At 68.9% G+C, this 53,827-nt stretch carries 71 protein-coding genes and 1 pseudogene (2 of these 72 running past the window's edge); 54 read left to right on the top strand and 18 right to left on the bottom strand.

From position 1 onward, the window contains the following. The 41 genes from dnaB to HAV40_RS06845 all read left to right on the top strand — a co-directional run. A protein-coding gene (dnaB, locus tag HAV40_RS07045) for a replicative DNA helicase (protein ID WP_166379917.1) crosses the window boundary here: on the top strand, positions 1–692 show its 3' portion. Its footprint begins 625 nt before the window's first position; the window shows 692 of its 1,317 coding nt (coding positions 626–1,317); its start codon lies off the left edge, out of view; its stop codon occupies positions 690–692. Between the two features lie 14 nt (positions 693–706). Further along, the gene (locus HAV40_RS07040; protein WP_166379916.1) at positions 707–1,165 is read left to right on the top strand and encodes a hypothetical protein; all 459 of its coding nucleotides are present in this window, start codon (positions 707–709) and stop codon (positions 1,163–1,165) included. Positions 1,166–1,857: 692 nt separating this feature from the next. Continuing rightward, complete coding sequence (locus HAV40_RS07035) at positions 1,858–2,370, top strand: hypothetical protein (protein WP_166379915.1); 513 nt, start codon at positions 1,858–1,860, stop codon at positions 2,368–2,370. 80 nt (positions 2,371–2,450) lie between these two features. Next, on the top strand, positions 2,451–2,750 hold the full coding sequence (locus HAV40_RS07030) for a hypothetical protein (protein WP_166379914.1): 300 nt from the start codon (positions 2,451–2,453) through the stop codon (positions 2,748–2,750). Between the two features lie 124 nt (positions 2,751–2,874). Beyond that, a complete protein-coding gene (locus HAV40_RS07025; RefSeq protein WP_166379913.1) occupies positions 2,875–3,099 on the top strand; it encodes a hypothetical protein in 225 nt (74 codons plus the stop codon). Between the two features lie 16 nt (positions 3,100–3,115). After that, a complete protein-coding gene (locus HAV40_RS07020) occupies positions 3,116–3,346 on the top strand; it encodes a hypothetical protein (protein WP_166379912.1) in 231 nt (76 codons plus the stop codon). Between the two features lie 60 nt (positions 3,347–3,406). Further along, positions 3,407–3,661 carry a hypothetical protein gene (locus HAV40_RS07015; RefSeq protein ID WP_166379911.1) on the top strand — a complete coding sequence of 85 codons (255 nt, stop codon included), beginning with the start codon at positions 3,407–3,409 and terminating at the stop codon, positions 3,659–3,661. Positions 3,662–3,690: 29 nt separating this feature from the next. Next, entirely contained in the window at positions 3,691–4,428 is a 738-nt protein-coding gene (locus tag HAV40_RS07010; protein ID WP_166379910.1) for a hypothetical protein, read from the top strand. Positions 4,429–4,482: 54 nt separating this feature from the next. Beyond that, positions 4,483–4,833, top strand: coding sequence for a hypothetical protein (locus HAV40_RS07005; RefSeq protein WP_166379909.1), 351 nt, complete (start codon positions 4,483–4,485; stop codon positions 4,831–4,833). Positions 4,834–4,873: 40 nt separating this feature from the next. After that, on the top strand, positions 4,874–5,044 hold the full coding sequence (locus tag HAV40_RS07000; RefSeq protein ID WP_166379908.1) for a hypothetical protein: 171 nt from the start codon (positions 4,874–4,876) through the stop codon (positions 5,042–5,044). Further along, entirely contained in the window at positions 5,037–5,459 is a 423-nt protein-coding gene (locus HAV40_RS06995) for a hypothetical protein (protein ID WP_166379907.1), read from the top strand. Before HAV40_RS07000 ends, HAV40_RS06995 begins: the two co-directional genes overlap by 8 nt. Positions 5,460–5,661: 202 nt before the next feature. Further along, positions 5,662–6,099: a hypothetical protein gene (locus tag HAV40_RS06990; protein ID WP_166379906.1), complete on the top strand. Its 438-nt coding sequence runs from the start codon at positions 5,662–5,664 to the stop codon at positions 6,097–6,099. A 76-nt stretch (positions 6,100–6,175) separates the two neighbouring features. Continuing rightward, positions 6,176–6,478, top strand: coding sequence for a DUF433 domain-containing protein (locus HAV40_RS06985; protein WP_166379905.1), 303 nt, complete (start codon positions 6,176–6,178; stop codon positions 6,476–6,478). Beyond that, positions 6,475–6,957, top strand: coding sequence for a hypothetical protein (locus HAV40_RS06980; protein WP_166379904.1), 483 nt, complete (start codon positions 6,475–6,477; stop codon positions 6,955–6,957). The genes HAV40_RS06985 and HAV40_RS06980 overlap by 4 nt, the downstream gene beginning before the upstream one ends. Positions 6,958–6,961: 4 nt before the next feature. Then, positions 6,962–7,756 (top strand): recombinase family protein, encoded by a 795-nt coding sequence (locus HAV40_RS06975; protein WP_166379903.1) that lies wholly within the window; start codon positions 6,962–6,964, stop codon positions 7,754–7,756. Then, positions 7,756–9,240 (top strand): phage terminase large subunit, encoded by a 1,485-nt coding sequence (terL, locus tag HAV40_RS06970; RefSeq protein ID WP_166379902.1) that lies wholly within the window; start codon positions 7,756–7,758, stop codon positions 9,238–9,240. Before HAV40_RS06975 ends, terL begins: the two co-directional genes overlap by 1 nt. A gap of 186 nt (positions 9,241–9,426) precedes the next feature. Continuing rightward, complete coding sequence (locus HAV40_RS06965; RefSeq protein ID WP_166379901.1) at positions 9,427–9,726, top strand: hypothetical protein; 300 nt, start codon at positions 9,427–9,429, stop codon at positions 9,724–9,726. Between the two features lie 5 nt (positions 9,727–9,731). Then, on the top strand, positions 9,732–11,756 hold the full coding sequence (locus tag HAV40_RS06960; protein ID WP_166379900.1) for a phage portal protein: 2,025 nt from the start codon (positions 9,732–9,734) through the stop codon (positions 11,754–11,756). Next, positions 11,753–13,690 carry a head maturation protease, ClpP-related gene (locus HAV40_RS06955; protein ID WP_166379899.1) on the top strand — a complete coding sequence of 646 codons (1,938 nt, stop codon included), beginning with the start codon at positions 11,753–11,755 and terminating at the stop codon, positions 13,688–13,690. Before HAV40_RS06960 ends, HAV40_RS06955 begins: the two co-directional genes overlap by 4 nt. Next, entirely contained in the window at positions 13,687–15,165 is a 1,479-nt protein-coding gene (locus HAV40_RS06950) for a phage major capsid protein (protein ID WP_166379898.1), read from the top strand. Before HAV40_RS06955 ends, HAV40_RS06950 begins: the two co-directional genes overlap by 4 nt. Before the next feature lie 96 nt (positions 15,166–15,261). After that, positions 15,262–15,762 carry a hypothetical protein gene (locus HAV40_RS06945; RefSeq protein WP_166379897.1) on the top strand — a complete coding sequence of 167 codons (501 nt, stop codon included), beginning with the start codon at positions 15,262–15,264 and terminating at the stop codon, positions 15,760–15,762. Positions 15,763–15,936: 174 nt separating this feature from the next. Then, a complete protein-coding gene (locus tag HAV40_RS06940; protein WP_166379896.1) occupies positions 15,937–16,392 on the top strand; it encodes a hypothetical protein in 456 nt (151 codons plus the stop codon). Further along, complete coding sequence (locus HAV40_RS06935; RefSeq protein ID WP_166379895.1) at positions 16,392–16,562, top strand: hypothetical protein; 171 nt, start codon at positions 16,392–16,394, stop codon at positions 16,560–16,562. The genes HAV40_RS06940 and HAV40_RS06935 overlap by 1 nt, the downstream gene beginning before the upstream one ends. Further along, the gene (locus tag HAV40_RS06930; RefSeq protein ID WP_166379894.1) at positions 16,555–16,980 is read left to right on the top strand and encodes a hypothetical protein; all 426 of its coding nucleotides are present in this window, start codon (positions 16,555–16,557) and stop codon (positions 16,978–16,980) included. The genes HAV40_RS06935 and HAV40_RS06930 overlap by 8 nt, the downstream gene beginning before the upstream one ends. 18 nt (positions 16,981–16,998) lie before the next feature. Then, positions 16,999–18,087 (top strand): hypothetical protein, encoded by a 1,089-nt coding sequence (locus HAV40_RS06925; RefSeq protein ID WP_166379893.1) that lies wholly within the window; start codon positions 16,999–17,001, stop codon positions 18,085–18,087. A gap of 1 nt (position 18,088) precedes the next feature. Further along, positions 18,089–19,438 carry a hypothetical protein gene (locus tag HAV40_RS06920; protein ID WP_166379892.1) on the top strand — a complete coding sequence of 450 codons (1,350 nt, stop codon included), beginning with the start codon at positions 18,089–18,091 and terminating at the stop codon, positions 19,436–19,438. A gap of 1 nt (position 19,439) precedes the next feature. Next, entirely contained in the window at positions 19,440–19,826 is a 387-nt protein-coding gene (locus tag HAV40_RS06915; protein WP_166379891.1) for a hypothetical protein, read from the top strand. Between the two features lies 1 nt (position 19,827). Further along, entirely contained in the window at positions 19,828–20,286 is a 459-nt protein-coding gene (locus HAV40_RS06910) for a hypothetical protein (RefSeq protein ID WP_166379890.1), read from the top strand. A gap of 2 nt (positions 20,287–20,288) precedes the next feature. Then, positions 20,289–21,044, top strand: coding sequence for a hypothetical protein (locus HAV40_RS06905; RefSeq protein WP_166379889.1), 756 nt, complete (start codon positions 20,289–20,291; stop codon positions 21,042–21,044). An 8-nt stretch (positions 21,045–21,052) separates the two neighbouring features. Beyond that, positions 21,053–21,502, top strand: a complete 450-nt coding sequence (locus HAV40_RS06900) for a hypothetical protein (RefSeq protein ID WP_166379888.1) — start codon at positions 21,053–21,055, stop codon at positions 21,500–21,502. A gap of 7 nt (positions 21,503–21,509) precedes the next feature. Next, on the top strand, positions 21,510–21,992 hold the full coding sequence (locus HAV40_RS38355; protein ID WP_239086412.1) for an endonuclease VII domain-containing protein: 483 nt from the start codon (positions 21,510–21,512) through the stop codon (positions 21,990–21,992). Then, the gene (locus tag HAV40_RS06890) at positions 21,989–22,411 is read left to right on the top strand and encodes a hypothetical protein (RefSeq protein WP_203671472.1); all 423 of its coding nucleotides are present in this window, start codon (positions 21,989–21,991) and stop codon (positions 22,409–22,411) included. The genes HAV40_RS38355 and HAV40_RS06890 overlap by 4 nt, the downstream gene beginning before the upstream one ends. Continuing rightward, entirely contained in the window at positions 22,396–22,848 is a 453-nt protein-coding gene (locus HAV40_RS06885) for a hypothetical protein (protein ID WP_166379887.1), read from the top strand. The genes HAV40_RS06890 and HAV40_RS06885 overlap by 16 nt, the downstream gene beginning before the upstream one ends. Positions 22,849–22,980: 132 nt before the next feature. Further along, complete coding sequence (locus HAV40_RS06880) at positions 22,981–25,269, top strand: coiled-coil domain-containing protein (RefSeq protein ID WP_166379886.1); 2,289 nt, start codon at positions 22,981–22,983, stop codon at positions 25,267–25,269. Between the two features lie 3 nt (positions 25,270–25,272). Next, entirely contained in the window at positions 25,273–25,788 is a 516-nt protein-coding gene (locus HAV40_RS06875; protein ID WP_166379885.1) for a hypothetical protein, read from the top strand. A gap of 126 nt (positions 25,789–25,914) precedes the next feature. Continuing rightward, positions 25,915–28,080, top strand: coding sequence for a hypothetical protein (locus HAV40_RS06870; protein WP_166379884.1), 2,166 nt, complete (start codon positions 25,915–25,917; stop codon positions 28,078–28,080). A 3-nt stretch (positions 28,081–28,083) separates the two neighbouring features. After that, positions 28,084–28,779 (top strand): glycine-rich domain-containing protein, encoded by a 696-nt coding sequence (locus tag HAV40_RS06865; RefSeq protein ID WP_166379883.1) that lies wholly within the window; start codon positions 28,084–28,086, stop codon positions 28,777–28,779. 9 nt (positions 28,780–28,788) lie between these two features. Beyond that, positions 28,789–29,706, top strand: a complete 918-nt coding sequence (locus tag HAV40_RS06860; RefSeq protein ID WP_166379882.1) for a hypothetical protein — start codon at positions 28,789–28,791, stop codon at positions 29,704–29,706. A gap of 52 nt (positions 29,707–29,758) precedes the next feature. After that, complete coding sequence (locus tag HAV40_RS06855; protein ID WP_166379881.1) at positions 29,759–29,938, top strand: hypothetical protein; 180 nt, start codon at positions 29,759–29,761, stop codon at positions 29,936–29,938. A 108-nt stretch (positions 29,939–30,046) separates the two neighbouring features. Continuing rightward, positions 30,047–30,427 (top strand): hypothetical protein, encoded by a 381-nt coding sequence (locus tag HAV40_RS06850; RefSeq protein ID WP_166379880.1) that lies wholly within the window; start codon positions 30,047–30,049, stop codon positions 30,425–30,427. 18 nt (positions 30,428–30,445) lie between these two features. Beyond that, entirely contained in the window at positions 30,446–30,619 is a 174-nt protein-coding gene (locus HAV40_RS06845; protein WP_166379879.1) for a hypothetical protein, read from the top strand. 153 nt (positions 30,620–30,772) lie between these two features. On the opposite strand, the gene HAV40_RS06840 is transcribed toward HAV40_RS06845, so the two are convergent. After that, the gene (locus HAV40_RS06840; protein ID WP_166379878.1) at positions 30,773–31,090 is read right to left on the bottom strand and encodes a hypothetical protein; all 318 of its coding nucleotides are present in this window, start codon (positions 31,088–31,090) and stop codon (positions 30,773–30,775) included. A gap of 16 nt (positions 31,091–31,106) precedes the next feature. Then, positions 31,107–31,490: an FxLYD domain-containing protein gene (locus HAV40_RS06835; RefSeq protein WP_166379877.1), complete on the bottom strand. Its 384-nt coding sequence runs from the start codon at positions 31,488–31,490 to the stop codon at positions 31,107–31,109. Positions 31,491–31,655: 165 nt separating this feature from the next. Here HAV40_RS06835 and HAV40_RS06830 point away from each other — a divergent pair, with 165 nt between their 5' ends. Next, the gene (locus HAV40_RS06830; protein WP_166379876.1) at positions 31,656–31,973 is read left to right on the top strand and encodes a hypothetical protein; all 318 of its coding nucleotides are present in this window, start codon (positions 31,656–31,658) and stop codon (positions 31,971–31,973) included. Positions 31,974–32,062: 89 nt separating this feature from the next. Here the strand turns inward: HAV40_RS06830 and HAV40_RS06825 are convergent, their stop codons facing one another. From HAV40_RS06825 to HAV40_RS06770, 12 genes are all read right to left on the bottom strand, one after another. Next, positions 32,063–32,521: a hypothetical protein gene (locus HAV40_RS06825; RefSeq protein WP_166379875.1), complete on the bottom strand. Its 459-nt coding sequence runs from the start codon at positions 32,519–32,521 to the stop codon at positions 32,063–32,065. Between the two features lie 70 nt (positions 32,522–32,591). Further along, positions 32,592–32,831, bottom strand: coding sequence for a hypothetical protein (locus HAV40_RS06820; protein ID WP_166379874.1), 240 nt, complete (start codon positions 32,829–32,831; stop codon positions 32,592–32,594). A gap of 103 nt (positions 32,832–32,934) precedes the next feature. Then, complete coding sequence (locus tag HAV40_RS06815; protein ID WP_166379873.1) at positions 32,935–33,297, bottom strand: hypothetical protein; 363 nt, start codon at positions 33,295–33,297, stop codon at positions 32,935–32,937. 9 nt (positions 33,298–33,306) lie between these two features. Further along, a complete protein-coding gene (locus HAV40_RS06810) occupies positions 33,307–33,630 on the bottom strand; it encodes a hypothetical protein (protein WP_166379872.1) in 324 nt (107 codons plus the stop codon). 101 nt (positions 33,631–33,731) lie between these two features. Next, complete coding sequence (locus HAV40_RS06805) at positions 33,732–34,112, bottom strand: hypothetical protein (protein ID WP_166379871.1); 381 nt, start codon at positions 34,110–34,112, stop codon at positions 33,732–33,734. 215 nt (positions 34,113–34,327) lie between these two features. Beyond that, a complete protein-coding gene (locus HAV40_RS06800; protein WP_166379870.1) occupies positions 34,328–34,558 on the bottom strand; it encodes a hypothetical protein in 231 nt (76 codons plus the stop codon). 327 nt (positions 34,559–34,885) lie between these two features. After that, entirely contained in the window at positions 34,886–35,323 is a 438-nt protein-coding gene (locus tag HAV40_RS06795) for a hypothetical protein (RefSeq protein ID WP_166379869.1), read from the bottom strand. 142 nt (positions 35,324–35,465) lie between these two features. Further along, complete coding sequence (locus HAV40_RS06790; RefSeq protein WP_166379868.1) at positions 35,466–37,514, bottom strand: P-loop NTPase family protein; 2,049 nt, start codon at positions 37,512–37,514, stop codon at positions 35,466–35,468. A 77-nt stretch (positions 37,515–37,591) separates the two neighbouring features. Next, on the bottom strand, positions 37,592–37,771 hold the full coding sequence (locus tag HAV40_RS06785; protein WP_166379867.1) for a hypothetical protein: 180 nt from the start codon (positions 37,769–37,771) through the stop codon (positions 37,592–37,594). Between the two features lie 92 nt (positions 37,772–37,863). After that, entirely contained in the window at positions 37,864–38,337 is a 474-nt protein-coding gene (locus tag HAV40_RS06780) for an AAA family ATPase (protein WP_166379866.1), read from the bottom strand. An 86-nt stretch (positions 38,338–38,423) separates the two neighbouring features. Further along, positions 38,424–38,570: a hypothetical protein gene (locus HAV40_RS06775; RefSeq protein WP_166379865.1), complete on the bottom strand. Its 147-nt coding sequence runs from the start codon at positions 38,568–38,570 to the stop codon at positions 38,424–38,426. A gap of 286 nt (positions 38,571–38,856) precedes the next feature. Next, complete coding sequence (locus HAV40_RS06770) at positions 38,857–39,930, bottom strand: hypothetical protein (protein ID WP_166379864.1); 1,074 nt, start codon at positions 39,928–39,930, stop codon at positions 38,857–38,859. Between the two features lie 103 nt (positions 39,931–40,033). Here HAV40_RS06770 and HAV40_RS06765 point away from each other — a divergent pair, with 103 nt between their 5' ends. Beyond that, positions 40,034–40,282: a hypothetical protein gene (locus HAV40_RS06765; protein WP_166379863.1), complete on the top strand. Its 249-nt coding sequence runs from the start codon at positions 40,034–40,036 to the stop codon at positions 40,280–40,282. A gap of 280 nt (positions 40,283–40,562) precedes the next feature. Here the strand turns inward: HAV40_RS06765 and HAV40_RS06760 are convergent, their stop codons facing one another. Beyond that, positions 40,563–40,781, bottom strand: coding sequence for a DUF397 domain-containing protein (locus tag HAV40_RS06760; RefSeq protein ID WP_166380123.1), 219 nt, complete (start codon positions 40,779–40,781; stop codon positions 40,563–40,565). 40 nt (positions 40,782–40,821) lie between these two features. Continuing rightward, positions 40,822–40,953: a hypothetical protein gene (locus HAV40_RS38815; protein WP_275413487.1), complete on the bottom strand. Its 132-nt coding sequence runs from the start codon at positions 40,951–40,953 to the stop codon at positions 40,822–40,824. A 204-nt stretch (positions 40,954–41,157) separates the two neighbouring features. Between HAV40_RS38815 and HAV40_RS06755 the strand changes: the two genes are divergently transcribed. The 6 genes and pseudogenes from HAV40_RS06755 (at position 41,158) to HAV40_RS06730 (ending at position 45,819) form a co-directional block, all read left to right on the top strand. Continuing rightward, positions 41,158–41,421, top strand: a complete 264-nt coding sequence (locus HAV40_RS06755; protein WP_239086410.1) for a GntR family transcriptional regulator — start codon at positions 41,158–41,160, stop codon at positions 41,419–41,421. 50 nt (positions 41,422–41,471) lie between these two features. Then, entirely contained in the window at positions 41,472–41,912 is a 441-nt protein-coding gene (locus tag HAV40_RS06750; RefSeq protein WP_166379862.1) for a GntR family transcriptional regulator, read from the top strand. 495 nt (positions 41,913–42,407) lie between these two features. Next, positions 42,408–42,665 (top strand): annotated as a pseudogene (locus HAV40_RS06745) (mechanosensitive ion channel family protein); the annotation flags it as partial. Between the two features lie 313 nt (positions 42,666–42,978). Continuing rightward, complete coding sequence (locus HAV40_RS06740) at positions 42,979–43,329, top strand: DUF6401 family natural product biosynthesis protein (RefSeq protein ID WP_166379861.1); 351 nt, start codon at positions 42,979–42,981, stop codon at positions 43,327–43,329. Positions 43,330–43,464: 135 nt separating this feature from the next. After that, the gene (locus HAV40_RS06735; protein WP_203671470.1) at positions 43,465–44,871 is read left to right on the top strand and encodes an alkaline phosphatase PhoX; all 1,407 of its coding nucleotides are present in this window, start codon (positions 43,465–43,467) and stop codon (positions 44,869–44,871) included. Between the two features lie 102 nt (positions 44,872–44,973). After that, the gene (locus HAV40_RS06730; protein ID WP_166379860.1) at positions 44,974–45,819 is read left to right on the top strand and encodes an NAD-dependent epimerase/dehydratase family protein; all 846 of its coding nucleotides are present in this window, start codon (positions 44,974–44,976) and stop codon (positions 45,817–45,819) included. A gap of 44 nt (positions 45,820–45,863) precedes the next feature. Here HAV40_RS06730 and HAV40_RS06725 read toward each other — a convergent pair whose 3' ends face one another. Together HAV40_RS06725 and HAV40_RS06720 are read right to left on the bottom strand one after the other, a co-directional pair. Next, the gene (locus HAV40_RS06725) at positions 45,864–47,570 is read right to left on the bottom strand and encodes an FG-GAP-like repeat-containing protein (protein ID WP_166379859.1); all 1,707 of its coding nucleotides are present in this window, start codon (positions 47,568–47,570) and stop codon (positions 45,864–45,866) included. 192 nt (positions 47,571–47,762) lie between these two features. Further along, a complete protein-coding gene (locus HAV40_RS06720; RefSeq protein ID WP_166379858.1) occupies positions 47,763–49,160 on the bottom strand; it encodes a glycosyl hydrolase family 18 protein in 1,398 nt (465 codons plus the stop codon). A 300-nt stretch (positions 49,161–49,460) separates the two neighbouring features. Between HAV40_RS06720 and HAV40_RS06715 the strand changes: the two genes are divergently transcribed. The 5 genes in view from HAV40_RS06715 to HAV40_RS06695 are tightly spaced (each overlapping or abutting the next) and all read left to right on the top strand, a layout consistent with a single transcriptional unit that may run on beyond the window. Then, complete coding sequence (locus HAV40_RS06715; protein WP_166379857.1) at positions 49,461–50,384, top strand: STM4015 family protein; 924 nt, start codon at positions 49,461–49,463, stop codon at positions 50,382–50,384. Beyond that, on the top strand, positions 50,385–51,455 hold the full coding sequence (locus HAV40_RS06710; RefSeq protein ID WP_166379856.1) for an STM4014 family protein: 1,071 nt from the start codon (positions 50,385–50,387) through the stop codon (positions 51,453–51,455). It begins immediately after the preceding gene. After that, a complete protein-coding gene (locus tag HAV40_RS06705) occupies positions 51,452–52,267 on the top strand; it encodes an STM4013/SEN3800 family hydrolase (protein ID WP_239086409.1) in 816 nt (271 codons plus the stop codon). Before HAV40_RS06710 ends, HAV40_RS06705 begins: the two co-directional genes overlap by 4 nt. Further along, positions 52,264–53,655 carry an STM4012 family radical SAM protein gene (locus HAV40_RS06700; RefSeq protein ID WP_203671468.1) on the top strand — a complete coding sequence of 464 codons (1,392 nt, stop codon included), beginning with the start codon at positions 52,264–52,266 and terminating at the stop codon, positions 53,653–53,655. The genes HAV40_RS06705 and HAV40_RS06700 overlap by 4 nt, the downstream gene beginning before the upstream one ends. Next, a protein-coding gene (locus tag HAV40_RS06695) for an STM4011 family radical SAM protein (RefSeq protein WP_166379854.1) crosses the window boundary here: on the top strand, positions 53,652–53,827 show its 5' portion. The gene runs 739 nt beyond the window's last position; the window shows 176 of its 915 coding nt (coding positions 1–176); the start codon lies at positions 53,652–53,654; the stop codon falls past the right edge of the window. The genes HAV40_RS06700 and HAV40_RS06695 overlap by 4 nt, the downstream gene beginning before the upstream one ends.

Here is a 53,827-nt window from a genome sequence, read left to right as displayed (position 1 = left end):
TGGGCAAGAGCGTCATGGGCATCGAGGCCGCCCGCGACGTCGCCATGAGCCAGCGAAAGCAGGTCGCGATCTTCACCCTGGAGATGTCCAGGACCGAAGTCCTCCACCGCCTCTACTCCGCCATGACCAGCATCGAAATCAGCCGCATCGTCCGCGGGCAGCTCTCCGACGCCGACTGGACGAAGATCTCCCGCGCTGCCGCCCAGGTCGCCGACGCGCCGATCCTCATCGACGACTCGGCCCCGCTGACCCTGCCGATCATCGCCGCACGTGCCCGGCGCGCACACGCTCGCAGCCCGCTCGCCCTCGTCGTCATCGACTACCTGCAACTCATCAAAACCGGCCGGCGTGCCGAGAACCGTCAGCAGGAAGTCACCGAGATCAGCCAAGGCGTGAAGCTCCTCGCGAAGGAACTTGGCTGCCCCGTCCTCATCGCCGCGCAGCTCAACCGCAACAACGAAGGCCGCACCGACAAGCGCCCCCAGCTCTCCGACCTCCGCGAGAGTGGATCGCTCGAACAGGACGCCGACCTGGTGATCCTGCTCCACCGGGACAACTACTACGACCCCGACACCCCTCGCGGCAACGAGATCGACGTGATCCTCGCCAAGCAGCGCAGCGGCCAGACCGGGGCCGTCGTCGCCGGAGCCCAGTTCGAGTACGTCCGGTTCGTCAACCTCCCCCAGCTGTGACAGGAGATCCACACGTGGGCTACACGACCGACTTTGAGGGCACCGTTGCCATCGACCCGCCGCTCAACCCCGCCGAGATCGAGTTCCTGCGGGAGTTCGCCCGGTCGCGCCGGATGAACCGTCCCGACGGCCCCTACTCAACCCGCGACTACAGCTACGGCGAGCTGGGCGGCACGGACTACAACCGCTGCGCGGAGGGCCAGCCGAGCCTGTGGTGCGACTGGGAGCCCACCGCCGACGGGCGCGGCATCGAGTGGAACGGCATGGAGAAGTTCCACGACGCCCACATCTGGATGGCGTACCTGATCGACAACTTCCTCAAGGACGGCGGTCATGCCCAGGGCCAGATCGGCTTCGAGGACTTCACGTTCGACCACCACCTCAACGGCGTCATCAAGGCGCAGGGCGAGGACCCGAACGACGCCTGGGACCTGATCGTGGGTGCCAACCGGGTTGGGCGGGTGGACCGATGACCGCGACCGCCCCCGTCCTGACCGCCTGGCACCGCGAGAGCAACGGCGGCTCCCGACTGATCCCCGCGCCCATCCGCCTCATCCAGCGCATCCGCGTAATGGAGAACGGCTGCTGGGAATGGACCGGCAAGCTCACCGAGCCCGGCTACGGAGCCTGCGGATACCAGGGCCACCGCCACGTCCTCGCACACCGCGCCTTCTACACCGAGTTCGTCGGCCCCATCCCCGAGAACATGACGCTCGACCACCTCTGCCACACCCGCGACCTGTCATGCGAACCAGGGCCCAGCTGCCCGCACCGCCGCTGCGTCAACCCCAAGCACCTGGAGCCAGTCCCCGGTGCCGAGAACACACGTCGGGGCGGAGTATCGCGCCGCACGCACTGTCCGAAGGGCCACCCGTACGACGAGGCCAACACTCTCGTCAGCAACGGCCGCCGGTACTGCCGTACCTGCCAGAAGGCGCACGCCGACCGGAACAGCGCCAAGAGGTCCGCCGCCAAGGCCCGCCGAGCTGCACCACGGCGCGACGACGAGAACGGCGAATGGCCCGTCCGTTCGCTTTCGAGGCCCGCGACAACACCCGGACCCCATCGGCATGACCGCGGCGTTGCTTGCACGGGAAGATCGCAAGCTGACCGAGCAAGCAACCAGCCGAGACCAAGACCACCGAGACCAAGGAGACCGCGCCACATGACCGCCACCAAGCCCGAACTCGCCGCCCGCCAGCGTTGGTCCCGCCTCGACCGCCGCTACGACGGCTGGCGCTACTTCACGATCACCGCCCTCAACGACCGCCACGTCTACGCCATCACCCGCAGCGGCAAAGGCACCCGCATCCGCCGCAACCGCTTCGGCACCGGACGCGGCTGGTCCTACTGCGGACACGACGGCCCCGGCCCACTCCCGGCCTACACCACCGAGCGCAGCGTCATCCTCGGCTGCTACCCGTACGGCCGCAAACACACCGTCCTGCCGCTGGAAACTGAACTGGAGCAGGGCTTCGGCGGAGTCACCTTCACCCGCGACGGCCAGCGCGTCTGGTCGGCGTACAGCACCCGCAAGCGGCTTGCTCACATCGAACTGCTCGCCCGCGACATCCCCGGCGACTGGCGGCTTGAAATCCATGGCGCGATGTCCGGCCAGCTGTACCAGCGCCAGGACGACGGCTGGGTCCTGGTCGCGATCGACCACGGCTTCGCCTGAGCGCCGGCCGCCCACTCGACATCCCGCCATGCGGCCACAGCACCGACGACTGCCCACCGATACGCGAAGGAGCAACAACCATGAACCACCAGCAGGTCATCGGCTACCTCATCGCAGGCCACATCAACCACGCGTTCTTCGCCCTCGAAGACGACGACATCAAGGGCTGTTGCACCACCTGCTGCGGACCCTGCGCCGCGCTCGCGTACTTCCGCAACAACGCGCGCCAGGAGGCCGACGTCGCCGTGTTCTCGATCATGAGTGGCCCGACCGAGCGCTACGACTGGCAGAACCCCATCACGTTCGAAATCGACTGGGACCAGGTCGGCCAGTGCTGGGCCAACCCGTGCGCCAACGCCGAATTCCACGACGAGCTGTAGTGCCACCTGCGGCCCCCAGCCCGCCGGCACCATCCGCCACCTCGACCACAACAGCCCACACGGACACGAAACATGCGAGTGCGGCCACACGGCCCGGCTCGACTGGACCACGAAGGAGACCGAGATGAGTGCCCCGTACTACGCCGCTGAGCAGCCCAGCGAGTTCTGCGAACTGTGCGACACGACGATGCAGAACGGCGAGGCGTACTACAAGGAAGGCACCGTCGCCTACCACGAGAAGTGCGCCGCGACCTGCGACGACGGCAGCATCGACCACGGCATGAGCCGCATGGTCGCGATCAACCGTCGGCTAACCCTGCGCCCCACGAACGCCGCCGCCGCGAGCTGACGAGGAGAACACCGACATGCCCCAGCCCGCCGCCATCACCGACGAGCAGCTCGAAGCCGTCGCCCGCCAGGACATTCGAGCCGCTATCGACAACCTCTGCACCGAGGCGTCCAGCCAGTCCGAGGTGCTCTACGAGGAGTTCCCCGAGGCATGCAACGACGACGACGAGGACGGGTGGGAGCAGCTCATCAAGCGCTACGACGCGATCGTGCGCCGTGTCCGCGACGAGCACTTCCCCGCGAGCTGACCTCCGTCGGGCGCGGCACGACCAGGCCGCGCCCACCCACCGCCACCGAGAGGAACCGACATGAGCGTCTCGACGATCCGCACCATCCACTGCGACCGATGCGCCAAATGGACCGACGGCAACCTCGACCCCACAGCCACCGCCACGCAGATCCGGCGCAAGGCCAAGCGCAACGGCTGGCGGGTCGCCCAGCCCGGCGGCGAGGACACCTGCCCCGACTGCGTGGCCATGGAGACGTGCACCTGCGGCCCGCACCGCCTGTTCAACGGCGTCATGCACCACGCGCCTGAATGCCCGTCCCAAGCCATCGCCTGACCACCCACCGACCGCAACCTGGAGGACCGATGACCACCACACCCGCCACGACCGACCTCGACACGCTGAGGGCGCTGGAGCAGGCCGCGACCGGAGCGCCATGGATCGCCGACCAGGAGTTCCGGGGCCAGCCCTGGTACGTCCTCGGCGAGAACGAAGGCGGCACCAACACGGCCGCCCGATGCTCCGACAAGGCCGACGCCGAGTTCATCGCCGCCGCACGCAACGCCCTGCCCGCGCTGCTGGACGAGCTGGCCACCGAACGCCGTCAGGGCGCGGCCATGGCGTCCATCACCGGCGAGGCGATCCGGCAGCTCGGCGAAGAGCGTGATGACGCCCGCGAGGAACTGGCCAAGGTGCGCGCCGAACTGGACGAGGCGAAGCGCGAGGTATGGGCACTCAACAACAGCGACGACGGCCGCGTCGTGCTGCTGGAGTCCCTCATCGCCCGGATGCGGCCCGTGCTGGAGTACGTGTCCCGTGGCCGGAGCTTCCTCGGCGTCGACGGGCCGTACCCGGATGCGACCGCGCGACGAGTGCTGGCTCAGGTGGCCGACGTGCTGGAGGCCAACCCCGCCACCACGGCCGAGCCCGCCGACGAGCCGAAGGCCACGAAGCCCGACTGGTCCGAGTTCGGCGACTGCGGCTGCGGTGCCAAGCGCGGCGAGCCGTGCACCTACACGTACGGCACCCGCACCGGACGCCCCCGCACGTGGCCGCACCCGGAGCGCTTCGGCGAGTTCCACGCCGAGCCCGCCGCGGGCTGAGCGCCTGCCGTACGCCACCGCCAGCCGCACCAACACCCGAACCGAGGAGAGCCCGTGAGCACCGACCTGCCAGACCCGGAGCGCGTCGTCAGCGCACTCATAGCTGCCGGATGGACCTACGCCGGACAGCGCACCGGCCTCTACAAGCGCCTCTACTGGCCCGGCGTTACCGACCTCCGAGGCAGGTCGATCGTCATCCCGCTGAACTCGGACTTCGCCGACTACCACGACCTGATGACCGCCGCCCCGGGTGAGCTGGAGCTGGCCGCCGAGGTGGGCCGGATCGCTGCTGCCGCCCTTGCTGCCATCGCCGACGAGCCGCAGCCCACTTGTCCGCTGGGCGGGTGCTGGTGGTGCACGGACAAGGCCGAGCGCAAGGCCACACCCGCGCAGGTGCGGCCGTGACGCACACCGCCGACAACACCGACAGGCAGGAGAACGCCCGATGACCGTCCACTGGCACGACGACGAATGCACCTGGTGCCCCTGCGACGAGGTCACCACCGGCGATCCCGAGCGGGTTGCCGCCTGGATGCGCGCCATCCGCCTCGGCCCCCCACCGAGCAGCAGCGTCGACGGGACCACGACCAGCAGCGAGGAGCAGGCACATGGCTGAGCTGACCGACACGATCGAAGCCGCCATCAACGAAGCACTCGACCGACTCAAGCCATGGACCACACCCGAGTTCGGCGACCTCGTTGCCATCAACGCACTCCGGGTCGTCTCCATCGCGATCCACACGGCCGTACCGCGCATCGAAGCCGCAGCGAGGGCAGACGAGCGCGCCAAGGTCGCCGAGGAGATCGCGAAGGCCATTGAGGCTGAGTCCGTGAACGATGACGAAGCCGCCGGGGCGCACATCGCACGACAGCACGCCGTGCGCCCCGCAGATCCCTCCCACGGAAACAGTGCGCACGTACCGGGGGAGCAACCGCGAGACGCGGCCAACGGAGGCCCCAGGAGCCCCGTGGAGACGACAACAGCCCCACCCCCGTACGAGCGGACACCCAAACCCGCACAGGGCAACTGAGAGCGAAAGACGAGAACGGAGGGCCGACAACGTGACCGTGGACGCAGCAAAGCCCCGGGCGGCATATGGACATGGCAAGCCGAAATGTGGCAGCCGGAAGCGCCAGGGTGAGGGAACGTGCACTCGGCCCGCCGGATGGGGCACCGATCACCCAGGGGCAGGAGCCTGCAAGATGCATGGAGGAGCAACACCGACCCACCGCGTGGCGGCACACCAGGAGCTGGTGCGGCGGGAGATCACGAAGGCTCGGGACATCCTGAACGCCTCGCCAATTACCGACCCGCTCCGCGCCCTGCAGGAGCTGGCTGGGCAGGTTGTGGAGTGGAAGGACGCGCTCGCCGCCAGGGTGGACCTGCACGCGCTCCGGTACGAGTCGAACATCAGCACCGAGCAGATCCGCGGCGAGGTTCAGCTACTGGAGCGGGCGATGGACCGGTGCAACACGGTGCTGGCGACGATCGCGAAGCTCAACATTGACGAGCGGCTCGCCCGGATCGACGAGATGACCGCAGTTGTCATCGTCCGCGCCGTCGAGGCCGGGCTTGCGAGCGCGGGTGTGGCAGGGCCTGCGGCGGTGAAGGCGCGTGAGGTTGTGCGCGGGCACCTGCGGGCGTTGCCCGGTCGGGAGGCGGCGCGGTGAACTACAGCATCGTCGGCATCAACATGGAGGCACTCCGGTGAGCGCGCCTGAACCTCACGTCTGGATCCTCCCTGGCGTGCAGCAAGGCACCCCGTGTGTCGGCGGTACGCGCATCCCAGTCGAGACCATTGCCCGGCTCGTCTACGGCCCCGGTGGCAGCGTCCAGCTCGCAACCGGCAGCTACCCGCACCTCACCCGTCAGCAGGTGCTCGTCGCCTGCTGGTACGTGGGCATGTACGGCACCGCTGTCTGGTCCCGCCGCCGCTGGCGCGCGTGGGCTGCCGGGCACGCCGATGCGATGTGGGCTGGCCGCTGGAACGAGGTTCCCGACCCGCCTAACGGCGACAACGTCCAGCTTGCGCTTGGGAGCAGGTCATGACCGTCCGCGTGGAGAACGACCACATCGTGATCAGCTTCGGCGACGAAGATGAACGGCTGACCCCTACCGAAGCACGACGGCTCGCCGACGAACTCCTCGTTGCCGCAGACAAATGCGAGCGCCAGCAGCGCGAGACCGAAGCCACCTGCGAGCGCGACGGCCACGACTGGGGACCGTGGCTCAACGGCTACGCGCCCTTCCGCAACCACGCCCGACGCTGCCAGCGTGGCTGCTGGTTCGGGCACGAGCAGGAGCCCGGGTGGATGCCGTTTGCTGGCCTTCCTCACGGCACCCTCTGGGGCCAGCCGTTGGAGTGCTGCGGGCCGGGCTGCGAGCACTGCGACACGAAGAAGCTGGGCCAGATCATCCAAAGGATGTCCGCCGAAGCACTCCAGCGGCTCGATGCGTTCGTGTTCGGCGAGACCGAGACAGCCACTGACCAGCACCGTAACGATAATGCCGATTCTCGTGTACGATAGACGCATGACGAAGAAGCTCTGGCTCGTCGCCTACGGCCGCGTGTCCACCGCCAACCAGCTCGACGGATACGGCCCCGACGTGCAGACCAAGGACATGAAAGATTGGGCGAAGAAGAACAGCGTCCAGCTTGTCACCGTGTTTTTCGACGGCGGCGTGTCCGGCGCGGTCAATGCAGACGAGCGCCCGGAACTGTCCAAAGCGCTCCAGATGGTTGCTGACGGCACCGCAGACGGCATCCTGGCTCCGAACATGGACCGCCTGGCACGAGAGCTGACGGTTCAGGAGGCGGCGCTCCAGGTGGTGTGGGCGCACGGTGGTCGCGTCTTCACCACCGACCAGGGCGAGATCCTGCCCGACGACGACAGCGACCCCATGCGCACCGCCATGCGCCAGATGGCAGGCGTGTTCGCCCAGCTCGAACGCGGACTCATCATCAAGCGGCTCAAGGGCGGCCGGCTCGCCAAGATGGCCGCCGGCGGCTACGCAGGCGGCGCGCCCGCCTACGGGCAGCAGGCCGTCGACAAGGCGCTCAAGGCTGATCCCGTGGAGGCTGCTGTGCTCGCCAGGATCCAGCAGATGCGCGACGACGGCATGTCCTACCGGGACATCGCCGACGCGCTCAACGCCGACGAGGTGCCGACGAAGCGCGGCAAGCAGTGGCAGCCCAACACCGTCGTGCGGATGCTCAACCCGGAGGTGCGCCGGGCTGATGCCGAGCGGGCAGCCGACAGGTACTCAAGGATCAAGGCAGACAAGCGGCTCCAAAAGGCAGGCCGCATGATCGGAAAGGCGTCCTGATGGGCGTTAACCTGCGTGTCCTGGACCGGGCCGCCGCCATGCTCGGTACGACGAACACCCGCACCTACGCAACCCCCGGCGACGTGGCCAGGCACATCGAACCGAAGACGATCCAGACGCCTGCACTGGACATCCTCGACGGGGCGCTCGTCGCAGCGGTGCGGGGGACCGGACCCAAGCGCGTGATCATCACGTGTCCGCCGCAGGAGGGCAAGTCCGTGCGCTGCTCGCGGTTCTTCCCGATTTGGGCGCTGCTCCACGACCGTGACCTGCGGATCGCGAACATCGGCTACCAGGATGCGATCTCCCGGCGGTGGGGCCGGCGGGTGCGTGACGACGTCAACGACTACCCGGACCTCGGCCTGGTCGTGTCGAACACGTCGGGTGCTGCGAACGAGTGGCAGCTGGAGGGCTCGGGCGGCGGCATGATCACGTCGTCGGTGACGGGTTCGCTGACCGGCCGCCCCGTAGACCTGATGATCATCGACGATCCGCACAAAGACCAAGGCGAAGCCGACTCCGAGACTATCCGCAACACCATCAAAGACTGGTGGCGCACCGTCGGCTCCACCCGCCTCTCACCCGCAGGCGTCGTCATCCTCGTCCAAACCCGCTGGCACGAAGACGACCTCGCCGGGTTCCTCACCAACGAGGAAAACGAAGGCCACGACGAATGGCACGTCATCAACATCCAAGCCCAAGCCGAACACGACCCCGACAAAGGCATCGAATGCAAGTGCAACGGGCGGAAGGGCTGCCTCGGCTACGACGTCCTCGGCCGCGAACCAGGCGAGTTCATGGAATCCGCACGCGGACGCGACACCGCGAACTGGCTCCAGCGCAAACGCGACGCAGGCTCCCGCGGCTGGGCAGCCCTCTACCAGGGCCATCCCGCGCCGTCAGACGGCAACATCTTCAAACGCGACTGGTGGCAGTACTACGACACCCCGCGAGCGGTCCCGCAGGGCGACGGCAGCATGTACGTGCCGGGCACCGTCACCGTCGAGATCCACGTCGATGCCACGTTCAAAGACACGAAGCACTCCGACTTCGTCGTCATGCAGGTCTGGGCATCCGACGGCGTCAAAGCATGGCTCCTGGACCAGGTGAGGGCGCGCATGGACTTCACCGTCACCGTCACGACCCTGGAGCAGCTGGCCGCGAAGTGGCCGCAGGCGCGGGCGAAGGTCGTTGAGGACAAAGCGAACGGCCCGGCGATCATCTCGATGCTCCGGAAGAAGGTCTCCGGTGTGATCGCGTACACGCCGAAGGACTCCAAGGAAGCCCGCGCGTCCGCAATCGCCCCGTACGTCGAGGCCGGTGACGTGCTCCTGCCAGCGGCGAAGCTGGCCCCGTGGGTGGGTGCGTTCGTCGATGAGTGTGCGGCGTTCCCGAACGGCGCACACGATGACCAGGTCGACGGGATGAGCCAGGCGCTGCACCGTCTGCTGGCGAAGGGCAGGCCGCAGATCCGCACGACGTAACCCTTCCAACTGGTGGCACTTTTGTGATGTTGGCGCGTCCACGCGTCACCTGCACATTTGTGCCACCACAGCTAAGTGGATCTGCCGGGGGCTAGTCGGGTCCCCTAGGCATATGACCTCCCCGGACCCCCTCGCGCAGGCCCTCGTCGGTGCTGCCTTGTGCGTGGTCCGCCCGGAGCAGCCCGCATGAGCATCGCCGCGCACGCCGCCCCCACCCGCAACCCGCTCGCCGGCGTCGGCCGCGCGATCAGCAACCGGGCCGCCGCCGTCACCGCAGCGCTCGCCGCCGCCGCAGCCTCCCTGCGCGCGAAAGCGACAACCATCCGGTCCGCGGTCCTGCAGCTCGCAGGCCTCGCCGCGTTCACCGTCTCCGCCTGGATGCTCGCCCCCGCCGCAGGCATCGCCGTTGCTGGCGTTTCGTGCTTCGTCCTCAACTGGCTCCTCAGCGACAGCGGCGACGACGACGCCGAGGCCGGGCAGCGGTGAGGGATTTGATCAGCACCCTGACCCGTGCCAGCAACAAGGCACCCGTCCCGTACGTCCCCGCCTCCTACGCCAACGGCCTCTCCCACATCTACTCGGAGCCCAAGGGCGCTGAAGCCGAGATGCGCGCCTACGGGGCCAACGGCACCCTGTTCGGACTCGTCAACCGGCTCATGACCACCACCGGGTCCGTCGGCTGGAAGCTCTGGCAGAAAGCCGCATCCGGGAAGAAAGAAGACCGCAAAGAGGTCACCCGGCACCTCGCCCTGAACGTGTGGAACAAGCCCAACAAGTTCTTCACCCAGCGCCGCCTCATCGAATCCGGGCAGCAGCACAACGACCTCACCGGCGAGACGTGGCTCATCGTCGCCCGGAACCCCCTCGCCAGGTCGATCCCGCTGGAGCTGTGGCCCGTCCGCCCAGACCGGATCCGGCCCGCGGTGCACCCGCAGGAGTTCATCACCGGGTACATCTACACGGGCCCGAACGGCGAGCAGGTGCCGCTGGAGATCGACGACGTCATCCCGATGTTCCAGCCCGACCCGGAGAACCACTACCGCGGCCTCGGCCCGGTGCAGGCTTTGCTGCGGACGATCGATTCGCAGAAGTTCTCTGAGGAGTGGAATCGGAACTTCTTCCGCAACAGTGCGAAGCCCGGTGGTGTGATCGAGGTTGAGGAGCGCCTGTCGGACGAGGAGTTCAACGAGTTCCGCGACCGCTGGGCCGAGTCCCACCAGGGCCTGTCGAACGCTCACCGTGTGGCGATCCTTGAGAACGGCATGAAGTGGGTCGACGCGAAGATCTCCCAGCGGGAGATGCAGTTCGCGGAGCTGGCCGAGATCGCGCCGAACCGGATCCGTGAGGCGTTCGGGTTTCCGCAGTTCGCGCAGGGCATCGTCGAAGACGTCAACCGCGCCTCCGCCGAGGCGTCCGATGCGATGTACGCGAAGTGGCTTGCGGTGCCGCGCCTGGACCGGTGGAAAGACGCCCTCAACTCGGTGTTCCTGCCGATGTTCGGCGACACGGCGGCCAACCTGGAGTTCGACTACGACGACCCGATCCCCCCGGACGCCGCCGCGCAGAACGCCGAGCGGGAGAGCAAGGCGACGGCGGCGAAGACGTACATCGACGCCGGGTTCGACGGCGACTCCGTGAAGACGGCGCTGGACCTGCCGGACACCCTCAAGTGGGAGAAGCCCGAGCCACCCGCACCGCCGGTCATGCCCGGCCAGCCCGGACAGGCCGACGCCAAGCCGCCGGCGAAGAAACCCGCCGCACTGCGCCTGTGGAACGCCGCCCCGGACGACACCGAGCCCGATGCGGACATGGAGCAGGTCCAGGCCGACTGGGAAGAACAACTCGCGGCCCTGCTCGTCGTCTGGGCTGGCATCACCGCCGCCCAGCAGGCCGAACTCCTCCCGCAGGTCATCGCGATCGTCGCCGCAGGAGACATTGCCGCGCTCGCTGCGCTAACCGTCACGGTCGTAACCGCGACCGCTGTCCTGACCGCGGCGATGGCCGCGATGGGTGCCCGTGCCGCGCGCCGTATGGCTGCTGAGGCGGCCGCGCAGGGCGTGCAGGTGCCCGTGCCCGTGTCACTGCCCGGCCTGGACCCGATCGCTGAGGCAGTCGCGCAGCTCCTCGGTGAAGGCCTCGCCCAGGCCGCGGGTAAGGAAGCCGTCCGCGTGTACGCGCCCGGCGTCGCCGCCGAGCAGGTCGCCCTCCAGGTCGGCGCGCACCTCGAAGGCCTGTCCGACGCGTACCTGCGGGAGCAACTCGGCGCGGCCCTGACCCGGGCGCAGAACGTCGGGCGCCTGGAGACCGTCCGCGACGTCCCGCAGACGATCTACTGGGCGAGCGAAACCCTTGACCGGAACACGTGCAAGCCGTGCCGGGAAATCGACGGGACCGAGTTCGAGTCCTGGAAGGCCGCCTGGGACGCGTACGGCGGCGGCACCTACCGGGCGTGCCTGGGCCGTAACCGCTGCCGCGGGACCGTCCGTGCGACGTGGAACCCGAGGGCAGGCGCATGAAGCGGACACCCCGATTCTTCGTCGCCGCAGTCGCACTGCAGGACCGGCTCGCGGGCAAGTACGACCCCAGCCAGCGCCGCGACTCCGACGGCAAATGGTCCGACGACGCCCTCGGCCTCTCCGACCGGATCACCCTCAACGATGGCGAGCGCCTGCTCGGGTCGCGGAAGGGCTCGGTAACCGAGTCTTCGACCAGTACCCCTGTCCTCGCGTCCATCGGCACCGACAGCGGCACCGAACTCCGGATCGGCGTCGTCGCGGTCAGCGACGCGAGCAAGTGGGCGGGCGCGAACCGTGGCGGCACAGCGAAACTCGACCAGGCCGCAGTCGACAACCTGAACGCCGCCATCGATGTCGAGGTCAGCAAGGCGAAGACCCGGCAGCGCGAGATCCAGAAGCTCTGGGAAGACATCGAAGACGCGCAGGCCGAGTACGAGACGGCCTACGACGCTGACGCAGACGCCGAAGCGATCCGTGCCGCCCGCGCAAAGGTCGAAGCCGCTGAGGCTGCCGAGGCCGCCTACTTCGAAAACCACGACATCGACGACCTGATCGGTGAAGGTGTCGTCGCTGGCAGCAGCTGGGGTGACATCGCTTTCCAGATCTGGGGCGACGACGACGAGCAGGGCGGCTGGTATCTCGACCTGGCCGTGAAGCCGCATGGTGCCGACGACTGGTCGTGGGACGACGTGATCGGTTACGAGAAGCAGGCGCGCCTGGACCTGTCGAACTGGCGGACGTTGCAGCGGCAGATGAAAACCCTCATGGCGCTCGGTGATGACGCCGCGCCGTCGAACAGTGCAGGCAGGGGCGCGATGCGTGGACGGCGTGGGCGTGCTCAGGCGCGCTCGAAGGCGAGCGGTGCGGCGGATTTCCGGGTCGAGAACCGCGCGGGTGACGTCGCGGAGATCTACCTGTACTCGGAGATCGGCGGCTGGGGCGTGACCGCAGCCCAGTTCGTGCAGGAACTGGCGCAGGTCAAGGCCCCGACAGTCGACCTGCACATCAACAGTCCGGGCGGGGACGCGTTCGACGGGGTCGCGATCTATAACGCGCTCGTCGCGTCGAAGAAGCGCATCAACGTCCACGTCGACGGCTTGGCCGCGTCGATCGCTTCGGTGATCGCGATGGCGGGCAGCACGGTCACGATGGGCCGCGGCTCACAGATGATGATCCACGACGCGCATGGGTTCGCGGTCGGGAACGTCGACGCGATGCGCGCCTACATCGAACTCCTCGACCGCACCAGCGCGGACATCGCCGGGTTCTACGCGGGCAAGGCTGGCGGGACCGCGGCTGAGTGGCGTACTCGGATGAAGGCCGAAACCTGGTACTCGGCCGAGGAAGCCGTCAAAGCCGGTCTCGCCGACGACGTCGCTGCGGTCCAGACGATGGAGCAGGTCGCCGCTGACTGGGACCTGTCGGTGTTCAACTTCGCGGGCCGGACGCGCGCTCCTGCGCCGTCTGTTGCGCGCGTGGAGGCGGCTGCTGCGCGGGAGGGGCGGGCAGCTGAGGTGCCCGCGCAGCAGCCCGCCGAACCTCCTGCAGAGGTGCCGGTTGAGGTGCCCGCGTTCGACCCGGCCGTGTTCAAGGCCAGCATGACCGCGGCCCTGGACCCGATGCCCGGCTTCGACCCGGCCCAGTTCAGGGACACGATGGGCGCGCTCGCCCTCGACGCCCCCGCCGCGCCCACGCCCGTGCGTGCCGCGGCCGAGGAGCCGCCCGCCGCGGAGCCTGAGCCCGAACCCGAGCCCGCAGAGCTGGCCATCGGCGGCTACACGCCGTCGGTGTTCCAGGCCGCGATGCGGCTCGCCGCGAACACCCTCGCGGCCCCTGACGTACCACCCCCGGCCCCGGCACCTGCCGACGAGCCACTGTTCCCGGCGATCGACCCGACGTCGTTCGTGCGCAGCCTGAAGGAGGCAACCCTGTGAGTACAGCCACCCGGCGGCAGCGTGACATCGCGGTCGCCCGTGCCCAGTTCCAGATGCTCGACAAGGCGGGCATCGACCCCCGCGACGTCGGGAAGGTCTTCAACCGGGCGAACCCCGCCGCCCCCGAGCGGATCGCGATCCCGACGACCGGTGCCGAGCTGGAAGCGATGCTCACCGACGCCCCGAGGATGCAGGCGGTCTTCAACGGGAAGAACGGCGAGTTCGGCGAGTTCATCACCGCGTACGCCCGGCACGTCCACCAGAAGGACCTGTCCATCGCGACGCAGGTCCAGAACGAGGTCCAGCTGGTCCTCGCGGACTGGCTCAAGGAGAACCAGCCCGAAGGCGTCGCCCGGCTCGACCTGACGCCCAAGGACGTCCTGGACAAGGGCGGGGCCCGGTCCAACCTCTACAACCCGAAGGCGATGGGCGCGGCCCTCGACCGGGACTACAAGGGCAGCGCGGACTACTTCGCGACGATCTGGCACAACGCGAACCGGACCGCCGACAACCAGTCCCGGCTGCAGCGGATCCGCAACGCGTTCTCCAGCACCGTTCCCAGCGAGGGCGGGTTCCTGATCCCGGAGACGCTACGCGCGGAGCTGCTCAAGGTGTCGCTGGAGACGTCGATCGTCCGCCCCCGCGCCCGCGTCATCCCGATGGAGACGCTGCGGGTTCCGTTCCCGGCCATCGACTCCACGTCCAACGTCAGCTCCGTCTACGGCGGCATCGTCGGCTACTGGACCGAGGAAGGCGCGGCCCTGACCGCGTCGCAGGCCGCGTTCTCGCGGATCGTCCTCGACGCGAAGAAGCTCACCGCCTACACCGAAGCCCCGAACGAGCTCATCTCCGACAGCCCGATGTCGTTCGAGGCGTTCATCAACGACATCTTCCCCGAGGCCCTGGGCTTCTACGAGGACGACGCGTTCCTCAACGGCTCCGGCGTCGGCATGCCCCTGGGCATCCTCGACGCGAACAACTCGGCCGCGGTCGAGGTCGCGAAGGAGGCGGGCCAGCCCGCCGCGTCGATCGTGTGGGAGAACATCGTCAAGATGTACGCCCGCATGCTGCCGTCCAGCCTCGGCCGGGCGGTGTGGGTCGCGTCGATCGACACGTTCCCGGAGCTGGCGACGATGGCGCTGTCCGTCGGTACCGGCGGTGGCGCGATCTGGCTGAACAACGGCCAGGTTGGTCCGCCGATGACGATCCTCGGCCGCCCGGTGATCTTCACGGAGAAGGCCAGCGTCCTCGGCACTTCGGGTGACATCAACTTCGTCGACTTCGGGTTCTACCTGATCGGCGACCGGCAGGTCATGTCCGCGCTGTCGTCCGCGCACTACAAGTTCGGCAACGACGTCACCGCCTACCGCATCATCGAGCGCGTCGACGGCCGTCCGTGGCTCCAGAGCCCGATCACCCCGAAGAACAACGGCGCGACCCTGAGCCCGTTCGTGAAACTCGCGACCAGGGCCTGATCCCATCCTCCCGGCCCCGGCCAGCAATAAACCCCTGGTCGGGGCCACCACCCGGGGTGGCAGTGACACCCCATCCCGAGCAAGGAGTCAAAGAACATGGACGCACTCGGCAGGCTCTTCGACGTCGTCGTCGGCTCCGCGCCGGCGGATTCCGTCGCTGCGGCGATCACCGGCAACCGGGTCCACCTGCAGAACGCGGGCGGTGTAACGATCCTCGTCCTCACCGACGGCGGTTCGACGGACATCCTCGACGTGGACGTGCAGCAGGCGACCGCCGCGACGGGCGGCAGCATCATCGACCTGGACGTGGTCACGAAGTACTACCTCAAAGAGGCGACGACGTTCGCGGGGTCGGAGACCTGGTCGAAGGTGACCCAGGCCGCCGCATCCGAGATCACGAACGCGGGCTCCGCTTCCAAGCAAACGCTGGTCGTGATCGAGGTCGACGCGGCGCAGCTGTCCGACGGCTACGAGTGGATCAGCCTGAACGTCCCGGACCAGGGCTCCAACGGCACCAAGTACACCGCCGTCCTGTACCTGCTCCGTGACCTGCACGTGCAGCGCGCCCCGCAGAACCTGCGGAACCCGCAGGCCTGAGCATGACGCCCCGGACTGTCTGCACGGGCTGCGGCTCGTACGCGTGCCTGGTGAGCGGCTTGGACTACTGCCGCCACACCAACGCTGCGCGCCCGGCCGCGTCCGTGCAGGCATCTGGCCCGGTCGACGAGCCCGGCACTCCCGATTCTGACGACGCCGAGGAAGGCGAAGCACATGACCACCATGATCCAGAGCGACCAGCAGCGGGCGATCCTGCTCGGAAACCGCGCCGAGAAGTCCACCGGAACCCTCGCGGCGACGACGATCCCGCTGTTCACCGTGGCGGGCGGAAAGGTGCTGGTAACCAGCATCGTCGGTGAAGTCACGACCGCGATCACCGTCGCGAACAGCTACAAGCTCCAGCACAACCCGACCGTCGGCACGACCAAGGACCTTTTCGCGGCGACGGACATCGGCACCACCGATACCCCGGCCGGGTCGCTGCTCGGCTTCCAGGGCCTGGTTGGTGACTCGCTGCTCCAGGGCCCCGGCGCGGTGCCGACGATCAAGCAGCCGATCGTCCTGACGGCCGGGCAGATCGAGTCCGTGTCTGCGGGCACCGACGGCGTGATCGTGTGGGTCGTCACGTGGGTGCCGCTCGACAACGGCGCGAGCCTGGTGGCTGCCTGATGACTGCCCTGGTGTGCCTCGCCTGCACGGCCGTTTACTCGGTCGGTGCTCCGCGGTGCCCCGAGTGCGGTGGCAAGAAGTCGGCCGAGCAGGGGTCCGCGAAGGACCCCGCCGTGCAGGCCGCCGTCGAGAGCGACGCCGCGCCGGAGGCGGGTGAGGTCGATGCCTAAGAACACGCGCCTCGGCGGCACCTCCCACGACGGCGTCATCCCTCCGCCCGCGCCAAAGGTCAAGCCCTGGGCAGGGCGGCAGACCGACGACGGCACCGAGCTGCGCGAGTTCCCCGGAACGGGCGTCGAGATGGTCGGCGTCGAGGCCGCACCAGACGGCTCCTGGACGACACTCTGCAGCGACGACGACAGCCCGACCGCGACCGTCACCGGCAGCCACCTGACCGACGACGAGGGAGGGGAGGAGCCATCTCCTGGCAGCAGTACCTCGACATCGTCCGAGCAGCCGGAGACGAAATCCGGCAACAGCTCGACGCGAAACCCGTCGCGTGCCCGAAGTGCGGCGAACCGCTCCAAGACGACCCCGAAGGCCAACTCCGCTGCCGATTCGACGGCTGGACCGACCAGCTCTAACTGACGAAAGGAGGTGACCGCCATGGCCGCCACCGGCTACAAGTCCGACCCACGCGCGGTCACCTCCGTCGAGGGCCGCACCGGGGCAGTCGACATCACCCTCGACGACGTCGGCGGCACCGCCGCGATCGACGAAGCCGTCGAGGAGTCGGTCGGCCCAGTGGTCGACGCGGCGATCACCGTGCACGAGGGCGACACCGACCCACACGGGGACCGCGCGTTCACGACCGCGGCCATCGCGACCGCCTCGGCGTCGCTGGTCCCCAACACCCGCACAGTCACCGCAGGCACCGGGCTCACTGGCGGCGGCAGCCTCGCCGCAGACCGCACGCTGGCCGTCTCGTACGGCACCAGCGCAGGCACCGCGGCGCAGGGCAACGACTCACGGCTGTCCGACGCCCGCACACCCACGGCGCACGTGCACTCGGGCGCGGACATCACCTCCGGGACTGTTCCCATCGGGCAGCTGCCCACCGGCACGTCCGGCAGCACAGTTGCCCTCGGGAACCACACCCACACTGGCACCTACGCCCCCGCCAGCCACACCCACTCGGGTGCCGACATCACGTCAGGGACGGTGCCGGTAGGGCAACTCCCCACGGGCACCTCGGGAACGACGGTCGCGCTCGGCAACCACACCCACGGCGTAGCGACAGGCGGCACCGGCCTTACTAGCGTGACCGCGAACTCGTACGTCAAGGGCAACGGCACGGGTGCCCTCGTCGAGCGCACCTACGCCCAGGTCAAGACCGATCTCGGCCTCGACGCAGGCGCGTGGACCGCACCCGACAGCTACGCCGCGAGCATGTCGAACGCTGGCACGCCGTACTACGACGTCGCCTCCCGCACCGAACCGAACAGTGTCATCCGCCTCCGCGGGCGTATCGCCGCAGGCGCGAACTACACCTCCGGCGCGACGATCTGCACCCTCAACACGTCGGCCCGTCCGGCGGCGGAGGTCGCGTTTCCGGTCCGGGTCGTTGGTGTCGGTGCCGCGAACGGCTCGCTGACGATCACCACGGGCGGCCTCGTCAGTTACAGCGCCAACATCACCGTCGGCACGGGCACCGCCTGGCTGCTCGACGGCATCACGTACACGCTGGCGGCCTGACATGACCGAGACGACCCAGCGCGGCATGCCGATCCCGCTCCTCAGCGAGTGGTTCGACTACATCGGCGGCCCGCACGCCGCGGTCACGAACCTGACCATCACCATCACCCCCGTCACCGGGGGCAGCCCCGTCGTTGGCCCCACCTCGACCGGCATCAGCAACCTTGCCACCGGGATCTACGTCTACACGTGGACGCCCGCAGGCGATGCCGCGCTCGGCGACTACGTCATCGTCTGGTCCGCCACCGAAGGCGACGCGTCCGACCTCGTCGAGGTCACCAGCGCCGCCGTAGGCGACGACCAGACCGCTGACGTCTGGTACTGCACCCGCGAGGACGTCATGCGGGCCCAGGACTGGAAAGAGACCGCCCGCACCGCCGCGCAGATCGACCGGGCCATCGCGGGCGCGACTGGGGAGATCGAAGGGCTGACGCACCGCCGCTTCTACCCGATGCTCGCGACGAAGTCGTGGGACTGGCCCCGCGAGCAGGGCGGCCGGTCGTGGCGGCTGTGGCTCGACGGCAACGAACTGATCGAGGCTGCGGCGGTCGTGTCTGGCGGGGTGACGCTGACCGACGGCGACTACTACCTCGAACCGCGCAACTCCGGCCCGCCGTTCACGAACGTCCAGGTCAACCGCGACGGCAACGCCGTCTGGGGTGGCGGGTCGAACATCCAGCGCGCCATCGAGATCACCGGCCTGTGGGGCTACACCGCCCGGGGGGCCACCGCTGGCACGCTCGCGGAAACTCTCGACGACACCGAGACCGCGGTCGACGTCAGCAACAGCGCTGCGATCGGCGTTGGCCAGATCCTGCGGGTCGGCGCAGAGCGGATGATCGTCACCGCCAAGAGCCAGCTCGACACCGGCCAGAACCTCGGCGCGAACCTCGGCGCGATGAACAACGAGGTGACCGTCGCCGTAGGTAGTGGGGCGGCGTTCGCGGTCGACGAGGTAATCCTCATCGACAGCGAGCGGATGCTCATCATCGACATCGCCGCAAACACGCTGACCGTGAAGCGCGCCTGGGACGGCTCTGTCCTCGCCGCGCACATCTCGGGTGCCGACATCTACGCCCCCCGCACCCTGACCGTGCAGCGCGGCGCACTCGGTACCACCGCCGCCAGCCACGCCACCTCGGCGACGGTTTACAAGCACCTCGTGCCAGCGCAGGTTCGCAACTACGCTGTCGCGCTCGCGGTTGTCACGGTCCTCAGCGACCAGGGCGGCTGGGCCCGGACCGTCGGGTCGGGCGAGAACGAGCGCGAGGCCGCTGGGCGCGCGCTCGTCAAGGCACGCGACGCGCTGGCCCGGTCGTACGCCCGCAAAGCCCGACACAGGGCGGTGTGACATGTACATCGTCGATGTCGATGTTCACGGGCCGTTGTTCGACGGCCGCCTCGCAGCCGCTATCCGCGCGGGCGCGGCCGACGCCACGTGGGAGATCGCGAAGACCGGTCGCGGGATGCTCGGCGTTGAGTACATCAAGACGTTCAAGAACCCCACTGGGTACTACGAGTCCCGGACCGTCGCTGAGCGCGTCACGCCCGAGTTGGCGATCATCCACGACTCCGATGTCGTCTACGGGCCGTGGCTCGAAGGCGTGGGCTCCCGGAACTACCCGGTGACCCGGTTTAAGGGCTACCACAACTGGCGGCGCGTAACCCAGGCCTTGGCGAAAGCCGCAAAGCCGATCGCCGAACAGGCCATTGACCGCAGGCTCAGGGCGGTGACCTGACATGGGCATCGGTATCGACGGCCTCACCGCCGCAGTCAGCTCCCACGCGCAGGCCCTCGGCGTGTTCGAGCGGTTCAACGGCGCGGAGCCGAAGAACTCGCCCGGAGCTGGCTTGTCTGGTGCGTGCTGGGTCCAGGACCTCCTCACCGACACGACCGGCTCCGGCCTCGCCGCAACGGGCATGGTCCTGATCTACAACGTGCGGCTCTACATGCACGTTGACGATCTCGCGCCCGAAACCCTCGACCCGGCCATGGTCAAGGCCCTGGACCTGCTGTTCGGCGCGTACATCGGCGACTTCACCCTCGGCGGCCTCATCCGCAACGTCGATGTTCGCGGCGCGAAGGGCACACCGCTGGGCGGCCGGGCGGGCTACCAGCAGATCGAGGCCGGGGTGTTCCGGGTTTTCACCATCACGCTTCCGCTGGTGGTCAACGACGTGTGGGCGGAGGCGAGCTAGCCGTGAGCAAGCAGTCTGGACTGGGGGACGCGCTCTACCTGACCGGCTTCGACGCGTCCGGGGACACCAACAGCCTGGGCCGGATCGGCGGCGGCCCCGCGCCGTGGCCGGTTACCGGGATCGACAAGAGCGCGTTCGAACGCATCGGCCTGAACCGGGACGGCGCGCTGGAGTGGGTGTCGTACTTCAACCCGGCCCTCGCGCAGGCCCACGCGAAGCTGTCCGCGCTCCCGACAACGGACGTGCTCGGCACCTACTGCCGCGGCACCGCCCTGGGGTCGCCGGCGGCGGGCATCGTCGCGAAGCAGGTCAACTACGACGGCACCCGCGGCCAGGACGGCAGCTTCACGTTCGCTGTGTCGGCGCAGGGCAACGGCTTCGGCCTCAACTGGGGCAGCCAGCTCACCGCGGGGAAGCGCACCGACACCGGTGCCACCTCGGGCACAGGCGTGGATTTCGGAACGGGGTCGACGACGTTCGGCCTGCAGGCGTTCCTGCACGTCTTCGACTTCACCGGCACCGACGCCACCGTGAAACTGCAGCAGTCGTCGGACAACGGCGTGGGCGACACCTGGGCCGACGTGACCGGCGGCGGGTTCACGCAGGTCACTGCCGGGCCGACCGCGCAGCGGATCGCTACCTCGGGCGCGCAGACCGTCGAACGGTACCTGCGTGTCGTCACCACCACCTCCGGCGGGTTCAGCTCCCTGGTCTTCGCCGTGATGGTTGCCCGCAACGACGTCGCCACTGCCTTCTAGGAGCCCCCATGCGCCCCATCAACCGCATCGCACCGAAGCTGCCGCCCGAGGCGTTCAAGACCTACGCGATCACGTCCCCGGTTGCCACGCACTTCCGGCCCGGCACCTGCACCGAGGCCAACTGCGGTGCGCAGGCCAACGGCTGGCGAACGACGGTCGACGAGACCACCGACCTCGGGCAGAAGCAGGCCAACTACATCCGCCGCGACTCCGGACGCAAGTTCACCGAAGCCCGCACGCCGACAGGGCTGATCGAGTTCACGTTCGAGGCCGGGCAGAAGTGCTTCGCCACGCACCAGGTCAGCCTGCAGCGGCCGGAGAACTTCCTCGTTCTCGGCGGGGACTGGCGCGGCAACCCGCGCCGTATCGAGCCCGTACGGCACACCCGGCCCGAGCACTGGGTCGAGGACTTCGGGGGACACCAGCAGACGCTGGCCGACCGCTTCCAGCAGGGATAGGAGAGACGTGCCCCGCCAGTCCAGCCTGTTCATCGGCCCGGAGTCCCGCGAGTGCGGTACCTGCCGGGAGGTGAAGCCGTATGCCCAATTCTCGCCACGCGGCGAGAAGGACGGCACGGCGCTCTACAAGAGCAAGTGCAAGCCCTGCTGCGCCACAGGTGCTCGGGACTGGTACAGCCGTCATACCGAGCGCGGGCTGACCAACCGGCGGCGTCTCCAGATTATGGCCGCTTATGGACTGACTCCAGCTGACTACGACTGCATGCTCGCCGAGCAAAACGGCGTTTGTGCGATCTGCCAGCAACCGGAGACGACCGTTGACCCAAGGTCCAAACGGCCATACGTCCGGCTGCCGGTCGACCACGACCACGCCACAGGACGCGTTCGTGGGCTCCTCTGCCACCGCTGCAATCGGGCGATCGGCCTGCTCAAAGACGACATCGACCTGCTGAAAGCTGCAGCCGCATACCTAGAAAGGAACAGGACATGAAGGAATCGGGCCTCGCGTGGACGGCGATGTCGGTCGACGACGCCACCGGCACACTGCGCGACATCCGCAACGACATCACCAACTTCACGTTCGCCACGCCCCGTGGCGTCCAGGACGTGACCGGTATCGACAAGTCCGCGATCGAGCGGCTGCTGCTGCTCGCCGACATGTCGACAAACTGGAACGGCGTATTCAACGACGGGTCGAACGCCTCCCACGACGTGTTCAAGTCCGTGCCGTCAACGAGCGTTGCGCGTGAGTTCAGCCTGACCGTGTCCGGGCAGACGCTGGGCACGACCCCGCAGGCAATGCTGATCCTCACCGACTACGCGCTGACTCGCGCACAGACCGGTGAGCTGACGTGGACCGTGCCGGGCGCGCTCGCCAACGGTGTCGTCCCGACGTGGACGAGCGCCTGATGGGCTACAAGCGTCCCCTGTTGAACCTGACGTTCAGCGACCCGGAGTTCGAGGGCCTGAACATTCGCGCGAAGCGGCTGAGCCTTGGAAAGTTGTTCGACCTCATGGACCTGGAGAGCCTGCGGGAGGCCAAGGACCGGTCCCCGGAGGTCCGTGACGCGCTCAAGCAGATGTTCCGTGACCTGTCGCAGACGATCGTGTGGTGGAACCTGGAGGACCCGAACCCCGACGACCCTGACGGGCCGGGCATCCCTGTGCCGATCACCCCGGAGGCTCTGGAGGGCCAGGACTTTCCGCTGGTGATGGCGGTGATGACTGCCATCCGGGAAGCGACAACGGCGGTAGCCGCCCCTTTAGGACCCAGCTCATCCAGTGGGGATCAACCCCTGGAGGCATCGCTGCCGATGGACGAGTTGTCACCAAGCCCGACGAGCTGAGCCGCGCCGAGACCATCATCGGCCTCTGCGAACGGTTCCGGTGCCTGCCCTCGCAGCTACTTGACGAAGATGCCGAACTACTCCGACTGATCAGCATCGTGAACCTGGCGAAGCCCGAGGAGGTGCCCGCAGTTGAATGACATCGAGATCCGCGTTTCCGTCCGACCCGACGTCGATCCTGGGCTCGCGGCTGCGCGGCGTAGGGCACAAGAGATCGGTGAGCAGATAGCGCGGGAACTCGCCCAGGCGGGCGCACAGGCCGGGGACGCATTCCAGCAGGGGATCACGAGGCAACTCGAACAGGGCGGCAGCCAGGGCGCGGATGCAGTCGGTCAGGTGTTCGAAGGTGTCACGAACCAGGCGCAGAGCATGGCTGATGCGGTCGGGAAGTCCCTGGCGGGCATCTTCCCGGCGCTCGCTGGGCTGGGTGAGTCGACGGTCGCGACCGGCGGCATCAACCTGATCATATTGGCGCTGGTCGGGCTCGGTACGGCAGCGCTGGCTGCGGCGGCAGCACTGATCGTGCTCGCGCCTGCCATCTATCTGATCGGCGGGGCGTTCGGATCAGCGGCAACAGCCGGCGTGGGCCTGGCATCTGTGCTGGGCACGCTCCTTGTCGGGCTGGGCGGGGTCGGTGACGCGTGGTCGGCGGCGGGGCAGAAAGCGGGCGGCGGTGGCCGGTCCGCGGCTGATGCAGCGCACCAGGTGCGGCAGGCGACGCTCGCGCTCGCTGACGCCCAACGGTCTGCGGTCCAGGCGCAGGAGGCCGTAACTCGGGCCCGTATGGACGAGCAGGAGCGGCTCGAAGACCTCGCCCGGTCCGTGGCTGGTGCGCGCCTCGACGAGGAGGGCGCAGTTCTCGCTGTTGCGCAGGCTGAACGCCGCCTGCGGGATGTGCGCCGCAACGGCGGCTCGGCGCTCGACTACCGGGAGGCTGAACTCAACCTCCGGAAGGCGAAGCAGACCCTGGAGGAGGTCCGGGACCGGGTCGGGGACCTGAGCCAGGAGCAGCAGGAAGCGGACCGGAAGGGCGTCGAGGGCTCCGACCGTGTGCAGGACGCACTGGAGCGGCAGCGGCAGGCGCAGCGCCAGATTGAGCAGGCCACCTACGCCCTCGCTCAGGCGCAACGCGGTGCTGGTGGGGGCGTCAACGCGTTCGACGATGCCATGGCCAAGCTGTCCCCGAACGCGCAGGCGTTCATCCGGCAGTTGCTGCAGATCAAGGAACGTTTCGACGGAATCAAACGGGCCACGCAGGACCGGCTTTTCGAAGGCCTGGACCGGGCCGTGCAGCGGCTCGCCGACCGGAGCTTCCCAACTCTCGACCGGATCCTCGGACGCACCGCGGACAGCCTCAACCGCATCGCCAAGGGCACCACGGAGGCGCTCGGCGACAAGGAGTTCCTGTCGAACATCGAGGCGGCGACCGGGTCATTCGACAAGACTCTCGACCGGATCGGCGAGAAGACCGTCCCGAAGCTGCTGGATGCAATCGGCCGGCTGGCGCGCGCGTCGATTCCATTCTGGGACGAGTTGTCCGATATGGCACTGGGGTGGATCGAGAAGTTCTCCGACAAGATCAAGAAGGCCGACAAGGACGGGTCGCTCAAGAAGTTCTTCGAGGAAGCGGCCGAGAACCTGCGGAAGGTCCGGGAGATCGGCGGAAAAGTCCTCTCGATCCTCGGCAGCATCGTTTCGATCCTGTTCCCGGCGTCGAAACGCGAGTCCGAAGGCTGGCTCGACGGCGTCAACACCCGCCTAGGCGAGCTTTCCGACTGGTTGAAGGACGAAGAAAACCAGCAGAAGATCCGGGACTGGATCACCGACCTGCAGAATTTCCGCGACGACGCGGTAGAAACCGCGAAGAAGCTTGGCGGCATCATCGACAAGGTCGACGAGTGGACGACCAGCATCGACAAGTTCATCAAGAAGTGGAGCCAGCTGCCGGGCCAGTTGAAGGCGCAGGCACTCGGCGGCCTCTGGAATCCGATCAAGGACGGCTTCAAGGCCGCCTTGAACTGGGTCATCGACAAGTGGAACGGCCTTGAGCTGTCCCTGCCGTCGATGAACTGGTTCGGGCAACAGATCGGCGGAGGCTCCCTCGGCACCGTCAACATTCCGCGACTCGACCACGGCGGTATCGCCGGCGGTCTCGTTTCGGTGGCAGAGCGGTCGCGGGAGCTGATCTCGATGCCCGGCGGTGGGCAGTTGCTCGCGCTTCCGCAGGGGTCGATGGTTCACCCCAACGGCGCGACCGAACGGATGCTCGGCGGCGGCGGAGGGTCTCCGACCGTTGTGCTCGAAGCCTCCGGGATGCGCGGCACCTTCGAAGCCGCGTTCCTCCAATGGTTCCTACGGCAGGTCAAGGTCCGCGGCGGCGGCAGTGTCCAGCTCGCCTTCGGCGACGGAAAGACGAGGTAACACATGCACCGCTACAAGACATGGAACGGACCCGCACCGACCACCGCCGCGCAGGTCGCGGTCACCACCGGCACGTCCATCAAAACGATGCTGCAGGTCGCCACACCGTCCACGCGGCAGCTTCAGCTCATCAGCTGGGGGTTCAGCCTGACCGCGCCGCCGGCCACGACGAGCACGGGCATCGTCGAACTTCTCGACATCAACACCGCGGCCACCGTCACCGCGCACGTTGCCGCCGGGGTGCAGCCGCTGACGCCTGGGCAGCCCGCGTCGCTGGTTACGCTGGGCGCCTCGGCGACCGGGTACACGTCGTCGAATGAAAACACGCCGGGCAACTCCCGCGTGCACGACGTGGTCGAGGTTCCGGGCCTGACTGCTGGCGGCGGCGGCCTGGCCCCGTACTCGTTCCAGTGGATGCCTGACGAGCGGCCGATCATCGACGTGTCGCGGTTCCTGCGGGTCCGGGTCACGTTCGCCGCCGCTGTCAGCATGATCACGTGGATCTGCTGGGACGAGTGACCAGTGGCCGGGAGTGTCGCCGCCCGCTGGGCGGTATGGGAGCGCAGGGGCGGACGCAGGGCGTCGCCTTCCTCCGGCACGCCCGCAGCGGTCACGTTCCCGGAAACGGACCTTGGTGTCCGGGCGATGATCGCGCTCACCCCCGATTTCTCCCGCCCGTGGTGGGAGTGGGGATGGGCCGACATCACGACCTGGGTTCGCTGGGATCCCGGCGTCACGATCACGTCCGGGCGCGGCAGCGAGGACTCACGGGTCTCGTCCACGAGCGCGTCCGCGATCCTCACCAACACCGACGGCCGCTTCTCGCGCCAGAACCCGTTCTCACCGTACGCCCCGTACCTGAAGCGGTTCACGCCGATCTGGTTCTCCGTCAACCCCGGCTCCGGCTGGATCGACCGCGCCCACCTGTACATCGATAACCTGCCGAAGCGGTGGGACACGACCGGCACCGACGCGACCGTTGACATCAGCTGCTCGGGCATCCTGAATCAGCTCGTTGACGCGCCGAAGCTCGGCCGACCGCTGTACCGGGCGGTGTCCCGTTCCACGGGCCTGATCGGCTACTGGACCCTCGAAGACGGCGCAACCGCATCCACGGCAGAGTCTGCGCTCGGACACGGGCAACTACGGACCTTCGGGACTGTAGCGCCGCTGTTCGCGGCAGTCGACGGTCCACCTGGCGGTAGCAGCGCCCCCGACTTCGCTTCCCAGGGCGGTCTGTACGGACGCCTCCCGACCGTCACGAACACTGGGGCGTGGCAGGCAACGCTGTGGTTCCGGACCCTCGAAGGCGACTCCTCAACGTTCACGGCGTCGGTGCCGCTGCAGTGGGACATGATCGGCGGCACGTTCCCTGCGTTCGACATCCTGCTGTTCGTCGGCCGCGGCGACGGCAACCCTGGGCTGGGCAACATCGGGTTCAACATTGCCGCGTACACGGCGTCACCGCCGTCGGAGTCGTTCCGGTCCGAAACCCTCGCCGTCGAAGCGACGGTGCCGAACATTCAGGGCACATGGCGGCAGCTGCGGGTCACGATGGCCCAGAACGGCGGCAACGTCGACATCGCCGCCTACCTCGACGGCAGCCTCCTAGGTGTTGCGTCCGACACGGGCACCCTCGGCGTGCCGGGCGCATTCGTAGTCAACCCGTGCCAGGACCAGCCCGGCGCGAACGCCTACGCGGGCGTCGACGGCATCGGCATCGCATCGATCTCAACGCTTGCCTGGTACAACCACACCGCCGACCCCAACACCTACGACGCCGGCCTCGCTTACGTCGGCGAGCAGGCGCACGAACGGATGCTGCGCGTCGCCGACGAGGAGAACATTCCGTTCTACTGCCTCGCGTCGGAGTCGGAGCCGCTCGGCCCGCAGGACGACGTGACCGCGCTGGAGGTGTTCCGCGCGGGCGAGAAAGCCGACGGCGGGGCGCTGTTCGAGGCACTGTTCGGGCTCGGGTACGAAGCGCGGAGCCAGCGCTACGACTCGACGGTCGTCCTGTTCCTGGATCAGGCTCTGGAGCAGACGTCGGGGAACCCGCAGTCCAGCGACGACGGCACCAACTTCCGGAACCAGTGGACCGCGAACCGGCAGAACGGCGGCAGCGTCACCGTCACCGCGCCGGGTGTGGACCCGGCCCGGGACCGGGTCGTCGGATCGTCGGACACGTACGAGGTCGCTACCGATGACCAGCTCCTCGACGCCGCAGCGTGGCAGGTCCACCTAGGGACCGTAGACGAGGACCGCTGGCCAGACCTGGGCCTCAACCTCGCGAACCATCCGGAGCTGATTGCACAATGGGTGGCGATGCCGCCGTTTGGTGGCCGGATCAACGTTGCGAACCCGTTCTCGCAGGCGGCCATTGCGCTGATCGATGTGCTTCGTGAGGGCACGACCGAGCACTGGAATAGCAAGCAGTGGGAGGTGTCGAACAACACCTCACCTGCGAGCACGTACGACGTCGGCGTGTGGGGCGCTGACGACGGCTCGGGAACCGCCGATCTGTGGGGTGCGGACGACACGGTCCTTGCCGCGGACATCACGGCGAGCCAGACCAGCATCACGCTAAACGCAGGCAATGACGTGTGGGCGATCGGCGACACGGTCAGCGAACCCGCCACGTTTCCGTTCAACGTCGACATCGGTAGCAGCGCCGCGCACCTCACGTACTCGTGCACGGCGATCACCGGCACGCACCCGAACCTCACGATGACGATCGTCCGGCTCGGCACCGACCGCTCCTGGCCAGCCGGAATCTCCGTCACGGTCACCAACACAGGACTCTGGGGATAGCCCATGACCATCGAAGACGTCGCCGCAGGAAGACGAACGATCGCCTCGAAAACAAGGGCGGCGTTCGTCAACAGCTTCGACCGGCAGACGTTCGACATCGCCGGAGCGGACACGTGGGAGAAACCCGACGGGGCACTGATCGTCGAAGTCGAACTTGTCGGCGGCGGCGGCGCGGGCGGAGGCGGTGACGGCGCAGGATCGGGCCTGAGCTGCGGCGGCGGCGGAGGCAGCGGCGGCTACGTCCGGAAGATGTACGCAGCCTCGGACCTGAGCGCAACACAGGCGGTATCGGTCGGCGTAGGCGGCACTGGTGCCGCGGGGGCGGCTGGCGGAACAGGCGGAGCTACCACCTTCGCCGGGCTGACCGGATCAGGTGGCGTGGGCGGTAGCGCAATGACCTCCACGACAGGCACCGGAACAGGCGCTTCGGGCGCGGGCGGTGCCGCAGCCGGCGGCGACGTCAACATTCCGGGCGAGGCTGGCGACCTGGGGCGTGTGATCGGCGGCGCGCTGGTCTTCACGGGTCGCGGTGGGCGGACTCAGTTCGGTTCGCAGCCTGCGGCGTCGACGTCGACGGGTGCGCCGGGTACGTCGGCGTCGGGTTATGGGTCGGGTGGGTCTGGGGCGGTGGCGGATACGACTGACCGTGCTGGTGGTGCGGGGTCGGCTGGCATCTGCATCGTGACGACGTACTTCTGAGGGGGAAGCGTGACGTTCGCACCGGAGACGATTCAGGCCGCGAGGCGGTTGAAGATTCAGCACCTCGACGTGCACCCGACGAGCAAGTCGTACCCGAACGACCTGGACCCCGACGAGGTCGGGATCGTCGGCGACACCGCGCACGCAGCGAAGGGCACGTCGTACCACCTCGGCAAGGACCAGCTCACCGCTGACGCCTACTCCCGGCGCACCGCCCGCGACAAGGCGGGGCTGTCCAACGCCGCCAGCGCCGAGGACGTCGGCGAGTTCCGGATCGCGACACCGCTGGGCACGTTCGACCTGCGGCACTACACCGCGTGGCTGTTCGCCCAGTGCCGTGCGTCCGCGCCGGACACCCTCGACCTGCGTGAGGTCATCGGCACCGTCGATGGCAAGACTGTCCTGCGCTGGGATGCCGAACGCGGACGGGCGTCCGCACCGCGCAGCGGCGAGGCGGACAGCAGCCACCTGTGGCACACCCACAAGTCCTGGTACCGCGACAGCGAGAACCGGGACGCCTCGAAGGCGAAGCTCGACGAGCGCTACCTGCGCGAGATCGGCCTGATCGAAGGAGACGAAGACATGACACCAGACCAGGACAGGAAGCTGACCGCGCTCTACAACGGCATCTACGGCGGCGGACCTTCGTGCGGCGAGGCCGTCGACCCAGAGAACGTCGTCAACGCTGAGCCCGACCCGAAGACGGGCAAGCGCAGCGCGGTGGCGCAGGCCGCCTTCGACTTCCAGAACGGCCACTTCAGCCAGCTCAAGCAGATCCGCGCCAACCAAGCAAAGATCCTTACGGCACTGGGCACCAGCGACCGTGGCGGGATGACGCCTGAGAAGCTGGCGGAACTCGGCGTAGACGTGGCACGGCGTCTCGGCACGCTCACATTCGTAGCCGACACCGATGGGCCGACACTCTGAACCTGCAATACGAGACGGGGCAGCCATGAGTCTGTGGGTACGAAACCTCGTCATGATCGCCACGCTGCTGGTGTGGGGCGTGGCTGTGATCGTCGACGTCTGGGTCAACAAGAACAGACCGGACCCGACGTGGGGCCTGCTGCCGGTGGGCGTGTTCACCGGACTGCTGGTTGCTGGCCGCAAAGACGGCGGCGAGCCACGCGACCCTCCGTCTTCGGGGGCGGCCTCGTGAGCTACGGGTACACGATTCTGACCAGCGCGGCCGCGTGGGCCGTGATCGGGGCCAGCCTGGGGCTGGCATGGCGGGCGCGGTCCGCAGCGAAGCGGAGGAGGAAGGGTCATGACGGAGCAGAGGGCTGACCGCTGGAAGGACATCCTGCAGTCGCTGCCGGTCACGGTCACGGTCGTGGTCGGGGTGCTGGTGGCGCTCGTGTGGTCGATGACCAACATGGCGGCTCTGCAGCGTCTGACCGAATGCCAGGCGCGGTACAACGAGTCGAGCAACGCCAACCAGCAGCTGCGTGCGGCCGCCGCAGCGGAGGAGCGTGTCGCACTCGACGAGCTCATCAGTTCGATCGACGAGGCGCGGTCGGCACCAGCGGCCAACGCGCAGGTCGCACTGAATCTTGCATTCCGCACCTATGCGGAGGAGCGGGCGCGGATCGACGGCAAGCGTGAGGTCATGCCGATCCCGCCGCCGCCGTCGCAGACGTGCGGCTAACCCTGAAGGAGGAAGATCATGGGTAAGTATTCGAAGGCGATCGTCGCGGCGTTGACTGCCGGGCTGCTCGCGGTGCAGCAGGCTCTGCCGCTCACTGATGAGCAGCGCGGCTGGGTGACGATCGTGCTGGCGGTCCTCGGCGCGGTTGGCGTGTACGCGGTAGAGAACAAGCCTGCCGAACCCACGAAGTAGTCATGGCCCGGATGCCTGGCCGGGTGTCGCCGCCGTGGTGCCCCCACTGCCGCACGCCGCCCGGCCCGGACTGCCCGGTGCGGTCGCGTACGCCGCGTCAGGTGAAACTTCAGTTGAAACGCGAACTCATTCAACTGAAATTCGACTGAGCGGCTAGGCGACCTCGCCCTGGCCGAGGGTCATGCCCTTGCGGCCGGGTGGGTGCATCTCCAGGTGCAGCTGCTGCGCAACGTCGAAGTCGATGCCAGCCGCCTCCGCGATCTGCAGCACCCGACCGCCAGGCTCGTAACGGTCCGGGTCGCCGAGGCCGTGCGCCAAAAGGTGCCCGTCTGCGGTGATGGCGTGTAGTTCGGCAACACACTCGGCCATGGTCAGTTCCTCGCGGCCGAGTTTCCCCGCGAGGTTCTGCACCGCGCCGTTGACGGATGCGATGGCGAGCCGGTCGGCCTGACTGTGCGCGGGTATCTTCACCAGCCCACCGTATGCGCTACTCGACGCCCAAGTATTCGCAGGTAGCACCCACGCGGCCGACGTGCCGGAGGGTGATCGCATCCTGCTCGGTGTCGCCGGGGTCGACCCGGCCCGTGTATTCGCTGCCCTTGCTGATCTCTTTGCCGTCGGCGTCGAGGACCCGGAACCGGAGCCGGTACGAGGTTTCCTCGGTGCCGTCGTTGGTGACGTCGAACCCGATGCGAGTTTCGCCGCCGTCGTGCTTGCAGGCGGTGATGGTGACTGGCGGCCCGTCTGGGGTGGGTGTCCTGTCCCAGTAGTAGACGGCGGCGAGTACGACGGCGGCGAGGAATGCGGTGGCGGCTGCTCCGATGGCGACGATGGTGATCCATGTGTTGGAGCGTGGGGCGGGCTGGGTCATACCCGCCGATGCTGCCCGTGATGGTGGCGGTGGTCGATCGGTTGGCCGTGCCAGCGGGGATGGGCCGGGTGGGGGATACGCGAACAGCCTCCGCCGTGGTGGCGAGGGCTGTCGGCGCTCGGTTCTACGATGATGGCGAGCCGAGTGGTCAGGAGAGGAGCATCGATGGGCGACAACTACATCGTTCGGGTTCGCCTCGGGGCTATCGACTCCGAGTCCGTGAGCGATGAGACGTCTGCCGCCGCAACAGCGGCAATCCAGGCCACCTACCCGCGTGCCGAGGTCGACCACGGGGGCGAGTTGATCGAAGTGACCGTCACTGCAGAGTTTGCTGGACCTGTTGCGGCAATGGGTGTTCTCGGCCTGGTGGTGTCGGCGTTCGGGGCTGCTGGCCTAGCTGTGGAGTTCTACGGCATTGACATCGCGCGGCACCTGGCCCGCGTCGCTGGAAGCCTTGGGCGTCCTGGACACAGCATCGACTAAGTCGTAGGCTTACGTGTGGTGCGAGCCATGGGAGAAGGCCCCGTCCTCCGCTTCGGCGTGAGGACGGGGCCGTTTCTTCGTGTCCGGACTCAGCGCCGCATCGCGTGCCAGCGGTGCTCGAACCTGCCGTCGCCGTCCGGCTCGGACACCGTGCTGGTGCCGCTCGCGGTGACGGCCCAGCCGTCGGCCAGGTGCAGCGGCAGCGGCTGGTCGTACACGTAGGTGATCGCGGGCAGAGTGCTCGGCGCGACGATCGTGGCGTGCCGGTGCGCGTACGCCGCGGCGTAGAGCCCGCGCCCGCGGTAGGCGGGAACCTCGTAGGAGTTGCAGCAGCGCAGCACGCCGCAGTCCTCGACCGCCGCCGCCCACGCTCCGGCCCGGCCGTCGACGACGGAGACGCACCACAGCTTGCCCGGCTGTTCGTCCAGTTCCGACTCGGCGTCGAGCCACATCTGGCGGAGCAGCGCGGTGTCGGCGCGGACCGGGCCGAGCAGCTCCTCGTAGCGGGGGTGCCCGATCCATACGGTGACCAGCTCGGGGGTGGGCATGTCGCGTCCCTTCGGGTGGTGAGGAGGTCCAGGGCCCCGCCCGTGGTGGGCGGGGCTCCTGGTCACTGGGCTACTGCCAGGGGTAGACCCGCTGGGCGCGCATCACGATCTCCTCGACGATGCGGACCTGGCTTCCCTGGCGCTTGATCCCCGTGCCATAGCTGGCTGCGTTGATCGCGTTCCAGAAGCCGCCGTCTTCGGTCTCGGCCTGGCTGCCGCTGATGCGGGTCCAGGTCTCGGTCCCGGTGTCCCAGCCCTCGACGTAGTAGGTCGTGGTGTTGGTGACGGTGGCGTCGCCGGTGTAGTCCATGTGGACCTCCTTTGTTGAGTTTTCAGCTTGCCTTGCTGTAGTCAGCCTACACTCGAAACTGTAGACCGTCTACACGAGGATGTGTCATCTGGGCGACAGATCGTTACCGCTTACCGAGGTCCTTGAGCAGTGTCATCCGGTCCACGCCAGAGCGGCGCGCAGCCTGCGCATCAGGCATGCCGTCCGCGCTGGCCATAGCCGCAATCTGGCGGGCTGGGACGAGCAGACGCGCAGCCTCACGGCGGGCGGCAGCGTATGAAGCACCCGCATCATCGATGGTCACCTCGCCGAGCAGGTACTCGACGGCAGCGTTCAGTGCGGCCTGGTGCTCGTCCTCCTGGTCAGGGTCGGCGTAGCGCGCGTGAATCCTGTCGTTCTCCTCGGCAACGCGGTCACGCTGGTCCGGGGTTAGCTGGTCCCAGGCGGGGCCGAGGAAGGGGCGCAGGTCTTCGGCGGTGGTGGGCATGCTGGCTCCTCAGGCGTAGATGCGGTCGATCAGCTCGGCGCTGACCGGGGTAACGGAGACGATCCGGGTCGGGCAGACGAGCAGTGCGCCCGCGTGGGCGTCCTCGTCGGTGTCGTCCGAGTGGTAGCCGTCCAGTTCGACGACGACGCAGGCCTCGTCGACCCAGCCGGCGGCGGTGCGGAAGTACTCGACGAGCCCGTCGATCGAGCCGCAGACGGACACGCCGTGGCGGGCCGGGGCCCACTCGTCGTTCCAGTTGCGCGACTGCCAGTTGTCCTCGTCGAGGAGGAGTGCGGTGTCGCGGTCTGCGGGCTGGATCCGGAAGAACGTCATGTAGGCAGTCTACACATGTAAGTGTAGGGCGTCTACAGTCCCTTGTGTCAGCTGTCGGACAGCACAAAGCCGCCCTCACCGTGGCGAGGGCGGCTTTCGGATCATTCGCTGTCGCGCACCCACTCGCTGACTGTCACCCGCCGAGACACAACCACGGCCTTGCATGTCTCCTTCGCCACCGGGGACAGGCTGGCGGTCCGGTCAGCACGAGCCCGTGAGTCGAACTCCTCAACCTCCGAGTAGCCGTCGTCCCAGGTGCGCTTCACGCCCCAGTCATCGCCGACAATCCCCTCCTCCCACGGACCCTCGACCACGACGCGGCGTGCGACGTAGGCGGGCGGGAGGTTGGGCGAGTGCTGCGTGATCCGCGCGGCTTGGCCAAGCGCGATCGTCTTCGACTGCTCGGGCTCGTAGAACTTCGACCCGTCGGGCAGTGTCGTGACGATGGCGTATTCGAGGTATCCGTCGCTGAGGTTGTCCATGGTCCGCCTCCTTTGCCGGGCTGCGACCGTATCCCGGTCTCGGCGTGGCGGGTGCCCGTGATGCTGGGTGGTACCGGGGTGGGGACAAAGCCTGTACGGATGTGCGAGCCGATGTGGACCTTGTGGGCGGGTGTCAATCAGGCGAGCCGCCGCCGGATTGGCAGCGGCTCGATGTCCGCCGTCTTGTCCACAGGGCTGTGGATGCTGGCCTGCGGTTACGCGATTTCGGGCCCGGTTTTGTCCACCGGAATGTCCGCCCCCGTAAGCCGACTAACCGTCTCGTGAACATGCCGGGCCACCATCTCCTCCACGTCCACAGCCACGCCGTCCGCCTCCTGCGCCAGCGCGACACTCACGATCCCGTGGATCTCGGTGAACATCCACACCATGTCTGGGGTGGTCAGCCCATACGTGTCGGCCAGAACCTCAGCCAGTTCCTCGTCCACGGCAGTCACCTCGGACCAGACGGCGAAGAACCCGTGTCCGGGCCAGCGGGCGGCTGCACCTTCGGATTACCGCGCGACGGACGCACCTCGGGCTCACGAGACGACCGGACCGATGGGCCGACACGAAGCAGCTGCCCGTCCTTGTCGGTGTACCGGAAGCAGCCACAACCCTTCGAGATGCACCCCATCCGCATGTACGCACCTGTTGGAACGTGGCGGGGGTGTCCGCAGACGTCGCACTTCATCACCGCATCATCCCCGATCCGCGCCCGGCTGCCAGTCCACCACCTGGCGGAGAGCCCAATGCGCCCCCGCCATCAACTCCCACTAGTCCATCCGCCCCTGAAACGTGCCACTGAACGTGCCGCCGCCAGCCGCCTTGCCGACGACGACCAAGACGACCACGACGACCAGCAAGCCACCGATGATGACCGCGGCGTGCTCGACGATCGCCGTTACGACCTCGTAGACGGCCCAGCCGACACCGCCCAGGACGACCGCCCCGCCGCCGGCGACCGCCGCGACCGTGCGGGCCGACGGCCGCTGCCGGACCAGCCCGGCGTTGACGGTGACCCGGCCAGGCGTCTGCGTCCGGGCCGGGCCCTCAAACCAGGCGAGCCGACCCTCCGACTTCATCTCGTCGAGGACCTTGCCGACCGCAGTGGGCGTGCCCGTGATGGTGACCTGGTTGCCGCGGCGCACCACCTCGGCGTTACCCGCCGTGACGGTGGCGTGGGGTGCTCCTAGCTTCTGCCGAGGGTTCATGAAGTGCCTCCGTGGGTGTGATCTGCGGTGCTGCCGGGATGCTCGCTAGTTACTAGGCCGCTGGTCAGGCAGTATGCGATGCGCTAGCAGGTGCGCTAGACCTAGCGCCGCCGCCGCTAGATTCGCGGCCAGTTCGGGCCGTCTACTTGCGCCGTTTTCCGTCACGCTCCGCGATTGCTCTGCGGATCGCCTCGGCCGTGACCCCGTACCGGTTCGCGCCCTTGCCAGTCGCCGAATCGGTCAGCCACGTCTGCGCCGGCACGATGCCGTACGGCCGCAGCGCCGCCGACACGTTGGTCTTGTCCCAGCCCTCGTATGCGGGGCGGAGCTCGGCCAGCCGCTCAGCGATGGACTCCAGCCACGCCTTGTCGGCAATGACACTCAGGACGTCGGCGAGCACGTCATGGGACGGCCCGGCCTGTACGTCCTGCTCGACGCCGAGGGCGTAGCCGGACAGCGTCCCCGCTGCCTCCCGTGCCGCGCGGGCGCGGGTGACGACCTGCTCCGCGACGACCGCGTCGACGTAGTGGGTGCGGACGATTTGCGGGTCGTCGCCCTCACCAGCCAGGTAGCCGATGCCCCGGTCGGAGCGGGCGAACTGGTGGGCCTTGATGCCGCTGCTGCTGGCACCGGAGCCGAGGATCATGTCGTTCGCGGTGTGGGTCATGACCTTCATCGCGTACCGCAGGACGACGTTGCTGCTGATGACCGGCGGCAAGGACTTCGCGTCCGGGCGCTGGGTCGCAAACAGCATCATGATCCCGACGGCCGGGCCGCGGCGCACCAGGTCCTCGCAAATCGCCTGGATAGCCTCGCCGTGCTCCGGGTGCTCGAACCAGCGCTGGCACTCGTCCACCCCGACGACGACCGGGCACAAGCCCAGCTGCGTGTTGTCGGCGAGCTGGTCGGTGACCTTCGACTCCGGGACCAGGTCCGACGGCAGACCCCGCAGGACGCGGGTCCGGCGGCCCATCTCGGTGTGCAGCTCGGACAACGCGGCCAGTGCGTACTCGATGTCCTCGCCGTCGTCGCCGGCCCGGTACCGGTGCGCGACCGGCTGCAACGGACGGAAGTCGCCGGTACCTTTCAGGTCGAACGCCCACACCTGCGCCCTCAGGTCCAGGCACGCCGCCAGCAGCAGCAGACGCAGGCTGAACGTCTTACCCATGCGCGGGATGGAGCCGATCGCCGCCGATGCGTACATCAACGTGACCGGGGCGGCCCGGCCGCGCGGATCCGTGCCGAACGCGAACGGCTCGAACAGGTTCACCCTGCCCGCCTTCGCCAGCGGCCACGGCGGGTTCGGTGACTTCGACATCTCCCGGTCACCGACCCATAGGACCAGCCGCCCCGGGTGCACCGACGGCGCGCCCTCCGGCCACACGCAGCCCAGCGGCCGCGACAGCGCCGACGCCAGGGCCTCGCGCCGCTCGATGACGTCGCCCGCGGTCACGCCCGGCGGCAGGTCGACCTCGGCCCGCCAGCCCGCGCCGTCACGCTGGATCGGGGCGGGCCAGCCGATCGACTTCGGGGCACGGTTGATCCCGGCGATGCCGATAGACAACAGCGCCTGCTGGACGGTCTCGCTGTGCAGCCTGGCGACCCTGCTGGTGACGACAGCGGAGCTGGCCAGCGGCGCGTCAGGGCGGCCACCAACCGCACCGAGGCTGGCCACGGCCAGGCCCGCGGTCAGCAGTTGCACCCACGCGGGCGACGCCAGCACGGCCACGCCCCCGGCACCGGCCACGAGCACGCCCAGCCCGGAAGCCCGCAGCCTCGCCCCGACTCGCCGTCCACGCTCATCGGCGAGGGTCACGTACTGGCTGCGGGCCATGCCGTCGCCTGACACCGCGACCGCGGACCGTACGACCTGGCGTCCGTCCCAGTCCAGCATCCACGCCAGCCAGCCGCGCAGCACCCGCCCCAGGCCACGGGGCGACCGGGCGATGAGGCGCGTGGCGTACAGCGGCAGGCGCACCGCGTGGTACCCGGCGCGGTGCGCGGCGTTCTCGGCGGCCCAGCGCATCTGCGCCTTGAACGCCTCCGTCGAGCGCAGCCACTTCGGCAGGATCGGCTGACGGTCGGCGTGCTTCGGCGCACTGTAGTCGCCGGCGGTGTCGACCGGTGTGGGTTCGACCAGGTCGGCGAGTTCGGCGTCCCAGTCGACCGGGGTGTCCGGGTCGATTGTCATGATGGTGTCCTCTATCTGCTGGTGGAGGCGGGGCGCACCGGACTGTCTAGGTGGGGTGCGCCCCGCGCATGGTCGGGTCAGATGCCGTAGCCGTGCTTGGCGATGTCGCGCAGCTCGGAGATGTGCTCCTCCAGGGCCACCTCGCGCGTCCGGGCTGCAATGAACGCCGTCCGCTCGTCGAACTTGCCCGGCGCGTTCAGCCCACGGGCCTTGGCCTCGGCGGAGATGTCCTGCGCGGTGGGGAATTTCTTGGCCATGGCTGCTCTCCTTCTGTGTCTGGTCGCCCCGCTGGCGGCCACCGCGCGGGCCGGGACTGCAGGATCCGGCCCGACGGTGACTGCCCGGACGGTCAGCGGCTTTGCAGGCTGCTCATGGCCAGGTCGTCGAGGTGCCGCTGCCACATCGCCCGGATGCGGTCCGCGCCCGCCTGCTCGGCCTCAGGCCGTAGGACGTCGCGCCGGATGCACTCCTCGACCGGCACGTCCAAGAATCGGCTGACGACGTAGACGTCGACCTCTTCCAAGTCCTCGGCCAGCTCAGCCAGGCCCTCGACGTGCGAGCGGAGCAGGGACGTGTCATCGACGATGACGCTGCATCCGTCCTCCAGCAGGCGGCGGATGACCGCAGCCTGGGCGATCGTGCACCGCCGCTCCGCCTCGGCCAGGGCGTCCTCGTCGCCGTACGGCCACGGTGCCAGGCTGAGCATCCGGCGTACGCGGTCCCGGCCAGCCAGGCTGATCGTCGGGTCGGCGGCCTGCTGCTGCTCGGCCCACGTGGACTTGCCCGAGCTGGGCAGCCCGCGCGTGATGTAGAGGGTTGGCATGAGTTTTCCTCTCGGTGGTGGCCGCTCTGTGGTCTCCGCGCGGGCTGGGTGCTGAGTCCCAGCCCGCGCGGTAGTTGCCGGAGCTGCTACTTCTTGCGGATGTGCGTGCGGTCGGGCGTCGGCTTCTCGTTCACGAGTTCCCGGCCGACGCCGTTGCCGTCCTTTCCGAAGTGCTTCCGGGCGACGTTCTCGGCGTGCTTCTCGTCGCGGGCGTGCTTCTCGGACTTCGCCATGTCTTCTCCAAGGGCTGGTGGTGCCGACCGCCTGTCTGGCGGCCACCGCGGGGACCGGGCGTGCTGGTTCCGGTCCCACGGAGGCCGTCAAGCTGGCCGATTGGGCAGCCGACCCGCCTTGCGAGGCGGGGTCGGGTTCTCCTTCCGGATTGCCGCGGTCTTCCGGCCGCCCCCTGAGACGTCCGTGAGCGTCCAGCCGCCTTGTCCGGCGCTGCACGTCCATTCCTTCTTCCTGCTGCTGAACAGGCCCATAGCGGGGTCCTTCCTCGGGTAGGGAGGGTTCTTGCTACGCGGTGGCGGTCGCCATCGCGGGTGCGGTGTTTGGTGCGATGGTCTCGGCCGCTTTCACCGTCTTCTGGACGTGCCGGACGTCGTACCCGAGGGCACGTGCCGCCTGCGCCACAGACGCACCGGGGTTGCGGTGCTGGAACGCGCGAACCTCTGCGGCAAGGTCTTCCGCCGGCACCCACTTCTTCGCGGTGGTGCCTGCGGCCTTCGCCCGCGCCGGGTTGCTCTTCGTACGGGGCTTGGGCTCGTGCGGTGTTTCTGCTGCATCGTCGGCGCTTTTCGTGGCCTGCTCCGGCTGCGGAGGCTCGTAGTCGGGCGCGGTCATTTCGACGACGAGCTTCACGCGGCGCATCTGCTCGTGGGCGGCCTGGACCATCGCGTCGTTCGCGTCTCGGGCTGCTCGGCGGACGCGCCCGGCGCGCCAGGAGCGCGATCCAAACCAGCCGTACTGGAGCGCGTACTGGGCGCGAACGAGACGCCTTACACCGCGGTCGTGGGCAAGGGTCACGATGTCGTCCGGGTTGGGGCTGATCCATCCCCACCGAACGAAGATTCGCCGCGGTGTCCACACCCACGAACCACCGCGCTTACGCCGCTCACCGTCGACCTCATCTGGGCGGTACTCCGACCACCACAGCGTCGCGCCGAGGACCGGGATTAGGATCCGCAGACCCTGCATCGACGCGGTGGTGGCCGATGCGGCGACGATGACACCGACGGGGATGGCGAGGTACCAGACGGTGCGCCCGTTGGGCCCGATGGTGCCGTACTTCTTGAAGTGCTTGTGGCCTTTCGCGCCCAGGTTGACCATGACCATGCTGGTCATACCGCACCCGGCGAGCGCGAGAAACCAAGGTGCGTCTGTGCCGAGGAGGACCTCGAAGATGCCCTCGGCCTCCCAGGCGATGACGAGCGGCGCGGCGATCAGCATGGTCGCGGAGTCGACGCCGCCGCGGCGGAAGGCGCGAACGAGGAGCAGAACGAGGACCAGCACGATGAGTCCGCCAGCCAGCGTGGCGGCGGTCTGGCTGTTGGTCTCGATCCAGGTCCAGATCTCGGCGATGTTCGTCATAGGACAACCGTAGGCCAACCCTGGGTTGTCTGGCAACCCCGGGTTGGCCTAAGCTGAATGAGCCATGGTTGACATGCCAATACACCCCTGCCAACATCGCGACATGACCGAGGACGAGCTGCGCGACCTGATCGCCGCCTACGACGCGGCCGGGGCCCAGCTCGACGCGGCAGACGCGGAACGTCTTCGCGTCCGAGACGAGGGCCTGCGCCGCGCCCGCAATGAGGGCATGCGGCAGGTCGACATCGTGAAGATCACCGGCTACAGCAAAGAAACCGTCCGTAAAGCGCTCAACCCGCAGGTACGCGAAGCGGTCAACGAAGCGAAGCGGGACCGCCGGGCCTCACGATGACGTGGTGAACCCGCCCGTCTGCGGCCTTGCATGTCGCCCAGCGCGTCGGCTGCTTCGGCGTACCGCTGTCCCACGCCGCCTGGATCGTGGCCTCGCCGATGTCCGGTAGGTGAAGCGTCTCGCCGGCCCGTACCTCGGCGAGGTTGCCTTCGATGCGGATGAGTGCGCGGGCGGCGGCGGCACCCCAGTTGAGCTGGGTGGCTTCTGGTACACGTCTGACCATCATTACCTCCGGGAAAGGTGAAGGGCGCGGCATCGTCTGCCGCGCCCTCGCTGGTGGTTACAGGTCGAACTCGCCGTCCTTCGCGCCTTCCACAAACGCGTCCCACTCGTCCGGCGTGAAGATCAGTGCCGGGCCGGTCGGATTCTTCGAGTCCCGCATCGCGATGGCCCCGCCGACGAACGCGACCTCGACGCAGTTGTCGCAGTTCGGGCCCGACCTGGTGCTCTTAAACCAGCGGGCGTCGGTCAGGTCGACCCGGAAGCCCTTGGTTTCGATCTCCACGATTACTCCAGACGTGAGGCCGACACGCGGCCGGTCAGATCACCGGGGCGAGGACGGCGACGAGCAGGGCGTAGGGCAGGAAAGCCGCGAGCAGAATCGGGCGGCCCATCCACCGCACCACACACTGCCGGTAGGTGAGCCGGGGAGGTTCGCCGATCCGGATCATCACGGCCTCTCGCGGACGGAAGGGCCCCGCCGCGTCGTCACTCTGCCGCCACGGCGAGGCGGTCTCCAGGGAGCCGCCCGACCCGCACAGTTGTCGAGCTGGGAGAGTCGGGCAGCTCAGGGCCGACGTTACAATCTTTGATTGCAAAGTCAAGGCTGACATCGAAGATGGCATTGCTTGCAAGCCGACAGGGGCTGGGTCAGGATGACGGTGTCGAGCTGGGAGAACACCGTGGCACCGTCCGAACCGCACTACCGTCGCATCATCCGCGAGATCCGAGAACAGATCACATCCGGAGCCCTCGCACCTGGGCAGAAACTGCCCACGACCAAGGAGCTGGCCGCGCAGTACGGCGTCAGCACCCCCACGGTCAGGCAGGCGATCACGATCCTGACCGAATCGGGTGTACTCGTCGGGCATCAGGGCCTCGCAGTCCGGGTCGCACCAGAAGCAGGCCCTCAACTTTGAGTCCAAAGATGCAAGGATGCAAGGTCACGACCGGTTCATAGCGTCCGGGTGTGCATGCGGGCGATATCGACGAAGAGTCGAAGGTCCCCATCTTTCACCAGGTCGCGGACTCGCTGCGCCGCCGTATCGGCGACGGCGAGTGGTCGGCTACGGGGTTCCTGCCGTCGGTCCTGGACCTGGGCCACGACTACTCCATCGGTCTGGCGACGATCCGCCGGGCGATGGGCGTTCTGCTGACCGAAGGCCTGCTCGAGCAGAAGAAGGGCCAGCGGGCCCGGATCCTGCCGCAGCCGGGGGAGCGGGAGCTTGTGCTGCTGCCGCTGGGCGCGCACATCGTGGTGGATGCGGCGACGGCGGCGGAGCGGCGGGAGCTGGATTTGCCGCGGGGTGCGTGGATGGTGCGGGTGTCGCATCGGGGTGTGGTGCGGGTGTGGCCGGCGGATCGGGTGGAGTTGCGGGTGCCGTGGAACGGGCCGAATCACGCTGAGTGACGGATGCAGTCGTAGATCTAACTGCGTGTATGTGTGGTTGGGGTGTGCAACCCGGTATTGCAGTTCCGACTGTACAAAGTCGCAAACCGGACACGGCGGGACATCCGTCAGCCGAAAGTACCTGACCGGTAAAGAACTTTCGGCTTAACCGATCAAGCTAATCGACGGCTCAACCTCAGCAAACGCCCAAATCTCGCACGTGCGAGGACTATCACCGACCGTTGCTAGCGCAACCTCGCACCGCCTGCAACGCTGAACACCTGCCGCAGGGGCCGCTAACCGCCGAAGGTGAGCGTCGTTGCACAAAGCAGATGGGACACCCGACGTAGCCCCCCGTGCGGCCGGGAACGAGCGCCCGGACCGAGGCTGGACTCATCCCCTCCTCGGTCCGGGCCCATCCATCATGCCCCTGCGCCCACGCCTGCGGGGAGACAACCCGTGTCACGTTCCCTCACTCACCAGCAACAGCACCCTGCCGACAGTTCACGAAGGCTGACCACGGTGACCATGCCGATCCTGATCGCGGTGCTGGCGACCGTCGCGGGCATCCTGATCGTGGGCGTCGGCGGCGGGCTGGTCCGCCCGATGCAGTCGCGCTGGGACACCTGGCTCGACCGGGCCGGCGAGGAGTCGACCCGCGTCGCCGAGCACGCCCGCGCGTACGCCGCCGGGCAGGCCGACGCGACCCGGGTACTCGCCGACCGGCCCACCGGCACCGTGTACCCGTCGCAGAACGCGGCGCCCGCCGACTCGAACCAGAAGGCGGCGCCCGCCGACCCGAACCTGTACCAGGCCCCGGCCGAGCCGGACGAGTACCCGGTGCCGCTGGTGCCCGGCTTCGACAGCGACCAGACCCAGCCGCTGCCGAACTCCGCGCGACGCCCGGTCTCGCGGGACTGACCGCCGACCGGCCGATGGGCGCGACCTGACCGGTCGCGCCCATCGGCCGGTGTCGACCCGGCTGTCCCTCCTGCGGGTGGGACCGGTCGGGCAGCGTTGTCCTCTGTTCGGTCATAACGGACGCCAGGCCGCATTCAAGGCCCCGATGCTGACCTAATCTCGCGGCATGGACCGTGGCCCCACCAGCCCAGACCAAGCCCGCTCGGTGCTCGCGCGCTACGCCCGCGTCGTCGGCGACGCCGGCCGTGCCGCCGCCGCGGCCGACCCGGGCGTGCTCGCCATCCTCGACCAGGCGACGGCCAGCGTCGGCGACGCCCTCGACCCCGAGCGGAGGCCGCCGCTGGTCGAGCTCGCCTGCTACGCCGACGGGCTCACCGACAAGGCGACCGCGCTGGGCTGGAACCTGCCCGACGTCACGGCGCTGGACTGGCGGCGCGCCGACCAGATCACCTGGCGGCTGGTAGCGGTGTGCGAGCTGGCCGAGGCGCTGCTCGACAGGGACGTGACAGCGGGCTGAGCTGGGCACACAGGCCGACGTAGGCAACGTTTGCCTGTTGTTGGCCTGATCTTGGCGCGGTGCGCGCGGGCTGTTACCGGATGCGGACTTGCATGTCACGGGTAGACATGAAGGCCCATCGAAAGGCAGCTATCCGTGCACACCCCTCTGTCACGCCGCAACGTGCTGCGCGCCGGCACCCTCGCCGGCCTGGGCATCGCGTTCGCCGGCAGCATCCAGGCGGTCGCCGGTCCCGCGTACGCCCATCCGACCGTGCCCGGCTACGGTCCGCTGGTCCCCGACCCGGCGGGCATCCTGTCCCTGCCCGAGGGCTTCTCCTACCGGATCGTCGCCGAGGCGGGCAAGACCCTGCTGTCGACCGGCGAGCCGACCCCGAGTGACCCCGACGGCACCGCCTGCTTCAGCACCCGCCGCGGCTTCACCCTCGTCAACAACCATGAGGTCGGCGGCGACGAGCCGTTCCGGGTGCCCGCGCGCCCCGGCTTCACGTTCGACCCGGGCGCGGGCGGCGGCACCACCAACATCGAGGTCGACCACCACGGCAACCGGGTCCGCGAGTACGTCAGCCTGGCCGGTACGCACAACAACTGCGCGGGGGGCATCACCCCGTGGGGCACCTGGCTGACCTGCGAGGAGACCGAGCAGCGCAAGGAAGGCGACTTCCAGCAGGACCACGGCTGGGTGTTCGAGGTCGACCCGTTCGACGCCGAGGCCAACCTCGACCCGGTGCCGCTGAGGTTCCTCGGCCGGTACGCCCACGAGGCCGTCGCCGTCGACCCGCGCACCGACGAGATCTACCTGACCGAGGACGCCAGCGGCCCGAACGGGCTCTACCTGCGCTGGGTCCCGCCGAAGCACTTCAAGGGACGCGACGGCGCGCTGCGCAAACTCGCCCTCAGCGAGGGCGGCGACACCGCCGGCCGCCTGCAGGCCCTGGCGGCGACCCTGGACGGCCTGCACATCGCCGACCTGTCGGCGGCCACCGAGCCGGGCACGACGTACAAGGCGAGCTGGGTGGACGTGCCCGACCGGCTGGCGACCACGGTCTCGGTGCGCAGGCAGTTCACCAACGACCAGGTCACCCGCGCCCGAAAGCTCGAAGGCCAGTGGTACGGCGACGGCGGTGTCTACTTCGTCTCCAGCTACGCCCGGATCACCGACGGCAGCGTGCACGAGCACGACGGCCAGGTCTGGTTCTACGATCCGCGGCGCGAGACGATCGAGCTCAAGACCATCTTCGGGCTGAACCCGGACCCGAAGGCCGAGGGCCACTACGACGGCCCCGACAACATCACCGTCTCGCCGTACGGCGGCATCATCCTCGCCGAGGACGGCGAGGGCCTGTCGCACCTGGTCGGCGTCAGCGACAGGGGCGTCACCTACCCGCTGGCCCGCAACGAGCTCAGCGACAGCGAGTTCGCCGGCCCGGTGTTCAGCCAGGACGGCCGCATCCTGTTCGCGGGCATCCAGGCCGACGGCCTCGTCGTGGCGATCACGGGTCCGTGGGGCCGCCGCGGTCGCGACCACGATCACGACCACTGATCTCACCCTGTGCCGCGCCCGCTCCGGAATGTGCCACCGGAGCGGGCGCTCCCGTTCGGGGCCGGGATACGTTGTCGGGGATCTTCGGGAGAGGTGTGGACGATGACACTTGTGGCAGTGACCGGCGGCAGTGGCAAGCTGGGCCGGGCGGTGGTGCGAGACCTGCTCGACAACGGATACGACGTGGTGAACCTGGACGTGGCACCGCCACGGGAGCAGCTGTGCCCCTACACCCGGATCGACTTCACCGACTACGGCCAGGCGGTGGAGGCGTTCAGCGCGATCGACAGCCGGTACGCGAAGGTGGACGCGGTGGTGCATCTCGCGGCGATCCCGGGGCCGGGCATGACCGGCAACGCGGCGACGTTCGCCAACAACGTCACGGTCAGCTACAACGTGTTCGCGGCGGCCCGGGCGGCCGGGATTCGCAATGTGGTGTGGGCGTCCAGTGAGACGGTGCTCGGGCTGCCCTTCGACACCCCGCCGCCGTACCTGCCGGTGGACGAGGAGTACGCGGGACGGCCGGAGACGGCGTACTCCCTGGCCAAGCACCTCGACGAGCAGATGGCCGCGCAGTTCTGCCGGTGGGACCCGGAGCTGAAGATGATCGGTCTGCGCTTCTCGAACGTGATGGAGCCCGGCGACTACGCGAACTTCGCGTCCTGGCAGGACGACCCGAAGGCCCGGATGTGGAACCTGTGGTCGTACATCGACTGCCGCGACGGCGCGCAGGCGGTGCGGCGGGCGCTGGAGTACACCCGGCCCGGCCTGGAGGTCTTCATCATCGCCAACGCCGACACCGTGATGCGCCGCGAGACCGTCGACCTGGCCGCCGAGGTCTTCCCGGACCTGCCCTGGCAGCGCCCGGTCGCCGGCAACGAGACCCTGCTGTCGATCGACAAGGCCCGCCGCGTGCTCGGCTTCGAACCGGTTCACGGCTGGCGGTGACCACGTGGCCCGCACCGCCGCGACGGTGCGGGCCACGCTGCGCGCTACAGGGTGTTCTCGCCGGTCAGGCCGAAGAAGTCGTGCCACTTCACGCCGCCGAGGAAACCGGTGCCGGTGGACAGGCCGACGTACACGTCGTTGGTCGTGCCCTTGGTGAACACGATGATGTCGTCCCTGCCGTCGCCGTTGACGTCGCCGAGGTAGGGGAACTCCCCGGCGAGGCAGAAGAAGTCGTTCCACTTGACGGCGGTGCCGACGAACGCGCTGCCGTTGGCGGCGGCCACGTACACGTCGGCGTTGGCGTCGCAGGTGAACGTGACGATGTCGGCCTTGCCGTCGCCGGTGACGTCGCCGAGCCGGGGCTGCTCCGCGCCGACCGCGAACAGGTCGTGCCAGAGCGCGCCGCCGGCGAACGCGGTGCCGGTGGACAGGCCGACGTACACGTCGGCGTTCGTGCCCTGGGTGAACACGACGATGTCGTCCCTGCCGTCGCCGTTGACGTCGGCGACGCCCGGATACTCCCCGGCGGGTGCGAAGAACTCGTTCCATTTGGCGGCCGGTCCGAAGCCGCTGCCGGTGGACAGGGCCACGTGGACGTCGGCGTCGGTGTCGTGGCTGAAGCTGACGATGTCGTCCCTGCCGTCGCCGTTCACGTCGCCGACGGCGGGGACCTGCGCGCCGGGTGAGAAGGCGTCGTGCCACTTGGCGCCGGGGGCGAAGCCGGTGCCGGTGGACAGGCCGACGTACACGTCGTCGGTCGTCCCCTTGGGGAAGGTGACGATGTCGTCCTTGCCGTCGCCGTTGAAGTCGCCGGTGGACTGCTGCTCGCCGTCGACGCCGAAGTAGTCGTTCCACTTGACCGTGGTGCCCGCGAAGGCGGCGCCGGTGGAGGTGGCGGCGTAGACGTCGTTGGTGGTTCCCCTGGTGAAGGTGACGATGTCGGCCTTGCCGTCGCCGTTGACGTCGGTCGACGAGCCCGCGTGGTACTCGACTCCGGGCACCGGGGGCGGCGGCGTGCTGCCGGGAGTGCCGATGATCAGGCTTTTCATGAACCGCTCGCCGGGCTGGCTGATCCCGGTGCTGCGGTACAGGCCGGTCTTGAGGTAGCTGGACTGGCCGGAGTAGAGCGTGCCCGCGCCCTTCGGGTGCTGGCCGAAGACCGTCTGGTTGCCGTTGTGCCAGGCGTCCATCACCGCGGTGGCGGCGCTGACCGAGAACTTGACCCGCACCGTGATGGTGGTGGATCGCCCGGCGATCGCGTCGCCGATGTCGTAGTGCCAGGCCCCGTTGTTGCCGTCGAGGTAGTACTTGCCGTGGCCGATCTTGATCTCGATCGGCGGGGAGCCGGTCGACGCGTTCTTGAACTGCATGACGACCTGCCAGTCGCTGGTGGCGGTCGGGAAACCGGCGGGCAGGTAGTCGGTGAACCGGACGATCAGCGTCTGGCCCTCGGTGATGTTCTGCGCCGCGGTGGGCTGCGACTCGTTGCGCTGCTGGCCTCCGGCCAGGTAGAAGCGCCCGGCCATGCCCTGCCCGTCGGGCGAGGGCCGCACCGTCGGCCTGGCCACCGCCCCCTGCGGCTGGTCGTTCCACGGAGTGCTGAGCCACCCCGCCCAGCCGTTGCTGAAGTCGGTGGACCAGACGACGTTCATGCCCGGCTCGGCCGCCGCGGCGTCGGCCGCCGGTGCGGCAGCCGCGCCGGTCACCGCGAGCGCGATGGCGACCAGCCCGCGCCTCAACTGCTTGCCCATGCAGATCATCCGTTCCGTCCTCGGCAAAAACCTCCACTCAGTCAACCATCGAAGAAACTAAATTACAATGTGGATCGATGGACGCGAACGGGCCCGCACCGTCGCCGGTGCGGGCCCGTCCCTTTCGGGTGATCATGAAGTTATGGGTGGTGACACGCCGTTGAACACGCCCATAAGTTCATGATCGACAAATCAGGGCAGGGTCCAGATCTGGTTGCCGGAGGCGGCGCAGGTCCAGATCTGCAGGCGGGTGCCGTCGGCGGTGCCCAGGTCCTTGGCGTCCAGGCACTTGGCGGAGACGGGGTTGCGCAGGTTGCCGTTGGACTGCGGCTGCCAGACCTGGGCGCCGGAGCCGTTGCAGTCCCAGAGCTGGATCAGGGCGCCGTTGGCGGTGGAGGCGCTGGTGACGTCCATGCACTTGCCCAGCGCGCGGACGGTGCCGTCGGTGCCGATGGTCCAGTTCTGCGCCGTGGTGCCGTTGCAGGTGTAGAGCTGGATCGCGGTGCCGTTGGCGGTGGAGGCGGCGGCGACGTCGACGCACTTGCCCGACGCCTGGCCGACGATGCGGCCGGTGCGGCCGCCCGGGGGCGGCGACGACGGCGGGGTGGTGCCGCCGATGGCGACCTCGTAGATCGCGCTGACCAGCGACGTCGAGCCGGTGGTGTCCTGGGACAGCTCCCAGTTCATGATGCCGCCGGCGTTGGCCTTGGCCCACGCGGTCTTGCTGCGGATGGTCGGCAGGCCGTTGTAGCACTGCTGCACACCGCTGACCGTGGTGCAGTCGCGGTTGGCGTTGGCCGGGTCTATCGCGACGAGCTGGCTGTACGTGTAGTACGTCGGGCGGCTGTAGAACGGCACGCCCAGCACGGCCTTGCTGGCGGGCAGGCCGCGGGACTTCCACGAGTTGACCGCGTTGATCGACCAGTTGTAGTTGGCGTGCGGGCTGCCGCCGTCGTACGCCATGATGTTCAGCCAGTCGACCGCGCTGAACACCGCGGGCTGCACGAAGTTGGCGGTGCTGCCCTCGGACACCACGGCGGCGGTGAGCAGCTTGCCCCGGGTGTGCATGGCGGTGCTGAGCTGGTTCATCAGCGCCGTGTAGTTGTTGCTCTCGGCGGTGGTGTCCGGGTACTCCCAGTCGATGTCGACGCCGTCGAGGTTGTACTGGTTGACGAGGTTCACCAGGTTGTTGACGAACGCGGTGCGGGCCGTGGCGTTGGCGGCCAGGTCCTCGAAGGCCTGGTCGTTGCCGTCGTTCCAGCCGCCGACGGCGATGGAGACCTTCACGTTGTTGGCGTGGCCCAGCGAGACCAGCGAGGACAGCTTGGACGGGTTGTCCAGCCCTTGCAGGCTGCCGTTGGAGTTCGGCAGGACGAAGGCGTAGTTGATGTGCGTCAGCTTGCCGTACTGCACGGTGTTGACGTTGCCTGCCCACGAGGGCATGTAGCCCACGCTCTTGAAGCCGTTGGGCAGCACGACCGCCTGCGCCGTGGCCGGGGCCAGCGCGACGGCGGCGCCGACGGCCGCGGTGGCCAGGGCGAGCCCGGCGGCGGCCCAGCGACCGCGGCGGGTCTGGGTGGTGTCGGACATGGGGGTCCCTTCAGTGTCCGGTGCCGTGGCGACGTGGTGTCACGGCACATCGACTGACCGGACAGGCAGGTGCGCCCCTCCCCGGCGCGGCCTGATGGCAGGCGGCGACCGGGGGCACGCGGCGGCCCGATCGGGTGCGGGTTCGGACGAGGAAGCGGCTCGCTCCGAGTGGAACGCCTGGAGTTTAGTAAACTTAACTATCTAATGCAATGAATGAGTGCCGGACGCTTGGCGGCGGCGTCGGTGGCGGGTGTTAATGTCCCTCGTCCCAGACCCGATGCGGCCCGGCGGAGGCAGCGCATGACGATCGGCTCCCACATCACGACGTTCGCCGGGAAACCCGTCGCGGAGTATCCGGCCGACCTGGGCAAGGCGTCCCACGCGGGCACCGCCTGGCGGCTGGAGGACCCGGACTACGACAACACCGGCCAGTTCCTGGAACGGCTCGAAGCGCTGGCTGCGCAGGAATGGGCCAACCAGGTGACCGCGCTGATCGTCGGCAACTGGGGCGGGGCATACGACAGCGCCCCGCCGATCGAGCGGCTCGCTGCCCTGCTGCCGCGGTTCACCCGGCTGCGGGCGCTGTTCCTCGGCGAGATGACGTACGAGGAGTGCGAGATCTCCTGGATCCAGCAGGCCGACATCACTCCGCTGCTGGAGGCGCTGCCGCTGCTGGAGGTGCTGACCGTACGCGGTGCCACCGGCCTGGGCCTCAAGCCGCTGCGGCACACCGCGCTGCGCTCGCTGACCATCGAGTCCGGCGGACTGCCCGCCGACGTCGTGCGCGCCGTCGCCGAGTGCGACCTGCCCGCGCTGACCCACCTGGAGCTGTGGCTCGGCACCGAGAACTACGGCGGCGACGCGACCGTCGACGACCTCGCGCCGATCCTGGCCGGCACCCGGCTGCCCGCGCTGACCTCGCTGGCCCTGCGCGACGCCGAGATCGCCGACCTGGTCGCGGTGGCGCTGGCCGGTGCGCCGGTGGTGGCCCGGCTGCGCGAGCTGGACCTGTCGCTGGGCATGCTCAGCGACGAGGGCGCAGCCGCGCTGCTGGCCGGGCAGCCGCTCACCCACCTGCGCAAACTGGACCTGCACCACCACTTCATCGGCGCGCCGGTGCTGGAACGGCTGACCGCCGAGCTGGCCGCGTCCGGCGTGGAGCTGGACGCCTCCGGGGCCGACGAGCGCGACTGGGACGACCGCTACATCGCGGTCTCCGAGTAGATGCACGTCACCGTCGTCGGCAACCCCGGCCACCGCCGCGTCACCCTGTTCGCCGCAGCGGCCGTACGCGCGGGGCTGTCCGAACCCGACATCGTGTCCTGGCGCGACGTGCTCACCGGCGTTCCGCTGCGGCTGCGGCCCGGCACCGTCGTACGCGTCGAGTCGCCCGGCGAGGACGCCGAGGTCGACCGGCTGCTGCGCGGTGCCGTCGCGGTCGCCGAGCCGGGCGAGATCGTCGGCGGCCGGGCCTGGTACACCGGGTTCGCCGCCGCCCTGGACCGGGTCGCGTACACCGCCCGCGAGCAGGGCGCGTCGCTGCTGGCCGACCCGGCCGAGATCCTGGTCATGTTCGACAAGGCCGCCTGTCACGCGCGCCTGCTCGCGGCGGGCATCCCCGTGCCCGCCGCACTGCCCGGTTCCCCGGCGAGCTGGGCGCAGCTGCGATCGTGGCTGGACGAGACCGGCTGGCGGCGGGTGTTCGTCAAGCCGTGCCACGGCTCGTCGGCCTCCGGGGTGATCGCGTTGCAGCTCGGCAGCGGCGGCCGGGTCCTGGCGACCACGTCGGTGGAGCTGTCCGGCGGGCGGCTGTTCAACTCGCTGCGGGTGCGGCACTACCGCGACGAGCGCGACGTCGCCGCGATCGTGGACGCACTCGCCCCCGACGGGCTGCAGGTGCAGCGCTGGCTGCCCAAGGCCGGGCTGGACGGCCGCGTCGTCGACCTGCGCGTGGTCACCGTGGCGGGCGAACCGTCGCACGTGGTGGTGCGCGGCAGCCGCTCGCCGATGACGAACCTGCACCTGGGCGGCGTACGCGGCGACCTGTGCGCGCTGCGCGCCGCCGCTGGGCGGCACTACGCCGAAGGCCTGGACACCTGCCGCGCCGTCGCCGCCCGCTTCCCCGGCAGCCTGCACACCGGCATCGACCTGATGTTCGCCGCGGGCTGGCGCTCCCACGCCGTCGCCGAGGTCAACGCCTTCGGCGACCTGCTCCCCGGCCTCCTCGTCGACGGCCGCGACACCTACGACGCCGAAGTCGCCGCCCTCCTCACCCGCACCGGGGTGGCGGCGTGAGCGTCGACATGGCGTCCATGGTGGGGGCGTGGGATATTGCGCTGGTCACGGTCGATACGTTGCGGTATGACGTCGCGGCGGGGGAGGCGGCGGCGGGGCGTACGCCCCACGTGGTCAAGGTGCTGCCGGGTGGGCGGTGGGAGGCGCGGCATACGCCGGCGAGCTTCACGTATGCGGCACATCATGCGTTCTTCGCGGGGTTTCTGCCGACGCCGGTGACGCCGGGGCCGCACGAGCGGCTGTTCGCGGCGCGCTTTCCCGGCAGTGAGAGCACCGCCGAGGGCACCTGGGTGTTCGACGCGCCTGACCTGGTCACGGGGCTGGCGAAGGCCGGGTATCACACGCTGTGCCTGGGCGGGGTGGGCTTCTTCAACCGGCTGTCGCCGCTGGGCAGCGTGCTGCCGGACCTGTTCGCCGAGGACCACTGGCGGCCGTCGTTCGGGGTGACCGAGCCGGACTCGCTGAGCCACCAGCTCGACCAGCTCGAAGAGAGCGTCGTCGCCGCCCCGGCGGCCAGGCCGCTGTTCACGTTCCTCAACGTGTCGGCCCTGCACCAGCCCAACCGGCACTACCTGCCCGGCGCGACCGAGGACGGCCCCGACAGTCACGCGGCCGCGCTGCGCTACGTCGACACGCTGCTACCGCGCCTGTTCACGCTGCTCACCTGGCGTCGGCGGCCGTGTTTCGTGGTGCTGTGCGCCGACCACGGCACGGCGTACGGCGAGGACGGTCACCACGGGCACCGGGTCGGGCACGACGTGGTGTGGACGGTGCCGTATGCCGAGTTCGCGCTGTCGCCGGGGGAGTGGTGACGGGGCTGGACGGGTCGCCGTACCAGGGTTACCTGTACGCGTACCCGCACAAGACGGCGTACCGGCCGCTGCGCCCGCGCCCGGCGCTGCGCGACGTGTGGGCCGGTCAGCCCCGCGACGCCCTGTTCCTGTACCTGCACATCCCGTTCTGCGAGATGCGGTGCGGCTTCTGCAACCTGTTCACCCGCGCCCAGCCGCCCGCCGAGCAGGTCGGCGCGTACCTGCGCCAGCTGCGGGTGCAGGCCGAGCAGGTCGCGGCGGCACTCGGCCCGGCCCGCTACGCCCGCGCCGCGATCGGCGGCGGCACCCCGACCCACCTGACCGCCGACGAGCTGGCCGACCTGTTCGCGATCACCAACGGCGTGCTCGGTCTGAACCCGGCCGCAGCGCAGCTGTCCGTGGAGACCTCACCCGCGACGGCGACCCCGGACCGGCTCGCGGTGCTCGCCGCGCACGGCACCCACCGGGTCAGCATGGGCGTGCAGAGCTTCCTCGACGCCGAGGCGCACGCCGCCGGGCGGCCGCAGCGCCGCGCGGACGTCGACCGGGCCCTGACCGCGCTACGCGAAGCCGCGTTCCCGCTGCTCAACGTCGACCTGATCTACGGCATCCCCGGCCAGACCCGCGACACCTGGACCTACTCGCTGCGCGAGGCTCTGACCTGGCGACCCGAGGAGGTCTACCTCTACCCGCTGTACGTGCGCCCGCTGACCGGGCTGGGCCGCCGGGAGGGCCTGCTGTCGCTGCCCGGCCCGGCCGCCGCCGGGCGGGCACCCGACCTGCCGCCGACGCCGGCTGCCGTGCCGGATCGCGACGCGTCGTGGGACGCCCAGCGCCTCGACCTCTACCGCCATGGCCGTGACCTGCTGCGGGAGGCCGGTTACCGGCAGCTGTCCATGCGCCAGTTCCGCCGCGCCGACGTGCCCGACCCCGACGGGGCCGACTACTGCTGCCAGGACGACGGCATGGTCGGCGTGGGCTGCGGGGCCCGGTCGTACACCGCCGACCTGCACTACTCGTTCGACTACGCGGTCAGCGTGCGCGAGGTGCGCGCGATCATCGACGACTACGTGTCCCGGCCCGCCGCCGACTTCGCGTACGCCGAGTTCGGGTTCGCGCTCGACGAGGCTGAGCAGCGGCTGCGCTGGCTGGTGAAGTCGCTGCTGCGGGCCGAGGGCGTCGACCTGCCCGGCTATGCGGCCCGGTTCGGGTCCACGGTGGACGCCGACTTCCCGCACCTGGCCGAGCTGGCCGACCGTGGCTGGGCCAAGGACGACGGCCACCGGGTGGCGCTGACCGACGAGGGGCTGGCGCACGGCGACGCGATCGGGCCGTGGCTGGTGTCGGGGCCGGTGCGGGCGGCGATGGCGCGGGCGGTGCTGCGGTGAACCTGCTGCTGCTGTATCGCGGGCCGCTGGCGAGCTGCAACTTCGACTGCCCGTACTGCCCGTTCGCGAAGCGGCGCGACAGCCGGGCGCAGCTCGCCGAGGACCGCGCCGCGCTGGCCCGGTTCACCGGCTGGGTCGCCGACAACCCCGCCGGCGACACGCTGTCGGTGCT

This window comes from Catellatospora methionotrophica (assembly GCF_011297335.1).
Taxonomy (GTDB): domain Bacteria; phylum Actinomycetota; class Actinomycetes; order Mycobacteriales; family Micromonosporaceae; genus Catellatospora; species Catellatospora methionotrophica.
The sequence above is the reverse complement of the archived record's forward strand: the minus strand, read 5'-3'. Positions and strand labels throughout refer to the sequence as shown.

Bases quoted from the DNA above. Each gene is read 5' to 3' on its own strand.
- HAV40_RS06715 (WP_166379857.1), top strand. From the start codon at position 49,461: ATGACGATCGGCTCCCACATCACGACGTTCGCCGGGAAACCCGTCGCG.
- HAV40_RS06935 (WP_166379895.1), top strand. From the start codon at position 16,392: ATGACTGCCCTGGTGTGCCTCGCCTGCACGGCCGTTTACTCGGTCGGT.
- HAV40_RS06730 (WP_166379860.1), top strand. From the start codon at position 44,974: ATGACACTTGTGGCAGTGACCGGCGGCAGTGGCAAGCTGGGCCGGGCG.
- HAV40_RS06855 (WP_166379881.1), top strand. From the start codon at position 29,759: ATGATCGCCACGCTGCTGGTGTGGGGCGTGGCTGTGATCGTCGACGTC.
- HAV40_RS06770 (WP_166379864.1), bottom strand. From the start codon at position 39,930: ATGACGAACATCGCCGAGATCTGGACCTGGATCGAGACCAACAGCCAG.
- HAV40_RS06870 (WP_166379884.1), top strand. From the start codon at position 25,915: ATGATCGCGCTCACCCCCGATTTCTCCCGCCCGTGGTGGGAGTGGGGA.
- HAV40_RS06865 (WP_166379883.1), top strand. From the start codon at position 28,084: ATGACCATCGAAGACGTCGCCGCAGGAAGACGAACGATCGCCTCGAAA.
- HAV40_RS06900 (WP_166379888.1), top strand. From the start codon at position 21,053: ATGCGCCCCATCAACCGCATCGCACCGAAGCTGCCGCCCGAGGCGTTC.
- HAV40_RS06920 (WP_166379892.1), top strand. From the start codon at position 18,089: ATGACCGAGACGACCCAGCGCGGCATGCCGATCCCGCTCCTCAGCGAG.
- HAV40_RS06765 (WP_166379863.1), top strand. From the start codon at position 40,034: ATGACCGAGGACGAGCTGCGCGACCTGATCGCCGCCTACGACGCGGCC.
- HAV40_RS06825 (WP_166379875.1), bottom strand. From the start codon at position 32,521: ATGCCCACCCCCGAGCTGGTCACCGTATGGATCGGGCACCCCCGCTAC.
- HAV40_RS38815 (WP_275413487.1), bottom strand. From the start codon at position 40,953: ATGATCCGGATCGGCGAACCTCCCCGGCTCACCTACCGGCAGTGTGTG.
- HAV40_RS06795 (WP_166379869.1), bottom strand. From the start codon at position 35,323: ATGAACCCTCGGCAGAAGCTAGGAGCACCCCACGCCACCGTCACGGCG.
- HAV40_RS06945 (WP_166379897.1), top strand. From the start codon at position 15,262: ATGGACGCACTCGGCAGGCTCTTCGACGTCGTCGTCGGCTCCGCGCCG.
- HAV40_RS06890 (WP_203671472.1), top strand. From the start codon at position 21,989: ATGAAGGAATCGGGCCTCGCGTGGACGGCGATGTCGGTCGACGACGCC.
- HAV40_RS06910 (WP_166379890.1), top strand. From the start codon at position 19,828: ATGGGCATCGGTATCGACGGCCTCACCGCCGCAGTCAGCTCCCACGCG.
- HAV40_RS06995 (WP_166379907.1), top strand. From the start codon at position 5,037: ATGGCTGAGCTGACCGACACGATCGAAGCCGCCATCAACGAAGCACTC.
- terL (WP_166379902.1), top strand. From the start codon at position 7,756: ATGGGCGTTAACCTGCGTGTCCTGGACCGGGCCGCCGCCATGCTCGGT.
- HAV40_RS06740 (WP_166379861.1), top strand. From the start codon at position 42,979: ATGGACCGTGGCCCCACCAGCCCAGACCAAGCCCGCTCGGTGCTCGCG.
- HAV40_RS06830 (WP_166379876.1), top strand. From the start codon at position 31,656: ATGGGCGACAACTACATCGTTCGGGTTCGCCTCGGGGCTATCGACTCC.
- HAV40_RS06720 (WP_166379858.1), bottom strand. From the start codon at position 49,160: ATGTCCGACACCACCCAGACCCGCCGCGGTCGCTGGGCCGCCGCCGGG.
- HAV40_RS07010 (WP_166379910.1), top strand. From the start codon at position 3,691: ATGACCACCACACCCGCCACGACCGACCTCGACACGCTGAGGGCGCTG.
- HAV40_RS06780 (WP_166379866.1), bottom strand. From the start codon at position 38,337: ATGCCAACCCTCTACATCACGCGCGGGCTGCCCAGCTCGGGCAAGTCC.
- HAV40_RS06930 (WP_166379894.1), top strand. From the start codon at position 16,555: ATGCCTAAGAACACGCGCCTCGGCGGCACCTCCCACGACGGCGTCATC.
- HAV40_RS06710 (WP_166379856.1), top strand. From the start codon at position 50,385: ATGCACGTCACCGTCGTCGGCAACCCCGGCCACCGCCGCGTCACCCTG.
- HAV40_RS06805 (WP_166379871.1), bottom strand. From the start codon at position 34,112: ATGGACAACCTCAGCGACGGATACCTCGAATACGCCATCGTCACGACA.
- HAV40_RS06790 (WP_166379868.1), bottom strand. From the start codon at position 37,514: ATGACAATCGACCCGGACACCCCGGTCGACTGGGACGCCGAACTCGCC.
- HAV40_RS06925 (WP_166379893.1), top strand. From the start codon at position 16,999: ATGGCCGCCACCGGCTACAAGTCCGACCCACGCGCGGTCACCTCCGTC.
- HAV40_RS06915 (WP_166379891.1), top strand. From the start codon at position 19,440: ATGTACATCGTCGATGTCGATGTTCACGGGCCGTTGTTCGACGGCCGC.
- HAV40_RS06980 (WP_166379904.1), top strand. From the start codon at position 6,475: ATGACCGTCCGCGTGGAGAACGACCACATCGTGATCAGCTTCGGCGAC.
- HAV40_RS06775 (WP_166379865.1), bottom strand. From the start codon at position 38,570: ATGGCGAAGTCCGAGAAGCACGCCCGCGACGAGAAGCACGCCGAGAAC.
- HAV40_RS06815 (WP_166379873.1), bottom strand. From the start codon at position 33,297: ATGCCCACCACCGCCGAAGACCTGCGCCCCTTCCTCGGCCCCGCCTGG.
- HAV40_RS06810 (WP_166379872.1), bottom strand. From the start codon at position 33,630: ATGACGTTCTTCCGGATCCAGCCCGCAGACCGCGACACCGCACTCCTC.
- HAV40_RS06940 (WP_166379896.1), top strand. From the start codon at position 15,937: ATGACCACCATGATCCAGAGCGACCAGCAGCGGGCGATCCTGCTCGGA.
- HAV40_RS07015 (WP_166379911.1), top strand. From the start codon at position 3,407: ATGAGCGTCTCGACGATCCGCACCATCCACTGCGACCGATGCGCCAAA.
- HAV40_RS06725 (WP_166379859.1), bottom strand. From the start codon at position 47,570: ATGGGCAAGCAGTTGAGGCGCGGGCTGGTCGCCATCGCGCTCGCGGTG.
- HAV40_RS06965 (WP_166379901.1), top strand. From the start codon at position 9,427: ATGAGCATCGCCGCGCACGCCGCCCCCACCCGCAACCCGCTCGCCGGC.
- HAV40_RS06955 (WP_166379899.1), top strand. From the start codon at position 11,753: ATGAAGCGGACACCCCGATTCTTCGTCGCCGCAGTCGCACTGCAGGAC.
- HAV40_RS07035 (WP_166379915.1), top strand. From the start codon at position 1,858: ATGACCGCCACCAAGCCCGAACTCGCCGCCCGCCAGCGTTGGTCCCGC.
- HAV40_RS06785 (WP_166379867.1), bottom strand. From the start codon at position 37,771: ATGGCCAAGAAATTCCCCACCGCGCAGGACATCTCCGCCGAGGCCAAG.
- HAV40_RS06755 (WP_239086410.1), top strand. From the start codon at position 41,158: ATGACGGTGTCGAGCTGGGAGAACACCGTGGCACCGTCCGAACCGCAC.
- HAV40_RS06850 (WP_166379880.1), top strand. From the start codon at position 30,047: ATGACGGAGCAGAGGGCTGACCGCTGGAAGGACATCCTGCAGTCGCTG.
- HAV40_RS07000 (WP_166379908.1), top strand. From the start codon at position 4,874: ATGACCGTCCACTGGCACGACGACGAATGCACCTGGTGCCCCTGCGAC.
- HAV40_RS06875 (WP_166379885.1), top strand. From the start codon at position 25,273: ATGCACCGCTACAAGACATGGAACGGACCCGCACCGACCACCGCCGCG.
- HAV40_RS06835 (WP_166379877.1), bottom strand. From the start codon at position 31,490: ATGACCCAGCCCGCCCCACGCTCCAACACATGGATCACCATCGTCGCC.
- HAV40_RS06845 (WP_166379879.1), top strand. From the start codon at position 30,446: ATGGGTAAGTATTCGAAGGCGATCGTCGCGGCGTTGACTGCCGGGCTG.
- HAV40_RS07030 (WP_166379914.1), top strand. From the start codon at position 2,451: ATGAACCACCAGCAGGTCATCGGCTACCTCATCGCAGGCCACATCAAC.
- HAV40_RS07025 (WP_166379913.1), top strand. From the start codon at position 2,875: ATGAGTGCCCCGTACTACGCCGCTGAGCAGCCCAGCGAGTTCTGCGAA.
- HAV40_RS07020 (WP_166379912.1), top strand. From the start codon at position 3,116: ATGCCCCAGCCCGCCGCCATCACCGACGAGCAGCTCGAAGCCGTCGCC.
- HAV40_RS06975 (WP_166379903.1), top strand. From the start codon at position 6,962: ATGACGAAGAAGCTCTGGCTCGTCGCCTACGGCCGCGTGTCCACCGCC.
- HAV40_RS06820 (WP_166379874.1), bottom strand. From the start codon at position 32,831: ATGGACTACACCGGCGACGCCACCGTCACCAACACCACGACCTACTAC.